This is a genomic window from uncultured Paracoccus sp. (assembly GCF_937873615.1).
Classification (GTDB): Bacteria; Pseudomonadota; Alphaproteobacteria; order Rhodobacterales; family Rhodobacteraceae; genus Paracoccus.
Window position 1 is genome coordinate 1 of the sequence record NZ_CALMYP010000066.1, and the last position, 55,771, is coordinate 55,771.

Genomic DNA, 55,771 nt, shown 5'->3' on the forward strand with positions numbered 1-55,771 from the left:
TGGAACTTCAAGCCGTCAAGCTGAGGCCGCTGTGCCAGTCAGACAACGCTTACGGATAGCCACGCTGACTTGAGCACCATGAGGGCCTTCGTCCGGACCGTCCACGCTGTCACAGTCTGTGCAAAGGCAACTCCTGCGCTTCGCGGACATTCGCGCCTGAGAGCAGCACCGGTCAACCTGGGCTCAAAGCGGGCATCGCGTTCAATCCCTTGATCTGACGATCCAGCGTGAAAGCCCGCCTCTCCAGACGGCTAGCAGACCGTCGGACCGTCTGATCAGGCGAAACGTTCGATGGCAACGGCGGTCGCCTCGCCGCCGCCGATGCACAGGGATGCAACGCCGCGATCCATGCCATGCGTTTCCAGCGCCGCCAGCAGCGTCACCAGCACCCGCGCGCCGGACGCGCCAATGGGATGACCGAGCGCGCAGGCGCCGCCATGGATATTCACCTTCTCATGCGGCAGGTGCAGATCGCGCATCGCCGCCATGGTGACGACGGCAAAGGCCTCGTTGATCTCGAACAGATCGACCTCGGGGAAGTTCCAGTCCACCCGCTCCATCAGCCGCTTCATCGCCCCGACCGGCGCGGTCGGAAACAGCGAGGGCTTGTCGGCAAAGCTGGCATGACCCCGGATCACGCCGCGCGGCACCAACCCGAGCGCCCGCGCCCGGCTGAGCCGCATCAGCACCAGCGCCGCCGCCCCGTCCGAGATCGAGGAGGAATTCGCCGCCGTCACCGTGCCGTCCTTGCGGAAGGCGGGTTTCAGGCTGCGGATCTTGCCCGGATCGGCCTTTCCGGGCTGTTCGTCGGTATCCACGACCACCTCGCCCTTGCGGGTCGGCACGGTCACGGGCGCGATTTCGGCCTTGAACCGGCCCTCGGCAATCGCCGCCTGTGCGCGATCCAGCGAGGCGATGGCGAAATCGTCCTGTTGCTGGCGGGTGAAGCTATAGGCTTCGGCGCAATCCTCGGCGAAGGTGCCCATCAGGCGGCCCTTGTCATAGGCGTCTTCCAGCCCGTCGAGGAACATGTGATCCATCACCTGCCCATGACCCATGCGCATCCCGGCACGGGCCTTGGGCAGCAGATAGGGGGCGTTCGACATGCTCTCCATGCCGCCGGCGACGACGACCTGCGCGCTGCCGGCAAGGATCGCGTCATGGGCCAGCATCGCGGCCTTCATGCCCGATCCGCACATCTTGTTGACCGTGGTCGCGCAGGCGCCAAGCGGCAGCCCGGCACCGAGCGCCGCCTGCCGGGCCGGTGCCTGACCCTGACCGGCGGGCAGGACGCAGCCCATGATGACCTCCTCGACCAGATCGGGGCCGACACCGCTGCGCGCGACGGCGGCGCGGATCGCGGCCGCGCCCAGATCGGCGGCGGGGACAGTGGCGAAATCGCCCTGAAACCCGCCCATCGGCGTGCGGGCAAAATCGACGATGACGACAGGATCTTCGGTGGACATGGTTCCTCCCCTTTCCACGGTTGCCGCGCCTAGGGCTCGGTCGGCGGGCCGAAGCGGTCGACCATGCGGCCGCGAATCTGATCGCGCGCCTCGCGGTATTTCAGCAGCACCGCCTCGCGCCCCTCGGCCAGGCCGGTCGGGTCCATGACCGGCCAGTATTCGATATCCAGATGCGCATGACGCGTCAGTTCCATCGCCTGCCGCTGCGAGGCCGGCGACAGCGCCACGATCAGGTCGAAACTGCCCAGATCGTCGCCCCAGCTTTGCATCTCCTCGAAGCTGCGCGAGCGGTGGCGCGACAGTTCCACCCCCAGTTCGGCACAGACGGCGACGGCGAAACCGTCGATTTCGAGATCGTTCTTGACCCCCGCCGACTGCACATAGGCCGAGCGGCCATAGAAGCGCTTCATCATCCCCTCGGCCATGGGCGAGCGAACGGCGTTGTGATCGCAGCAGAACAGGATGGAATGGGGGATGATCGGCCCGGGCATGTCAGCCTTGCGGGATCAGCGCGCAAATCAGGGTGAACAGCCGGCGCGAGGTGTCGATATCGACCACGGCCTTGCCTTCCAGCCGTTCCTGCAGGGTGCGCGCGCCCTCGTTATGGATGCCGCGCCGGGCCATGTCGATGGCCTCGATCTGGGCCGGAGGCATGGTCTTCACGGCATCGTAATAGCTGGCGCAGATCTGGAAATAGTCCTTCACCACCTGCCGGAACGGTCCCAGCGACAGGTGAAACTCGCCGACCTTGCCGCCATCCTCGGTCGAGATGTCGAAGACCAGCCGGCCATCGCGAATCGCCAGTTGCAGCCCATAGGGGCCGGGCGGCACGGGCTGGCCGTCGCGGCCCGGCAGATCGAAGCTGTTTTCCTCGATCAGATCGTAGATCGCGACCTTGCGATCCTGAATGACCTCGGCCGAGGCCGGCGGGATGGCGCTGTCGTCGATGGTGACGCGGATCAGGCTGCTCATGGCTTCTCCCAGATAATCTTGGCAATCAGCAGGCCGGCGATTGCACATGCACTTAACACATTGGCGACGATGATCGGCCAGGCCCCGAGAATCAAGCCATAGAGAAGCCAAAGGCTGACGGTGATCAGCAGAAGCAGCGTCGTCCAGAAGGATATGTCACGCACCATGCGGGTGCGAAAGGTCCGCGCCAGCTGCGGCACCCAGCAGAGCGTGCCCAGCACCGCCGCCGCATAGCCGAGATAGGGGGCGATACCTTCAAGCATCCGTGCCCGCCTTCTGGTTCAGCATCCCGATGCGGGCCGCGACCGACAGGCCATGCGCCTGCAGGCCCTCCGATTCCGCCAGCCGCACCGCCGCCGGCCCGATGGCCGCAAGCGCACCCGGCGAAAGCCGCGCCAGCGTCGTGCGCTTGAGGAAATCCATCACCGACAGGCCCGAGGAAAACCGCGCCGAGCGGGCCGTCGGCAGCACATGGTTCGGCCCGCTGACATAATCGCCCACCGCCTCGGGCGTATGGGCGCCAAGGAAGATCGCGCCGGCATGGCGGGTCTTTTGCGCCAGGGCTTCGGGATCGGCCACGCAAAGCTCCAGATGCTCGGGCGCGATGCGGTCTGAAAGCGCCGCCGCCTCGTCAAGATCGCGGGTGACGATGACGGTGCCGTAATCGCGCCAGCTGGCACCGGCGATCCCGGCGCGTTCCAGGGTCGGGATCAGGCGTTCGACGGCCTCGGCCACGGCGCGGGCCATCGCCGGATCGGGGGTGATCAGGATCGACTGGGCATCGGCGTCATGTTCGGCCTGCGCCATCAGATCGAGCGCCAGCCAATCGGGGTTCTGATCGGCATCGGCGATGATCAGAACTTCGGAGGGGCCGGCGATCATGTCGATGCCCACGCGCCCGAAGACCTGCCGCTTGGCGGCGGCGACATATGCATTGCCCGGCCCGGTGATCTTGTCGACCGGGGCCATGCTGGCGGTCCCGTAGGCCATGGCCGCAATCGCCTGCGCCCCGCCCACACGGTAAATCTCGTCCACCCCGGCCAGTCGGCAGGCCAGAAGCACCAGCGGATTGACCGCGCCGCCCGGTGTGGGCACGCAAACCACCAGCCGCTCGACGCCTGCAACCCGTGCCGGCACCGCATTCATCAGCACCGAGGACGGATAGCTGGCCTGCCCGCCCGGCACATAAAGCCCCGCCGCCGAAACCGGCGTCCACCGCCAGCCGAGCGTCGCGCCAACCTCATCCGTCCAGGACTGGTCCTGAGGCATCTGGCGGGCATGATAGGCGCGGATGCGTTCCGCCGCCAGTTCCAGCGCGGCGCGATCCCCGGGCGCGACCCGGGCGATCTCTGCCGCGATCTCGGCATCGGAAAAGCGCAGCGTCCGGGGCGTCAGGTCGAGCCGGTCGAAACGCGCGGTATAGTCGATCAGCGCCGCATCGCCCCGCGCCCGGACATCGGCGATAATCGCCGCGACCACATCGCCCACATCGGCCGAATCCTCGCGCTTGGCCGAAAGCATGGCCGCAAAACGGGTCTCGAAATCGGGATCGGCGGTGGTCAGGGTGACGGGCATGGCGGGCTCCTTCTTGCGGCAAAGGTCTAGCCGCTAGGCCCGCGACGCTCAAGCGCAGAGCGCGCGCAGCCGGTGACGCAGGGCCGGGCGCAGCATCCGGCGCATCTCGATTTCCCAGTTGCCGCGTTCGTTCAGCATCGGCGGCCCGCCGGTCGGCACGAAACCGGCGCGGCTGTAAAGCGCCTGCGCCGGCGCATTGTGCTGGCCGACATGCAGCCCCATCCGCGTCATCCCGGCAAGGGCCGCGCGTTCCATCAGCCGCGCGAAGATGGCATCGCCAAGCCCCCGGCCCCGCGCGCCCGGCGCGACATAGACCGACATCACCCAGCCCAGGTCGGGCTCGGCGGGGGAAATGTCGGCCTCCCAGCTGGCCACGGCCTGCGGATGGCCCGGGGCGGGTCCGGCGGCCCACATCTCGCAACTGGTCAGCCGTTGCGCAAAATCCTCAAGCGGGCGACCGTCCCAGTCGTCGAAGGACGACCCGAAGGCCTCGGGCGCGGTGCGCAAGGCCTCCATCCGGATCGCGCGCCATTCCTCGGCCCGGTCCGGTGTCAGCTGCCAAAGCTGGAAGCCCGCCGTCACGCGTCGTCATGGCGCGGCATGTGCCGCGAATTCGCCGCATAGGGGCGGGTCACGTCGCGCAGATCGACGGAAATGCACTCGACATCCGCCGCAATCGTGCCGTCGCCGGCGAATTCCAGCAGCAGGCGGCCGGTGCCGTCCTCGCCGGGTTGCCAGGCAAGCGCCAGAAGCGAAAGCACCTCCTCGGGGTCGTCGCGCCGGATGCCGTCGCTGCTGAGCCCGGTAATGTCCGAGATCACCAGAAGCGCCCGGACGCGTTCGAAATCGCGGCCCTCGCGCTCGGCGGCCTCGGCATCTTCCCAGCGGAAGCGGTTGATCAGCATCGCCAATTGCCGGCGCTTGCGGTCGAAGGTGATATCGGCGCCGGTCAGGACCGCGTCCTGCACCAGCATCGACAGGACCGAGATATCCTCGGACCCCTCGGCGCGCAGGCTCAGCGGGCCGGGTTCGACATCGTGGAAGCTGGCGTCACTCATCGGGATGGGCCTCTTTGATCCGTTTGATATTGGCACCCACGTCGCGCAGCTTGCGCACGACGCGCTCATAGCCGCGATCCAGGTGATAGACGCGGCTGACCACGGTTTCGCCTTCCGCCGCCAGACCGGCAAGGATCAGGCTGATCGAGGCGCGCAGATCGGTCGCCATCACCGGCGCACCGCGCAGTTTATCGACCCCGGTGACGGTGGCATGACCGCCATGAACGTCGATGCGCGCGCCCATGCGGATCAGTTCCGGCGCGTGCATGAAACGGTTCTCGAAGATCTTTTCCTCCAGCACCGAGGTGCCTTCGGCGGTGCACATCAGCGCCATCATCTGCGCCTGCAGATCGGTCGGGAAGCCGGGGAAGGGTTCGGTAACCACATCGACGGCGCGGACGCGGCCGTTCTTGCGGCTGACCTTGATGCCGCGCTCGGTCTGGATGACGCCGATCCCGGCCTCGTCCAGCTTCTCGGCAAAGGCGCCGATCAGGTCGAGCCTGCCGCCCAGGCATTCGACCTCGCCGCCGCAGATCGCGGGCAGCAGCATATAGGTGCCCAGCTCGATCCGGTCGGTGACGACGGGATGGGTGGCACCGCGCAGCGCCGGCACACCCTGAACGGTGATGGTGCCGGTCTCCTCGCCCTCGATCTGGGCGCCCATGCGGCGCAGGCATTCGGCCAGATCGACGATCTCGGGTTCGCGCGCGGCGTTCTTCAGGACCGTGGTGCCACGCGCCAGCGTCGCCGCCATCAGCGCGTTTTCCGTGGCCCCGACCGAGACCAGCGGGAATTCGATCACCGCCCCCTTCAGCCCGCCAGCAGGCGCCTTGGCATGGACATAGCCGTCGCGCAGGTCAAGCGTCGCGCCCATCGCCTCCAGCGCCTGCAGGTGCAGATCGACGGGGCGCGCGCCGATGGCACAGCCCCCGGGCAGCGAGACCGTCGCCTCGCCATAACGCGCCAGCAGCGGACCCAGCACCAGAATCGAGGCGCGCATCTTGCGCACGATCTCGTATTCGGCGGTCTGGCTGGTCAGGTCGTGGCTGGACATGGCCAGAACCTGACCGTCCTGCATCGACACGACCTCGGCCCCCAGCGATTGCAGAAGCGCGGTCATGGTCTTGATGTCGGACAGCCGCGGCGCATTGGTCAGCGTAAGCGGCTGATCGGTCAGCAGCGTCGCCGGCATCAGCGTCAGGCAGGCATTCTTGGCACCGGTAATCGGGATCTCGCCATAAAGCTCTCCCCCGCCCTGCACGATGATCTGGTCCATTATTCCTCGCTTTCGGGGGCGTTGTCCGGCCTAGCCGCGCCCTCTTGCTGCTCGTCCTGATCGGCGCGCGCCCGGGCCTGAGCCTTGCGCCGAGCGAGGTTCGCCCTCAGCGCCGCGCCAAGCTTGTCCTCGCGGCTGGGGTTCTCACCGGGTTTGCGCGTCTTGGTCATTGCGTCCTGTTAGCGCTTTGCCCCGCCAAGGTCTAGCGCCGGGTGAGCTGGCGCAGCATCCCGTGCAGCACCTGCACATCGGCGCGGGTCAGCCCCATGCGCGACCAGAGGTTGCGCAGGTTCAGCTTCATCGGCGGCGCCTTCTCGGGCGGGAAGAAGTAGCCGGCCTCGTCCAGCTTCGCCTCGTAATGATCGGCCAGCTTCTCGATCTCGACCCGGTCGGCCACGACCTCGCCCGCAGGCCGCCGCCCGGTCGGCATGGGCTGCGCCGGCAGCCGGTCCTGCGCCCATTCGTAGCCCACCAGCAACACCGCCTGACCAAGGTTCAGCGACGGGAAATCCGGGTTCACCGGCACCGTCAGGATGGCATTGGCCCGGGCGATATCGTCATTCTCAAGCCCGGCGCGTTCCGGGCCGAAGATGAAGGCAACGCGACCGCCCTGCCCGATCTCGTCGCGCGCCTGCGCGCTTGCCGTCGCCGGCGTGAAGACCGGCTTGGTCAATTCGCGGCCCCGCGCGGTGGTGGCGAAGGCATAGGTGATGCCCTCCATCGCCTCGGCCAGGGTCGGATAGACCCGCGCCCGGTCCAGCACCTGCCCCGCCGCCCCCGAGGCCATGGCCACGGCGCGCGGATTGGGCCAGCCGTCGCGCGGATCGACGATGCGCATCTCGGTCAGGCCGAAATTCAGCATCGCACGGGCCGCCGCGCCGATATTCTCGCCCATCTGCGGGCGGGTCAGGATGATGACGGGCTGGGACGGGTTCTGAGGCATGACGCGCCTGTTAGCGCCGCGCGCCCGCACCCGCAAGCTCTGGCGCGCGGGACGATGCGCTGATATGCCATGCGCAAAGAGGAAGACGCGATGACCGACCAGCCCGATGCGCCGACGGCGCCGCAGCTTTACCTGATTACCCCCGTCGGTGCCGAGCCGAGCGCGATCCAGCCGATGCTGGCCGAGATCATCGAACGATTCGAGGTCGCCTGCATCCGCATCCCCGGCGCCGGCGACGAGGCCAAGCTGGGACGCATGGCCGATACGGTGCGCGAACTGGCCCATGCCCATGACATCGCCGTGGTGATCGAGGATCACGTCCAGCTGGCACAGCAGCACGGGCTGGACGGCGTGCATCTGCTGAAATCGGGCGGCCGGCATATCCGCCAGGCCCGCGCCGTGCTGGGCCCCGACGCCATCGTCGGCGCCTATTGCAACGCCTCGCGCCACGAGGGCATGACGGCGGCGGAAGCCGGCGCCGATTATGTCAGCTTCGGCCCGGTGCGCCCGACCAGCCTCGGTTCGGGCGAGATGGCCGAGCCGGAGCTTTTCGCCTGGTGGAGCGAGATGATCGAGGTCCCGGTCGTGGCCGAGGGCGGGCTCGATGCCGCGATCATGGGCAAGCTGGCCCCGATCACCGATTTCATTGCCATCGGCAGCGAGATCTGGTCAGCCGACAACCCCACCAAGGCATTGTCGCATCTGTGGCGCGGATAGGCGCAGGGCACGGCAGGGCATGAAAAAAGGGGCCGCTCGGCCCCTTTTCCATGTCATGTCAGCCCGGTTCAGCTTGCCGCCGCGCGCGGCGCGGCTTCGGCGACGCGGCGGGCGCGCAACTCCTCGGCCACGAGGAATGCCAGTTCCAGCGATTGGCTGGCATTCAGGCGCGGGTCGCAGGCGGTGTGATAGCGATCTGACAGATCCTCGTCCGTCACCGCGCGCACGCCGCCGGTGCATTCGGTCACGTCCTTGCCGGTCATCTCGAAATGCACGCCGCCAGGGATCGAGCCCTCGGCCTTGTGGATGGCGAAGAACTCGCGCACCTCGCGCAGGATCGAATCGAAGGGCCGGGTCTTGTAGCCGGTCGAGGACTTGATGACATTGCCGTGCATCGGGTCGCAGGACCAGACCACATTGGCGCCTTCCTGCTGAACTGTCTGAATCAGGCGCGGCAGGTTGTCGCCGACCTTGCCGGCCCCGAAGCGGGCGATCAGGGTCAGCCGGCCGGCCTCGTTTTCCGGGTTCAGCTTTTCCATCAGGATTTTCAGATCCTCGGCGGTCGTGGTCGGGCCGCATTTCAGCCCGATCGGGTTCTGCACGCCACGGCAGAATTCGACATGCGCCCCGTCCGGCTGGCGGGTGCGGTCGCCGATCCAGATCATGTGGCCCGAACCCGCGACCGGCACACCGGTCGTCGTGTCGATCCGCGAAAGCGCCTCTTCATATTCCAGAAGCAGGGCCTCGTGGCTGGTATAGAACTCGACCTGACCCAGCTCATGCGCGGTGTCGGCGGTGACGCCGGCAGCCTGCATGAAGGCCATCGCATCGCTGATCCGGTCGGCGATGGAGCGATACCGTTCGGCCTCGGGACCCGAGGTGAAATCGGCGATCCAGCTTTGCACGCGGTGGATATCGGCATAACCGCCGGTCGAGAACGCGCGCAGCAGGTTCAGCGAGGCGGCGGCCTGCGTATAGGCGGCCAGCATCCTCTGCGGATCGGGCACCCGCGCCGCCGAGGTGAAGTCGAAGCCGTTGATGATATCGCCGCGATAGGAGGGCAGTTCCACCCCGTCCACGGTTTCCGTGGGGGCCGAGCGCGGCTTGGCGAATTGCCCGGCCATGCGGCCGACCTTCACCACCGGAAGCTGGGCGCCCCAGGTCAGCACCACGGCCATCTGCAGCATGACCTTGAAGGTGTCGCGGATATTGTCAGCGCTGAATTCGCCGAAGCTTTCCGCGCAATCCCCGCCCTGCAGCAGGAAGGCACGACCCGCCGCGACATCGGCCAGATGGGCGCGCAGCCGGCGCGCCTCGCCGGCGAAGACCAGCGGCGGGTATTTCGCCAGTTGCGCCTCGACCGCGTTCAGCGCGGCGGCGTCGGGATAATCCGGCATCTGGATGCGCGGATAGGCGCGCCAGCCGGCCTTGTCCCAGTTGCGGGCGGCGGTGTTCGGGCGCTGATCCTGCGTCATGGCAGATACTCCTTAAGGTTACGCGCCCGTATATAGAGACGCGCAGCAGGAAGGGAAAGCCCGCAGAGGCCATGCGAGTTCAATGGTCGTTCACGACGCAGCCGCCCGACCGAGGCGAGTTGACTCTACAATCAACTTTACAATCTGGCTTATGGCCCGATAACCTCACCTTATGATCAAGACCAACAGGGGATCTGAAATGAAAAAACTGCTTCTCGCGACTGCTGCCAGCGCGCTTCTGGTCGGAACTGCCAGCGCCGAAGAGGTCAAGCTGGGCCTGCATCTCGGCTTTACCGGGCCGCTCGAATCCATGGCACCCGACATCGCAGCCGGCGGCGAGGCCGCGGCCAAGGAAGTCAGCGATTCCGGCAAGTTCCTTGACGGATCTACCGTAGTTACCTCGCGCTCCGACACCACCTGCACCGACGCCGCCGCCAGCGTGGCCGCAGCCGAACGCCAGGTCGCCGAAGGCGCCAAGGTGATGGTCGGCGGGCAATGCTCGGGCGAAACCATCGCGGTGCTGGAAAAGGTCGGCATTCCCAACGGCGTGATGATGATCTCGCCCTCGGCCACCTCGCCGGCGCTGTCGAGCATCGAGGATAACGGGCTGTTCTTCCGCACCGCACCTTCGGATGCACGTCAGGGCGAAGTCATCGCCGATCTGATGAAGGCCAAAGGCTTCGAATCGGTCGCCATCACCTATACCAACAACGATTACGGCAAGGGGCTGGCCGACAGCATACAGGCCGCATTCGAAAAGCTTGGCGGCACGGTCACCATCTCGGCCGCGCATGACGACGGCAAGGCCGATTACTCGGCCGAGGTCGCGGCTCTGGCTGCGGCAGGCGGTGACGCGCTCGTGGTGGCGGGCTATGTCGATCAGGGTGGCTCGGGCGTGACCCGTGGCGCACTCGACACGGGCGCCTTCGACATGTTCGTCTTCCCTGACGGCATGGTCAACGACGCCCTGGTCAATAATTTCGGCTCCGAGATCGAGGGCTCCATCGGCATCAACCCGGCCGCCGACGGTGACGGCCCGGCGCGCTTCGCCGACGTGGCCTCGGCCGGCGGTTTCGACGCCACCGGTGCCTATGCCGCCGAAGCCTATGACGCCGCCGCGCTGATTCTGCTGTCGATGCAGGCTGCGGGATCGTCGGATCCGGCGATGGCCAAGGAAAAGGTGATGGAAATCGCCAATGCACCGGGCGAACAGATCCTGCCGGGCGAACTCGCCAAGGGTCTGGAGCTTCTGGCTGCCGGCACCGATATCGACTATGTCGGCGCCTCGTCGGTGGAACTGGTCGAGCCGGGCGAGAGCGCCGGCTCCTACCGCGAAACCACCATCAAGGACGGCAAGCTGGAAGTCGTGGGCTTCCACTGATCGCCCAACAGCAATTTCGGCCCGGCGCTTTCAGCGCCGGGCCTTTTGCGATGGCCAGAAGCGCGAAAAAATGTTAGATTACAATTAACAAGCGCGCGGCCTTGAGACACCATCTTGCACGACGGGGATGCAATGATCCGGGTTGAAAACCTGCACAAGAAATTCGGCGGCTTCTCCGCCGTGGACGGCGCAAGCCTGACCATCGAGACCGGTTCGATTACCGGGCTGATTGGTCCCAACGGCGCCGGAAAATCCACCCTTTTCAATGTGATCGCCGGCGTTCATGCGCCGACATCGGGACGCGTCCTGATGGATGGCGAGGACATTACCGGGTTGGCACCGCACCAGTTGTTCCATAAGGGGCTGCTGCGCACCTTCCAGCTGGCGCATGAATTCGCCTCGATGACGGTGCGAGAGAACCTGATGATGGTGCCCGCCGGCCAGACCGGCGAAGCCCTGGTCAATACATGGTTCGCGCGCGGCAAGATCCGGCAGGAGGAAGAGCGGCTGCGGGCCAAGGCCGACGAGGTGCTGGAATTCCTGACCATTTCCCATGTCGCCGACGAGAAGGCCGGCAATCTGTCGGGCGGGCAGAAAAAGCTGCTGGAACTGGGCCGGACGATGATGGTCGATGCCAAGATCGTCTTTCTGGACGAGGTCGGCGCCGGCGTGAACCGCACCCTGCTGATGACCATCGCCGACGCCATCACCCGGCTGAACAAGGAGCGCGGCTATACTTTCTGCGTCATCGAGCATGACATGGATTTCATCGGCAAGCTTTGCGACCCGGTCATCGTCATGGCCGAGGGCAAGGTTCTGGCCGAGGGCTCGGCCGACAGCATCATGCAGAACGAGGCCGTGATCGAGGCCTATCTGGGTCGCGGTTTGAAGAACAAGGAGATGATCGGCGCATGAGCGACAAGGATCCTTTCGGCAAGAGCCGTGACGCCTCGATCGTCAACCCGGGTGGCCGGGGCGAGATCGACGGCGAACGTCGTTCCGGCCCGACCGGCCCCGGCCGGCCCGGCGACCCGTTCCTGATCGGCGAGAACATGACCGGCGGCTATGGCCGCGGTCCCGATATCCTGCACGATTGCACCATCGCCGTCGAGCAGGGCGAGATTGCGGTCATCGTCGGCCCGAACGGTGCCGGCAAATCCACCGCGATGAAGGCGCTGTTCGGGATGCTGAACCTGCGCGAAGGCTCGGTCCGGCTGAACGGCACCGACATCACCCAGCTGAACCCGCAGGACCGGGTCAAGGCGGGGATGGGCTTCGTGCCGCAGGTGAACAACATCTTCCCCTCGATGTCGGTCGAGGAGAATCTGGAGATGGGCGCCTTCATCCGCGACGACGATATCCGCCAGACGATGGAACAGGTCTATGAACTGTTTCCCGCCGTGGCCGACAAGCGCAAGCAGGCAGCAGGCGAGTTGTCCGGCGGTCAGCGCCAGCAGGTCGCGGTCAGCCGGGCGCTGATGACCCGGCCCAGCCTGCTGATGCTGGACGAGCCGACGGCGGGCGTCAGCCCCATCGTCATGGACGAGCTTTTTGACCGCATCATCGCCATCGCCCGTGGCGGTCTGCCGGTGCTGATGGTCGAACAGAACGCCAAGCAGGCCATGAACATCGCCGACAAGGCTTACGTTCTGGTCCAGGGCGCCAATGCCCATACCGGCACCGGCAAGGAGCTGATGGACAATGACGAGGTGCGCCGCACCTTCCTGGGGGGCTGAGCCGATGAGAGCAGCCCTGATGGCCACCGCCCTGACGCTGAGCGCCCTGCCCGCCCTGGCGCAGGACGCCGCCCCGAACGAGGCCCTGCCGCCCGTCGAAACCGAAACCCTGCCCCCCGCCGGCGAAGCGCCGGTCGATGGAATCGCGCCGATCTCGGATGTCGCCCCTGATGGCGGCGCCCCCGATGCCGATGCGGTCCGGATGGGCTGCACATTCCAGACCGAGTGCATGGACGCCGAATGCAGCGCCTCGGGTTACGAAGGCTGGATGACGGTGATTTCCGACGGTGCCGGCATGGCCGAGGTCGAATGGGACGATCCGTCCGAAAGCGTCGCCATGTCCGCCGTCACAGATGGCGGGATGCTGTTTGCCTCCTCCACCGGGACCGAGGCCGGACGGCAGCGGATGCTGACCGTTCTGCCGGACGGGCAGGCGCGCTTCACCACCCATCTGACCGACCCGCCCATGGCGATCACCTATCTGGGGGAATGCAAATGACCGCGTTTCATCCCGCCAGCCTGACCGCCCTGGCCGCACCAGCCAACCACGACGCCGGAGACCTGGTCACTTTCATGCTCGACACCCAGACTGGCCATTACGGCTTCAACCAGATCGGCCCGGACGGCATCGCCGCGACGGAATCCGGCCGCTGCCAGGAGGTCCGCTGATGGATATCCTCAACGCCCTTGTGACATTCCTGAACTTCGTCTTCATCCCCGCCGCCGCCTATGGCGCGCAGCTTGCGCTCGGCGCGCTCGGGGTGACGCTGATCTATGGCATCCTGCGTTTCTCGAACTTCGCCCATGGCGACACCATGGCCTTCGGCACCGCAATCACCATCATCGCCACCTGGGGGCTTCAATCGCTCGGCATCAGCCTCGGACCGATTCCGGTGGCGCTGCTGGCCTTGCCCATCGGCATCGCCGGCTGCGCGCTGACGGTGCTGGCGACGGATCGCGTCGTTTATCGCTTTTACCGGCGCAAGAAATCCGATCCGATCATTCTGGTCATGGCCTCGGTCGGGGTCATGTTCATCATGAACGGCCTGACCCGCATCCTGATCGGCGTGGACGAGATCCGCTTCGCAGACGGTGCCCGCTTCGTCATCGACGTGAGAGGCTTCCGCGAATGGACCGGGCTGCAGGAAGGGCTGGCGCTGCGCACCACCCAGCTGATCACGGTCGTCGTGGCGGTGCTGGTGGTCTGGGCGCTGTTCCGCTTCCTGAACAAAACCAAGTCGGGCAAGGCCATGCGCGCCTATTCCGATAACGAGGATCTGGCGCTTCTGTCGGGCATCGACCCCGAGCGCGTCGTGCGCCTGACCTGGATCATCGCCGCCGGGCTGATGACCATCGCCGGCGTGCTTTACGGTCTCGACAAGGCGTTCAAGCCCTTCAACTACTTCCAGATCCTGCTGCCGATCTTCGCCGCCGCCATCGTCGGCGGTCTGGGCAGCCCGATCGGGGCCATCGCCGGCGGCTTCATCGTCGCCTTTTCCGAGGTCGCGATCACCTATCCCTGGAAGAAGGTGGTGGAATATCTGGGCTTCGATACCGGGAATTCGCTGCTGCAACTGATGTCGACGGAATACAAGTTCGCCGTCAGCTTCGTCATCCTCATCATCGTCCTGCTGTTCCGGCCCACCGGCCTGTTCCGCGGCAAATCCGTGTAAGGAGGCAGATCATGGCAACCTCTCGTCAGGCAGAAACCTCCAGCCGCTGGCGCGCGCCGATCCTGGTCGCGGTGCTGGTGGCATTGTTCGTGCTGGAAGGCACCACCCGCAATGCGCTGTTCACCGGGTCCTGGAACACCTCGCTCGCGATCCTGAACATGGGGCTGATCTCGGCGGTCATGGCGCTCGGGCTGAACATGCAATGGGGCTATGCCGGCCTCTTCAACTCGGGCGTGGTGGGGTTCGTGGCGCTTGGCGGTCTGGCCCCGGTGCTGATCTCGGTCGCGCCGGTCGATGGCGCCTTCGGGGCCGGCGGCATGCGCATGATCGCGGCGCTGATCGTGGGCTTCGGCACGCTGGCGCTGTCGGCAATGACCTGGCAGCGCAGCCCCCGCAAGTGGCGGGTGCCGGCGATCATCGCCGTGCTGATCGTGGGTTTCGCCGCCTATCGCTGGCTGTTCGACCCGGCGGTCGATGCGATAGAGGCCAATCAGGCGGCGCAATTCGGCAATCTCGGCGGGCTCGGCCTGCCGGTGCTGCTGTCCTGGCCGGTCGGCGCGCTGTTTGCCGCAGCCGCCGCCTGGGGCGTCGGCAAGGTGGCGCTCGGGCTGCGCTCGGACTATCTGGCCATCGCCACGCTGGGGATCGGCGAGATCATCGTCGCCGTGTTGAAGAACGAGGAATGGCTGGCGCGCGGCGTCAAGAACGTCACCTCGATCCCGCGCCCGGTGCCATATGAGATCGCCCTCCAGCAGGACCCCGCCTTCATCGAGCGGGCGCAAAGCTGGGGCATTCCGGTGGCCGAAGCCTCGGGAATCTGGGTCAAGCTCTGCTATGCCGGGCTGTTCGGTGTCGTGCTGCTGCTGCTGATCCTGCTGGCCGAGCTGTCGCTGAAATCGCCCTGGGGGCGGATGATGCGCTCGATCCGCGACAACGAGACCGCAGCCGAGGCCATGGGCAAGAATGTCACCGGTCGGCACCTGCAGATCTTCGTGATCGGTTGTGCGGTCATGGGACTGGCCGGGGCGATGATGATCACCCATGACGGGCTGATGGCGCCGACGCAGTATAACCCGCTGCGCTATACTTTCGTGATCTGGGTGATGGTGATCGTCGGCGGCTCTGGCAACAACTGGGGCGCGGCACTTGGCGGGATCCTGATCTGGTTCCTCTGGGTCAAGGCCGAAAGCTGGGGACCGCAGCTGATCGGCCTGCTGACCTCGCCGCTGCCTGCGGGTGCCCTGAAAGCGCATCTGCTGGACAGCTCGCCCCATATGCGCTTCATCGCCATGGGACTGATCCTGCTGCTGGTGCTGCGCTTCTCGCCGCGCGGGCTAGTGCCCGAGAAATAGGCTCGACCGCGTATCCATCAAAAAAGGGGCCTTCGGGCCCCTTTTTCATATTCGGCAAATCGTGGGCTGCGATCAGTGGCAACGATCCGCAAGAACCACCGACCACCACAGCCGACCGCCCATATTGACCACACCGACCCCGGCATCGTCGAATTTCTGGTGCACGAGCACTTCCTCATCCGGCTCATGCGCCATCCAGTTGTTCATCTGGCTATATGCATCGCTGCCGCGACCGACGACCTGCGCCGAGGAACAGGCCGTATATTCCACCGCCCGCACCCGGTTCACCACCGAGGACCCGTTCGATCCGGCCACCGTCGCCCGACCCATCGTGGCCATGTCGCAGGCATGAGCCTGGGCCGCAAAACCGAGATTTTCCTTGAACTTGAGCGGCGAGCGGCCAAGCGCCGTGCGTTCGGCATTCAGACGCTCCTCCATCTGCGCGATCTGCGCCGGATCGGCGGGGGCACAGACCGGTCCGAGCGCCTCGACCGCCGGGGCCGGCAGGCTCGGGTCGCCCATGGGCGTGATAGAGGCCGGGCGCGAACTGTCGCCGGCCGTGGCCAGGTTATCCGGCGAGCACGCCCCCAAGGCCAGCACCGGCACGGCGAGCGCAATACTCAATGAACGAAACGTCGGGCAGAACATGCTTGCCTCTCCTGCGAATCAAGTCGTTGTTTCGGAAGTCTAATCCACAACGTCACGAGGAAAGAAACGGTTCCGGCACCGGCGATTGCACGCGCGACCCTTGCCAGCCGCACGCCTGCGCCGTAAATGCCGGACATGACCCAGCATCAGCGCCTTCTCATCATCGATTTCGGCTCTCAGGTGACGCAGCTGATCGCGCGCCGCCTGCGCGAGCTGAACATCTATTGCGAAATCCACCCCTATCAGAATGTCACCCCCGATTTTCTGAAGGGCTTCGCCCCCCGCGCCGTGATCCTTTCGGGCGGCCCCGACAGCGTGACGCGCGAAAACAGCCCGCGCGCGCCGGAAAACCTCTGGGCGATGGGGGTGCCGGTCTTCGGCATCTGCTATGGCCAGCAGGTGATGATGACCCAGCTTGGCGGGCGCGTCGAAGCCGGTCACCATGCCGAATATGGCCGCGCCTATGTGACGCCCGCGCCGGATCACAGGAAGGACGGGATATTCGCCGGGCTTTCGGATCGCGAACAGGTCTGGATGAGCCATGGCGACCGCGTGACCGAGCTGGCACCTGGCTTCGAGGTCATCGGCACCTCGCCCAATGCGCCCTATGCGATCACCGCCGACGAGGGCCGCGGCTTCTATGCCGTGCAGTTCCACCCCGAGGTGCATCACACGCCCCATGGCAAGCAATTGCTGGAGAACTTCGTCCGCATGGCGGGCTTCACCGGCGACTGGACCATGGCCGCCTATAAGGACGAGGCGATCCGCAAGATCCGCGAGCAGGTCGGCGACAAGCAGGTGATCTGCGGGCTGTCGGGCGGGGTCGATTCGTCGGTCGCCGCCGTGCTGATCCATGAGGCGATCGGCGACCAGCTGACCTGCGTCTTCGTCGATCACGGGCTGATGCGCCTGAACGAGGCCGAGGAAGTCGTCGGCATGTTCCGCGACAATTACAATATCCCGCTGATCCATGCCGAGGAATCGGACCTGTTCATCGGCGCGCTGGAAGGGGTTTCCGACCCCGAGGTGAAGCGCAAGACCATCGGCAAGCTGTTCATCGACGTGTTCCAGCGCGAGGCCGCGAAGATCGAGGGCGCCGAGTTTCTGGCCCAGGGCACACTTTACCCGGATGTGATCGAAAGCGTCAGCTTCACCGGCGGACCTTCGGTCACCATCAAGTCGCACCACAATGTCGGCGGCCTGCCCGAGAAGATGGGCCTGAAACTGGTCGAACCCCTGCGCGAGCTGTTCAAGGACGAGGTTCGCGCCCTTGGCCGCGAACTCGGCCTGCCCGAGAAATTCATCGGCCGCCACCCCTTCCCCGGACCGGGCCTCGCCATCCGCTGCCCCGGAGAGATCACCCGCGACAAGCTCGACATCCTGCGCAAGGCCGATGCGGTCTTCATCGACCAGATCCGCAAGCACGGGCTCTATGACGAAATCTGGCAGGCCTTCGTCGCCATCCTGCCGGTCCGCACCGTCGGCGTGATGGGCGACGGGCGCACCTATGACTATGCCTGCGCCTTGCGCGCGGTGACCTCGGTCGATGGGATGACGGCGGATTACTATCCGTTCCAGCACGATTTCCTGGGCGAGACCGCGACCCGGATCATCAACGAGGTCAAGGGCATCAACCGGGTGACCTATGACATCACATCGAAGCCGCCCGGCACCATCGAGTGGGAGTGAGCGCGCCTTACCGAGCCACATCGCCGTTCGCGTAACCCCGCAGGTCAGCACGTCTCTGGCCCGCAGACACTGAAGGCCGAACCGATCAACGGCTTCGGTTGCGTGGATAAAGTCCGTCCGGGCAAGGCAGATTGCCGGTCTGGCGGGAAGTGCTGCGGCCTCAGTTGAACTTGTTGTCGCGCGGGAAGCCGCGCGGGGCCATGCGCCCGGCACTGGCGCGTTTGCCCAGCCATTCGCTCAGATCCGGCTCGGTCCGGGTGCGGCCGCCGCTTTCCTGCCAGCGCAGCCCCTCGGTCAGGGTCAGGCAGATCGCGTCGGACAGCCCGCCATCCTTGAACTTCTGCAACCGGACACCCTTGCCGCGCGCCATTTCCGGCAATTCGGTCAGCGGGAAGACCAGCATCTTGCGGTTCTCGCCAACGGTCGCGACGTGATCGCCTTCGACCGGGCGGCACAGAAGCGCGTCGCCGTTCAGCACCTGCTTGCCGGATTTCGTCTGCGCCAGAATATCCGCCGCATTCACCACGAACCCGTCGCCCGCCTTCGAGGCCAGCAGATATCTGACCCCGTCCCGCCACGGGAACAGATCGACGATTGCGGCATCGTTCGGCAGGTCGACCATCAGGCGCACGGGCTCGCCCAGACCGCGCCCGCCGGGCAGGTCATTGGCGCTGAGCGTATAGAAGCGCCCGTTCGAGCCGTAGAGCATCAGCTTGTCGGTGGTTTCGGCATGAAGCGCCATGAACGGGCCGTCGCCATCGCGGAACTTCACCTCGCCGTCCAGCGGCTGGTGGCCCTTCATCGCCCGGATCCAGCCCATCTTGGACAGGATTACCGTCACCGGCTCGCGCTCGATCATCGCATCCATGTCGAGCGGCTGCTCATCGACCGAAGCCGTGATCTCGGTCCGGCGCATCCCGCCATCGGCGGATTTGCCGAACTGGCTGCGGGTCTCGCGCAGCTCTTCGGTGATGCGGCCCCATTGCAGGCCCTCATCGGCGACAAGCGCGCTCAGCCCCTGCTGTTCGTCCAGCAGGCTGTCGCGTTCGGCGCGCAGTTCCATCTCCTCCAGTCGGCGCAGGGCGCGCAGGCGCATGTTCAGGATCGCCTCGGCCTGAACCTCGGTCAGGAAGACGCCGCCGCCCCAATCCTCGGCCAGCAGACCGGCCTTGGGATCGTCGTCGTTGCGGATGATCTCGATCACCCGGTCGAGGTTCAGGAAGGCGATGATATAGCCTTCCAGCACCTCAAGCCTGGCGGCGATCTTGCCCAGCCGGAAGTTCGAGCGACGCAGAAGCACATCGCGGCGATGGTCCAGAAAGGCGCGCAGCACCTCCTTGAGCGAGCAGACCTTGGGCACGCGCCCGTCGATCAGCACGTTCATGTTCATGCCGAAACGGATCTCCAGATCCGAGGCCTTGAACAGCGCCGCCATCATCTGCCCCGGATCGACGCCACGGGTCTTGGGTTCCAGAACGATGCGCACATCCTCGGCGGATTCGTCGCGCACATCGGCCAGGATCGGCATCTTCTTCAGCTGGATCAACTCTGCCAGACGCTCGATCAGCTTGGATTTCTGCACCTGATAGGGGATTTCCGTGACCACGATCTGCCAGGTGCCGCGGCCCAGATCCTCCTGCATCCAGCGGGCGCGCAGGCGCAGGCTGCCGCGGCCGGTGCGATAAACCTCGCGCAGGGTCTCGGCATCCTCGACCAGCACGCCGCCGGTCGGGAAATCGGGCCCCTGCACGAAATTCAGCAGCGTGTCGTCGCGCGCATCGGGGGTCTTGATCAGATGCAGGCAGGCGTCGATGACCTCGTGCAGGTTATGCGGCGGGATATTCGTGGCCATGCCGACCGCGATGCCCGAAGACCCGTTGCAGAGAAGGTTCGGAAAGGCCGCCGGCAGCACCACGGGTTCGGTCAGGGTGCCGTCGTAATTGGGGCGGAACTCGACCGAATCCTCGGCCAGCCCTTCCATCAGCGCATCGCCCGGACTGGCCAGCCGCGCTTCGGTGTAGCGCGAGGCGGCCGGGCTGTCGCCGTCGATATTGCCGAAATTCCCCTGCCCGTTCACCAGCGGATAGCGCATGGCGAAATCCTGGGCGAGGCGCGCCATCGCGTCATAGATCGCGGCATCGCCATGGGGGTGATAATTGCCCATCACATCGCCCGAGATCTTCGCCGATTTCCGGAACGGCCCGTTCGGCGCCAGCCGGAGTTCGCGCATCGCGTAAAGGATGCGGCGATGGACCGGCTTCAGCCCGTCGCGGGCATCGGGCAACGCCCGGTTCATGATCGTGGAAAGCGCATAGGTCAGATAGCGCTCGCCAATTGCGCGCGACAGCGGTTCGGCGCTGAGGTTCTCGGGCTGGTCGGGGATCAGATCGTCGGACATGGAAGGGATTTAGGCCGCGCCCGCGCGCCGGTCCAGCCAGAAATCGCGCAGCGGCGCAAAACCTGCCGGAACGGCCAGCTTGTCACGGGCGTTGCCTCTCGGTATCGCGTTCAGGTTCAAGCGGCCAAAGGGGCCGGACAGGTAGGGTTCATGTTCAAGCTGATCTTTGTGACATTGCTGGCATTGGGGGCAGTTCTCATGGTCTTCGGCGAGGGCGATGGCCGCAGGCTCGATCCGCCCAAAGCCGAAGCGGCCACGACGGACAGCACGCCGACCGCCCCGCCGGCAGAGGCGACGAGTGCCAGCGCCGATATTGTCACCGCCCCGGTGGTCGAACAAACCCCCTCGCGCCAGCGCCAGTTTCCGGGGCCAGAGCTGCGCCCCTCGCCCGAATATGCCGGGCAGACGCCTGACGCCCCGGCAGAGGACCTGGCGGCGGCACCGACGAATACGCTCTATGTCACGGGCAATACGGTCAACTTCCGCGCCGAACCCAGCACATCCGCTGACATCGTCGGCAAGCTGTCACGCGGGCAGATGGTGGTCGCCCTGGGCGAGCGCAGCGGCGACTGGGTCGAGATCCGCGACAGTAATGGCCGCGCCGGCTTCATGTCGGCACAATTCCTTTCGGCCAGCAGACCCTGAGCCTGACAGCCGCGCGGATCATCAGAGCGCGTTCACCAACTGGGTGAAATGCTCGCCCCGTTTCTCGAAATTCGGATATTGGTCGAAGCTGGCGGCGGCGGGCGCAAGAAGGACGGTTTCGCCCGCCACGGCCTCGGCATGGGCGCGGGCGACGGCGGCTTCCATCGTATCGACGACCTCATGCGGGGTCTCGCCCAGTTGCAGCGCGAAGTCACGGGCGGAATGGCCGATCAGATAGGCTTTCACGACCTCGGCCAGATGCGGCTGCAACGCACCGATACCGCCATCCTTGCCAAGCCCGCCGACGATCCAGCGAATGCGGGTAAAGGCGTGCAGCGCCTGCTGGGCAGCATCGACATTGGTCGCCTTGGAATCGTTGACGTAACGCACCCCGTTCAGCTCACGCACCGTCTGGCTGCGATGGGGAAGGCCGGCAAAGCTGTGGAAGGCCGCCTCGATCTCTCGGGGCGCGATGCCGACGGCGCGACAGGCGGCGTAAGCCGCGCAGGCATTCTGGTGGTTATGCGCCCCCGGCAGCCCGCCGATCCCGCGCAGGTCGATGGACGCCACCTGACGCCCCTTGCGATATTCGTTGAGGAAGCCCTTCTTCGCAAAGACCGCCCAGCCGAACCGGTCGAGCTTCTGCCCCGAGGAGACCCGGATCACCCGGTCATCGCCCGGCCCCTGCCCCATCTGGTTGGCAAGGTAACGCCCCTCGACCTCGTCGATGCCGATCACGCAGCGATCCGGCCCGCCTTCGGCAAACAGCCGCCGCTTGGCCGCGAAATAACCGCCGGGGCCCCCGTGCCGGTCGAGATGATCGGGCGACAGATTGGTGAAGACCGCCACATCCGGGGTCAGCGCCCGGGCGAGGTCGGTCTGATAGGAAGACAGCTCGATCACCACCACCTCGCCGTCATGCGCGGGCTCCAGCGAGAGCACGCCGGTGCCGATATTGCCGCCCATCTGCGTGGGCCGTCCGGCCGCTTGCAGGATGTGATGGATCAGCGCCGTGGTGGTCGATTTGCCGTTCGAGCCGGTGACGGTGATGACGCGCGGCATGGTGTCGAACTCGTCCCAGTCCCGCGTCGCGAAGCTGCGGAAGAACAGGCCGATGTCGTTATCGACCGGCACCCCCTTTTCCAGCGCCCGGGCGATGACCGGGTTCGGCTGCGGATAAAGATGCGGAATACCAGGCGAGGTGATAAGCGCGCCGATCCCCTCCCAGGTATCCTCGCGGCTGAGATCGCGAACCTCCAGCCCCTCGGCCTCGGCCCCCGCGCGGGCTTCCTGCCCGTCGTCCCAGACGACGACATGGGCGCCGCCTGCCTGCAATGCCGCGGCGGTGGCCTTGCCGGAGCGACCAAGACCCAGAACGGCGATGGTCTGGCCGGAAACACCTTGGACGGGGATCATGGGTTCACCTTGGGTTGCCGCGCCCAAAAAGCGCAGCCTGCGTCATGTTTCGGAATCGTAGGCCGCGCTTCAGCGCATCGCAACGGCGTTCACCGCAGCTTCAGCGTCGACAGCCCGATCAGGGCCAGGATCAGCGCGATGATCCAGAAGCGGATCACGATCTGGCTTTCCTTCCAGCCCTTCTTCTCGAAATGGTGGTGGATCGGGGCCATCAGGAAGACGCGCTTGCCGGTCTTCTTGAAGTAAAGCACCTGGATGATCACCGACAGCGCCTCGACCACGAACAACCCGCCGACAATGGCCAGCACGATCTCGTGCTTGGTGATGACGGCCATGGCGCCAAGTGCGCCGCCAAGCGCAAGGCTGCCGGTATCGCCCATGAATACCGCCGCTGGCGGCGCGTTATACCACAGAAAGCCCAGCCCGCCGCCGATCAGGGCGGCGACGAACACCACCAGCTCGTCACTGCCGGGGACGCGGTGGACGCCCAGATAATCGGCGAAGGTGGCATTGCCGACCGCATAGGCGATGACGGCAAAAGTGGCCGCCGCGATCATCACCGGCATGATCGCCAGCCCGTCCAGCCCGTCGGTCAGGTTGACCGCATTGGCCGCGCCGACAATGACGATCATCGCGAAGGGCACGAAGAGAACCGAGAGATTCAGCAGCAGGTCCTTGAAGAACGGGAATGCCAGCCGGCCCGACAGCGCATCGGGATGCAGATACATGGTCCAGAGCGCGGCAACGAAGGCCAGCCCGAGGCCGAGCGCCATGCGCACCCGCCCCGACACACCCTTGGTATTGTGTTTGGAAACCTTGGCGTAATCGTCGGCGAAACCGATGGCGGCATAGCCATAGGTCACCATCAGCATGATCCAGATATAGCCATTGCCAAGCCGCGCCCAAAGCAGCGTGCCGACCAGCAGCGCCGAAAGGATCAAGATCCCGCCCATGGTCGGCGTGCCGGCCTTGACGAAATGGGTTTCCGGGCCGTCGTCGCGGATCGGCTGGCCCTTCTTCTGGGTGCGGCGCAGCGCCTCGATCAGCGGCTTGCCGAAGAGGAAGGCGAAGATCAGCGCGGTGAAGAAGGCCCCGCCGGCGCGGAAGGTGATATAGCGAAACAGGTTGAACGGGCCTTCGCCGCCCGTGATTTCATACAGCCAGTAAAGCATGTCTTACGTCCCCGTTCCCTCGACCGTGTGCCCGGCCTTGCGCAGCGCCTCGACGACGCGGCTGATATACGAGCTTTTCGAGCCCTTGATCATCACGGTATCGCCGGGATGGACCATTTCGTCCAGCCGCGAGGCAAGCCCGTCGGCGGATTCCGACCAGATGCCCCGCTTTCCATCCGGAAGAGCGTCGAAAAGATGTTTCATCAGCGGCCCGGCGGCATGGACAAGGTCGATCTGCGCCATCACCGGATCGGCGGCAAGCGCGGCATGCTGGGCGGCCTCGTCCGGCCCGAGTTCCAGCATGTCGCCCAGAATCGCCACCCGCCGCGTGCCGGGCAGTCGCGCCAGCGTACCAAGCCCCGCCCGCATCGAGGCCGGGTTGGCGTTGAAGGCATCGTCGATCAGCCGGATATCGCCCAGTCGTTCGACCGCACCGCGCCCCTGCGGCGGCAGCCAGTCGCCCAGCCCCTTCGCCGCCTCGATCACATCGCCGCCGATGGCGCTGACGGTGGCCAGCACGCCCATCGCATTCTCGGCGAAATGCGGCCCGACTGAGCGCAGGGTGAAATTGATCGGCTTGCCCGAAAGCGCGCCGCGCAGGCGCAGGCTTTCCCCGTCGGGTTCCGAGGAGATCAGCCGCGCCTCGCCCTCTGGCCCGAAGGAGAGGATCGGCGCGCCGGCATCGTCGGCGGCCTCGCGCAGGATCGCGGTGGTCGAAAGCCCGGTCGGGATGATCGCGGCACCCGCCGGAACCAGCCCCTGAAAGATCGCGGCCTTTTCGCGGGCGATGCCGTCGAGATGGCCGAAGGCGCCGATATGGGCCGGCGCGATGGTGGTGATCAGCGCCGCATGGGGGCGGGCCAGTTTTGCCAGAGGCGCGATCTCGCCCGGATTGCTCATCCCGATCTCGATAATGGCGAAATCGGCATCGGCGGGCATCCGCGCCAGCGTCAGCGGCACGCCCCAATGGTTGTTATAGCTGGCCTCGGCCGCGTGAACATGGCCCTGCCCGGCAAGTGCCGCGCGCAGCATTTCCTTGGTCGAGGTCTTGCCGACCGAGCCGGTCACGCCGACGACCTTGCCCGCCATCCGCGCCCGTCCCGCCCGACCAAGGTCTTCCAGCCCCTTCAGCACATCATCGACGATCAGCAGCGGTGCATCCTCGGCCACGCCGTCCGGGATGCGGCTGACCAGTGCCGCCGCCGCGCCCTTTTCCAGCGCCTGCGCGACGAAATCATGGCCGTCACGGGCGGCCTGCAACGCCACGAACAGATCGCCGGGCCGGATGGTCCGGGTGTCGATGCTGACCCCGTCGGCCTGCCAGTCGCAGGTCACGCGCCCGCCCGTCGCGCGGGCGGCATCATCCGAGGTCCAGAGCGCCATCAGATCTTCCCATCCAGGGCCGCCACCGCGACCGAGGCCTGCTCGGCATCGTCGAAGGGGAACACGTCCGAGCCGATGATCTGCCCCGTCTCATGGCCCTTGCCGGCGATCAGAAGCGCATCGCCCGGTTGCAGCGCATCGACGCCGCGCAGGATCGCCTCGGCCCTGTCGCCGACCTCGACCGCATCGGGGCCGGCGCCGGCCATGACCTCGGCGCGGATCGCGGCCGGGTCCTCGGTCCTCGGGTTGTCATCGGTGACGAAGACGACATCGGCAAAGTCACGCGCCGCCTGCCCCATCAGCGGGCGCTTGCCACGGTCGCGGTCGCCGCCGGCACCCAGCACAACAATAATCCGACCCATGACATGCGGGCGCAGGCTTTGCAGCGCCGCGATCACCGCGCCGGGCTTGTGGGCATAGTCGACGAAGACCGCCGCGCCATTGTCGCGCTGCGCCACCAGCTGCATCCGGCCACGCACGGTTTCCAGATGCGGCAGGGTAGCCAGAACCGCACCGGCCTCGTCCCCCGAGGCGATGGCCAGCCCCGCCGCCGCCAGCACGTTTTCGGCCTGAAAGCCGCCGATCAGGTTCAGCCGCGCCAGATGCGTCTGGTCCAGATAGCTGAAGCGCAGCTCCTGCCCGGTGGCATCGTAACGCTGGCCGAGAATGCGGAAATCGCAGCCCTCGCCGGTGCCGATGGTGGTCAGGATCAACTCGCGGTCGCGGGCGATATCGGCCATCTGGCGGCCACGCTCGCTGTCGGTATTGATCACCGCCGCGTCGCCGGCATCGAGGATATGGTTGAAAAGCAATGCCTTGGCGGCGAAATATTCGTCAAAACCGGCGTGGTAATCCAGATGGTCCTGGCTGAAATTGGTGAAGGCCCCGGCCATCACCCGGACCCCGTCCAGCCGGCGCTGATCGAGGCCGTGGCTCGACGCCTCCATCGCCACATTGGTGACGCCAGCCTCGGCGGCGGCGGCAAGGATGCGGTGCAGCGTGATCGGTTCGGGCGTGGTATGGGCCAGCTTCGCCTCGTAATCGCCCTGCACGCCCATGGTGCCAAGGCTGATCGCCTTCAGCCCGAGATGCTGCCAGATCTGCCGGGTGAAATTGGCGACCGAAGTCTTGCCCGAGGTGCCGGTGACGGCCACGACCTTCTCGGGCTGGCGACCGAACCAGAGTGCGGCGGCCCCGGAAAGCGCCGCGCGCGGATCCTCGGCCACGATCAGGGCGCCGTCCCAGCCGCGCAGCACATCCGCCGCAAGCGCCGCACCCGCCGCATCGGTCAGGATCGCCGCCGCACCCTGACGCAGCGCATATTGGATGAACTCGCCGCCATGCAGCGCCGACCCCGGCAGGGCCGCGAACAGATGGCCCGGCCTGACCGTGCGGCTGTCGACCGACAGGCCCGTAATCTCGGGGTCGCGCCCGCCGATGGCGTTCAGCCCCAACTGGGACAGCCGCTTGACCGCTTCAATCATGCTTGCCTCATCACTGGTTCGCGGCGACCTTTACCCCAGCTTTGGGTGGCGCTTCAATGTCGGGAAGCGGCTTGGCGCCAACCGGGCGCAGGCCCAGGATCGGGGCCAGCCGGCTGATCACATCGGCCGCGACCGGCACCGCCGTCGCCCCGGCCACACGCGATTCACCGCCGCCCAATTGCCCGGTCGGCTCGTCCAGCGTCACCACCAGCACATATTTCGGATCGTCATAGGGGAAGATCGAGGCGAAGTTCGCCACCACCTTGTTGTCGTAATAGCCGCCGCCGGGGCGCGGCTTGTCGGCGGTGCCGGTCTTGCCGGCAACCGCATAGCCCTCGACATTGCCGGCGCGCGCGGTACCGCGCAGGACGACATCGCGCAGCATGGTGACGGCCAGCCGCGCCGCCTGTTCCGAGATCACCCGCTCGCCCGCCGGGCGCTTCTTGCCATGGACCAGCGTCGGCGTGACCTTCTGTCCGCCATTGGCCAGCGTCGCATAGGCCGCGGCCAGATGCAGCGGGCTGGCGGCAAGACCATGCCCGAAGCTGACCGTGGCCGAGGTCACAGCCGGCCAGCGGGAGGGAACGATCGGCTTGCCGGTCGGGGCTTCGACCATCTCGATGCTGGTCGCCGCGAAAAAGCCCATCTTTTCCAGGAAGGCCTTCTGCCGCTCGACCCCGATCATCTGCGCGATCCGCACCGTGCCCACGTTCGAGGATTTCACGATGATATCAGAGACCGACAGGCTCGACCCGTAATTGTGGTAATCGCTGATGCTGTATTTGCCGATCTTCATCGGCGTGGTCGAGTTGATATGCGTGTTCGGATTGACCAGCTTCAGGTCCATCGCCTGCGCCACCGGGAAGATCTTGAAGGTCGAGCCAAGCTCGTATTGCCCCTGCACCGCGCGGTTGAACAGCGGGCTGTCCGAGGGATCGCCCTTCAGCGCCGGGCGCGGCCGGTCATTGGGATCGAAATCGGGCAGGCTGGCCATGGCCAGGATCTCGCCAGTCTCGATCTCCATCAGCACGCCTGCGGCACCCTTGGCATTCATGCGCCGCATCCCCGAGGACAGCACCTCCTCCATCGCCGATTGCGCGGTCAGGTCAATGGACAGCGTCAATGGCGCGCCTTCATTCGCCGGATTGCGCAGCCAGCCGTCGAAGGCCTTCTCGACCCCCGCCGTGCCGATCACCTCGGCCGAGTTCACGCCCTCAACCCCGAAGGCAGAACCGCCGAGGATATGGCTGGCGATGCGCCCGTTCGGGTAAAGCCGCATCTCGCGCGGGCCGAACAGCAGTCCCGGCTCGCCGATATCATGGACGGCCTGCATCTGCTCGGGGCTGAGTTTCTTCTTCACCCACAGGAACTTGCGGTTCGGATCTGTGAAATCCTTCACCAGCCGGTCATGGTCGAGATCGGGGAAAATCCGCGACAGCGCCTCGGCGGCGCGCTTGCCGTCGACCATCTGGTTGGGCTGGGCGTAAAGGCTGTGGGTCAGCATGTTCGTCGCCAGCACCCGGCCCTTGCGGTCGGTGATATCGGCGCGCTGGCTGATGATCTGGGCGCCGGTCGCCTGGGCGCGCGGCTCGGCCGGGTCAGAGGCCGCGAGCGCCCCCATCCGGAACCCCACCAGAGCGAAGGCGGCCAGAAAGCCCAGTGCCATGAAGACCAGCCGGCCCTCGGCCCGCCTGCGGGCGCGGTCCTGGATCTCGGCATGGCGTTCGGCCCGGTTCTCGGCCTCGATCGCATCGGGGTCCTGGCCGGTTTCACGGGCGCGGAGAATGCGGGCCAGCGGGCGCAGGGGCTTGCGGATCATCATTGGGCCTCCTGTTCGGAAGGGGTCAAATCGTCATCGGTAATGGCGCCCTCGGTCGGGGGCACGAAATTCTCGGGCCGGCGCGGCGGGTATTGGACCGGCGGCGGCGGATAGTCGATCTTGGCGCTGTCGACGAACTGATCCGAGGTGATCGGGGCGAGGTTCAGCTTGTCGGCATTCAGTGCCACCAGCTCGCGCAGGCGCGCGGGCCGGTTGAGATAGGCCCATTCGGCGCGCAGCACGACCAGTTGCTCGCGCAGGCCCGAGATGTCGCGCTGCACGGCTTCCATCTCGTTCAGCGCGTCCTGAGTGCGATAATTCTCTCGGTAGGCCCAGAAGGCCAGCGACATCACCGCCATGGCGATCAGCAGATAAAGGATCGACCTCATCGCCGGCCCCCTTTCTGCGGCAGGCGCGGCAGGGCGATGGCGTCGCGGTCGAGATCGCGGGCCAGGGCCTCGGTGCGGATGCCAAGGCGCAGGAAGGCGCTGCGGGCGCGCGGATTCACGGCCAGTTCGGCCTCGTCCGCGCCGATGGCGCGGCGGTGCGGCTGGGTGAAGGTCGGCGCATCCACGGCCTCGGCCGGGGCATGGCGCGAGCCGCCGCCCGCCGTCGCCGCCCGCGATTGCAGGAAGCGCTTCACCACCCGATCCTCCAGCGAGTGAAAGCTGACCACGGCCAGCTTGCCACCGGGCTTCAGCGCCCGTTCCGCCGCCGCCAGCCCCTCGGCCAATTGCCCGAATTCATCGTTCACCCAGATGCGGATGGCCTGAAAGCTGCGCGTGGCCGGATGGCTTTGCCCGGGCTTGGCGCGCGGCAACTGGCTGGCCACGACCTCGGCCAGTTGCGCCGTCGTCTCAAGCGGGCGCGCCGCGACAATGGCCCTGGCGATCCGGCGCGAGGCGCGCTCCTCGCCGTAATGATACAGCACATCGGCGATCTCGGCCTCGCTTGCCGTATTCAGAAGCTCTGCCGCACTTGGCCCCTCGGCCCCCATGCGCATGTCCAGCGGGCCGTCGCGCAGGAAGGAAAAGCCGCGCTCGGCCTGATCGAGCTGCATCGAGCTGACGCCGAGATCCAGCACCACCCCATCGACCGGGCCGCCGGCCAGACGGTCGAGATCGGAAAACGTGCCCTCGACCAGCCGCAGCCGGTCGCCATAGTCGCCCGCCCAAGCGGCGGCCATGTCGAAAACCTGCGGATCGCGGTCGATGCCGATCACCGTCCCGGCCCCGGCTTCCAGCAGACGCCGCGCATAGCCGCCGGCGCCGAAAGTGCCATCGACCCAGATGCCGGCGACGGGTTCCACCGCCCGAATCAACGGGTCGATCAGGACCGGGATATGGGGATCGGCAATGGGGGTCTCGGGCGCGGCCATGGCCTAGCCCTCTGCCCCATCGGGGGCCTGCCCCCCGGCAAGGAAGCTGCGCGGGTCGAAATCCTCGGGGAATTGCGACATGAATTCCTCAAGCGAGCCGCTGGCCTCGGAATAGTTCGCCGGGCTCCAGACCTCGATGAAATCGCCCTTCGAGGTGAAGAAGGCCATCTCGTCCAGCCCGGCCTTGTCGCGCAGCTTCTGCGGCAGGACCAGCCGGCCATCGGTGTCGATCTCGGCCTCGGTCGCCATCCCGTTCATCAGGGTTTCCAGCCAGATCCGCTGCTGCGAACCGCGCGGAAGCCGGTCGATTTCCTCGTCGATGCGCTCGGCCGCCCGGACGGTATAGAATTCCAGCTTCTTCCAGCTGCTCGGGCCATAGACGACGATCATGCGGGTGCGTTCGGCAGAGCTCCAGTCAGGATCGCCGGCTTCGAAGATACGGCGAAAGCGGGCCGGGATCGACATGCGACCCTTGCCATCTACCTTGACCTCTTCCGAGCCTCTGAACTTGCGCGCCACTGGCGAGCCTTTCCTTCGATCCTGTCCATCCCTTCCGGCCCACCCGGAAAAGAAAGGCGGACCGGGCCGCTGCCACCGCCCGATCCGCCGCCCTCGTTCCCATCACTGGGGCCCGCATCGTTGGCGGGCCGGTCCCATGTGCCACCTTGGGGGAGGTGCTGCTCGCACATCTGGAACCGTCTTGTCCGGAGTTGGGTGCCTGTATGAAGCCTGCTATCGCCTTCAGGGTCTTGATCGCCCGTTAAAGCCCGTCTCCGTGTTAGCAGTGATGACATGGGAATTTACGGGACGCAATGGAAAAGAACGGGCAGCGCCGGCGTGAGCAGCGGTGAGCCGCCGTGAACAACGCGGGAACGTCCGAAGCTCATCGCAAAAAACTGCGCAAGTATAGAAGCATTGGCCCGTTATCACACCAGATATAGTGATCGCGAGTCGGCCAACACAAAATCCCGAATATTCCCGAAATGCTGTGCCTCAGGCCAAGGACCGCCAGACAATCCCGGCAGATCTACCGCCGGATCGCTCGAATCACGCCGATTCGCGCGGTGGTGATTCGGAAGCTACACCACCGTTCCCATGCATTCCCACTACTTCGGCGATGTCCCACGCGTGCCCGGGCAGCCTTTGCAGTCACGAGGATGCACCCGGCAGGAATATCTGCGCATCCATGAAGGTCACCGCCTGCCCGATCAGCACCACCCGCGCCCCGGCAAGTTCGCAACCCAGCCAGCCACCCCTTGCCGAGGCCTGATAGGCCAGCAGCTTGTTCCGCCCCAACCGTCCGGCCCAGTAAGGCACGAGGGTCGCATGGATGGAGCCGGTCACCGGATCCTCGGGAATACCGGCACCGGGGGCGAGATAGCGCGAGACGAAATCCGCCCGTTCGCCCGCCATCCCCTGCCCCGTCACCACGAGCCCGAGCCGCCCCAGCTTGCCAAGGGCAGAAAAATCGGGCCGGAAGTCCCGCACCGCCTCAGCATCGCCCAGATCGGCAAAGATATTCTCGAAATTGCGAAACAGGTGCAGGGGTGGTTTTGCAAAGCTGGTCATTGCCTCGGGCGGAAGCCGGTCGAGCGGTTCCGGCGGCAGGCATGGCAGGTCCAGCCGATAGCCATCGCCTGCCGCCGCCACTTGCAGCCGGCCCACACGGGTCTGAAAGCCGACCGGCGAAGGCTCGCCCCGCTCGGCCAGAAGCACATGGGCGGTGGCAAGCGTGGCATGACCGCAGAAATCCACCTCGATCGCCGGGGTGAACCAGCGCAGATCCCAATCCCCATCTGCGCGGGGCCTTGCGAAAGCGGTTTCGGCGAGGTTGTTTTCCTGCGCGATGGCCAGCATCAGCGCCTCGTCCAGCCAGTCCTCCAGAACGAGAACCGCCGCCGGGTTTCCGGCAAAGGGACGGTCGGTGAAGGCATCCACCTGGTACATTCGCATCGTCATCCCCCTTGCCAAAGCCCGGCCAGAGTAAAGTTGAGGCCCGATTCCGCAAGCCAAACGAATCGAATTGAGACGGCGCAGGGCCCGACGGCCCGCATTGGTTGAAGCCGCAACACCCAAAGCCGCCATGAGGAGAATTCGCCCACGACCGAACGACATGAATCCCCCCGGCAAGCAGATATCCTTGTGACGTGGCGTCATATGGAACCGTTGCAACGATGTCTCGGCCCTGGGGCGATCAAGCACCCGTTCAAGGCTCAACTTATGTCCAGATTGCCGCAATTTGCCGCAGGCCTCGGGCCAACTGCCAGTATTTCCGTAACAAATCCGTGACTGTCCGTGCGCATCCGTGAGGCGCATTGCAATTGCTGCATGGCAGCATTGAGGGAATGAGCATTGTGCAATCGCAGCATCAGGTCCATCTTGATCCCAACGAGGCGGATGCGCCGCCCCGTCGACATGAACCGAATAGATACGAAGCGAATAAGACGATGGCCGCAACGAACACGATCACCCAAACCGCCCTGAACGAACGGGCTGCCAGCACCGGCATCATGGGCCTGTTTGCACGCCTTCAGGAAGCCCGCGCCCGCCGCGCCGTGTATCGTCAGACGGTGGCCGAGCTTTCGAGCCTTTCCAGCCGCGAGCTGGACGACCTCGGCATTCACCGCAGCATGATCACCCGGATCGCGTCGGAAGCTGCCTGGGGCAAGTAAGAACACCTATACCCGACCCTCCCTCCTCCCTGGGTCCGGGTTTAGGCGGCACCTCCCCTCCTCCTCCCTGGAGGTGCCGCCGACAGAATTCGACAGGGCCTCTCCTCCTCCCTCGGCCTTGTTGGTGACAGCGGCGCCCGCGCTCTCCTCCTCCCTGCGAGGGCGTCGCTAGACACCGGATACGTCCGCCCCTCCCTCCTCCCTGGGGCACGACGTCAGCGATGCAGGCTCTCCTCCTCCCTGCCTGCGTCGCACCCTATATGCCGGCCCCCTCCTCCTCCCTGGGGCTGGCATCAGCGATACGGGCTCTCCTCCCTGTGCCCCGTGTCGCACCCCATACGCGGCCCTCTCCTCCTCCCTGGGCCAGCGTTGATGCGGCGGCGCCCCTCCTCCTCCCTGGGTGCCGCCGCTTTTCATTTCGGACATGGCGGGCGATAAGGCGGGATGTTGTCCTATCAGCACATCTATCACGCCGGGAACGCGGCCGATCTGCACAAGCATGCGCTGCTGGCGTGGATGCTGGATTACCTGACCGCCAAGGACAAACCGCTGAGCTATATCGAGACCCATGCCGGGCGCGGGCTTTACGATCTTGGATCCGTGGAGGCGCGCAAGACCGGCGAGGCCGAGGCGGGGATTTTTCGGGCGGAACGGGCCGGATCGCTGGCCAATAACCACCCTTTGATGCGGGCTCTGGCCTGGGTCCGGGCCGGTTACGGCGATCAGGCCTATCCCGGTTCTCCCTTGATTTCACAGTATTTTCTGCGGGATGGCGACAGCAGCCACCTGGCCGAACTGCACCCTGCCGAGCATGAGGCACTGGCGGGGGTGGCGGGGGATGGCAAGCTCTACCGGCGGGACGGGTTCGAGATGGCCCGCGCGGTCACGCCGCCGATGCCGCGCCGGGGGCTGATGCTGGTCGACCCGAGCTATGAGGTGAAGGCGGATTACGCGACAATCCCCGGATTTCTCAGGGAAATTTCGCGGAAATGGAATGTCGGGACGTTGGCGCTCTGGTATCCGGTGCTGACCGACAAACGCCAGCAGAACATGGTCGAAACGCTGCGCGAGGGCTTTCCCGAGGCGCTGATCTCTCAGGTCGGATTCGCGCCGGCGAGACCGGGGCATGGCATGATCGGATCGGGGATGTTCGTGGTCAATCCGCCCTGGGGGCTGGCCGAGGAGGCCGCCCGGATCGAGGTGATCTTCGCCGGCTGAGGCCCCCAGAACGCCCGGCACAAGCCGTACATATCCTGTACATACCCCGTGCATATCGCGTCGCGACGGGTTTCGCGCCGCCTTTCCCCCGATCCGCGCGCCCGGAGGGACGCGCGGCGGGCTCGGTCCTAATGGTGATGACCGCCATGATGATGGCCGCCACCATGATGGCCGCCGCTGTGATGGCCGCCGCTATGACCGACGAGGTGGTCGTGATGGCCGCCATGAGTGCCATGCGCCTCTCCGCCATGCGAATTGTGGTGGCGGTGGCGGTGGGTATGCGAGAAACCGCCATGGCTGTGGTGGTGGTTGTGATAGAAGAAGTCGTCGTCGCTATTGATGGCCTCGTTCAGAATCGCGCCGGCAGCCACGGCCCCGAGAAGCGCGCCGCGCCCGTCGCGCGACCCGCGCTCGTATTCCTGCATGTAGCGCGCATTGCCCTCGCAGACCGCCGGGATCTCTCGGCCCTCATGGCCGAAGCGATAGGCTTCCGCATCCGAACAGATATCCTGAGCGAAAAGGGGCGTGGCAAAGACCGCCCCGAAGAGCATCGGCAAACTGATCCGCATCATGTCCTTCTCCTTTTTCAAAGGGCGCAGGCCCATGGGGTGACTATAGGTCAAGCGGGGCTGTTTGCGGAGGGGGGTTGTGGTGGGGATGCGTTGGAAATGAAAGGTCGGAGTTGCATCGTTGTGGCAACTGCTACAGCAGAATTGAGCGAACCCTACACGCTGCCGACTTTGTAGAGTCGGATGAGATGCACTAAGTTTGGCCTCTGAATCGAAACAGGCTAGGAGTAAATATTGATGTTTGAGGATTTTGAGGAGTGGTTCGCTGTTCGTGACCGGCATGATGACGAAAAAATCTGTCCAGCAAAGCTGACTTTCAGTCAAGAGAATGGAATTACCCTTGAATCGATTCAATTCGCAGAATTCGGCGAAATTTATAGCGCGCCAAACTGCGATGGCGAGACCCTTACCGGGTACCTCGACTACCAATGTCCCACAACCCTTATCAAGCCTTGGGTTCAATCGCGAGGCGGCGGAAACCTTGGCATAAACACACCTATAATGCGAAGCAAGTCGCGCATATTTGCCAGCGCGATACTGAAGAATATCCACTTGGAGGATTTAAATGAGAAGTGCTTCACAGCTCTGTACATGGATATGCCTGCATTCAGCGCATGGTATGCACCCGAACTTGTCAAGTCAGGTTATCAAGATATAAAAGTCAACAAACCTTCCAAACTACAAATTAATGTTGAAGAACCCATACGCGAAGAATTCTCCCTTAAAGACAAGACGACCGCTCTCGTTAGCAGCTTTGCAGAAGCCAGAGACGAAGAAAATACAACCATTATTACGCAACGGACCTTGCTCACCTTTGAGTTTCCCGAAGCCCTCGATTACTCAGCTATTCAGAAGCGGTTGATGCGTGTCAACACAATATTTTCCTTTTTCCTTGGCCATCAAATGGCACAAAATCCATCGAAGCTAAAGACCACTCACACAAAGAAATGGAACGATAGAAATGAAAATCTGGTAGCCGAATTTATATTCCAAACCGACCAAAATAGAAAAACGCGTTTCGTTCGATGGCATGACGCCCTATTTTTGAGACAGGATTGCGCCCTGACGCTCGAAAATACACTAAATTTAACAATCGAACTGCCAGACGATATATTCTACCTCATGAATATAATACTACACATAGAGAATTCAAAAAAATTGTCTGCTGGTGACTTCAGCCAACTTCTTGGGTGCATTGAAAATTATGATATCAATGAAAATGGCAGCATGCCATCAAGTAGAGCCGAACCCAACCATAGGTCAGCGAGGATCACTTTAGCGGAGCGACTGAATCGCTTGCAGCGGGATTGGGCAGACAGTGGCTTTCGAGAGCATTTGGAGATTCAAGAAATTGTATCAATAAGGAATGATATATCTCATGGCCGGGGCATAAATTTGTCCAGCGAAATTTATCAAAAAATGGTCTGGTTCAACTATGACCTTTGCGCAATCGCACGTTTTCATATCTTCCGCACGCTCGGCATTCAAGCAGAGGAGATTGGCGCTGCTTTCAGGCGAATGCACAATAAGTATGGGAAATACGCTCCGGCCCGCACATCGCAATAGAGATAGGAGATCATGGGCGCTGCTGCAACGTTCCGCCGCGCCGTATCGGACGAAGCGCTCTTCGCATAGGCTGCCACTCCGCAGGGCCAGCGGACGACCGCGGGTGGCCGCTGCCGATAATCGGGGTGAGCGCTTTATCGTGCCTCTTGCCGCTGACCGGCTGTTCGGCGCGGGCCGGTGAAGAAGCGGCCGCCCAGGGGGCGGTCGGCCGCTGGCCCGGGCCGCTCGCGCGGCGTGATTCCGGGCCGGGTTGTCGTGGGACGTGCAGGAGAAGGGCGGGGGTGCGTGCTTCATGGGGCCTCTCGCCGCTGAACGGCTGTTCGGCGAGGATCGGCGAAGAAGCGGTCACCCGGCGGGCGGTCGGCTGCTGGCCCCGGGCCGCTGGCGCGGCTTGATTTCGGGTCGGGTTGTCGGGGGAGGTGCGGGATAAGGGCGGGGGTGCGTGCTCTATGGGGTGTATCGCCGCTGAACGGCTGTTCGGCGTGGGTCGGCGAAGAAGCAGACACACAGGGGGCGGTCGGCTGCTGGTCCGGGGCGCTCGCGCGGCGTGATTCCGGGCCGGGCTGTCGGGGGAGGTGCGGGATAAGGGCGGGGGTGCGTGCTCTATGGGGCCTCTCGCCGCTGAACGGCTGTTCGGCGCGGGTCGGTGAAGAAGCGGCCGCCCAGGGGGCGGTCGGCCGCTGGCCCGGGCCGCTGGCGCGGCTTGATTCCGGGCCGGGCTGTCGGGCGAGGTGCGGGACAAGGGCGGGGGTGCGTGCTCTATGGGGTCTCTCGCCGCTGAACGGCTGTTCGGCGTGGATCGGCGAAGACGCGGGCGCGCTCACTCGGACGGGGCGAGGGCGGGCGGCAGGTTCTCGATGGCGTCAAGGGCGACGTTATCGGCGAGGATGTCGTCGCAATAGACCTCATTGAGCGAGATCGAGGGGGAATAAAGCCCGTCGATCACGCCCAGAGACTCAGGACCGCGCGGGCCGTATCGGGCGGTCGACCATGCCTCCAGCGAGTCGAGGCCGTCATTCGATCCGAAGGAGAGCATCTGGTAGCGGTCGAGATCGTCGATCCGCTCATTCGGGGGGTAGAGATCGGGGTTTTCGGCATTGACGGTCGCGCTCATCACCCCGCCGCAGACGGCATTGGCGTTGAAACCGTCGAGCCAGAGGCCGCCGGGAATGGCGAAGCAACTGTAGGATTCGAAATCCTCGCGGTCGCCGGGATGGATCAGCCCGGCCTCCATCATCGCGCGCAGGATGCGGGTCGGGTCGGGATCACGGGTGCAGGCCAGTTCCTCAACCGCCAGGGCGGTGATATGGGGCGGCGCGGGCGGTGCCTGCGCGACGGTGGCGGATGGCGGCATCGGGCCGGGGAACCAGCCGTTCAGGATATAGAAGAAGACAAAGCCGAAGATGAAATCGAAGATCACCGCGTAACCCCAAGCCGTTCAAACGATGCGCCGAGACTAGCACCGGCGGCGCGGATCGGCACCCCGGATTTCGGGTGCGTGGCCGGGTGTCAGCCGCGATGCAGCAGGCTGGCGAAGGTGGTCGGATCGAGGCTGTCCTGCGCGAAGGTCGGGCCGTTGACCAGCATCGACACGGCGTCGTGGCTGTGCAGCGATTCCTGGTGGCTGGCGATGACGCGGAAATCGGCGATGCGGGGATCGGCGATCAGCTGCTCGGCAAAGCTGCGCACCGCGTCTTCGACGAAGATCGGGTTGGCGGCGTTCAACTCGGCGAAGGCCTGTTCGTCCTCGCGCTTGACCATGACCTGGGTTTCGGTGGGCACGGCGCGGCGGCACAGCGCGATCATGTCCTCGAACCAGAGCTTGTCATGGCCCTTCATCAGCACCGAGATCCGCGCCACCGAACGCTGCGAATGCGGCGTCGCCAGCCGGCCTCGGCTTTCGCGGGCATGTTCGGACAGTTCCAGCGAGCAGGGGCAGGTCGAGGAATAGACGTAATCGACATGCATGATCCGCCGGCGCTGGCCCTGATGTTCGATCAGTTCCAGCGCGATGTCGTAATATTGCCAGCCCGACAGGCCCGAGCGCAGAGAATCGACCCGCACCGGATAGGAGAACCGCATCTGGATGCGGGCGTCCATGCTGCCCAGATCGTCCTTGTAGTCGTCGAGCGCCGTCTGCAGCACGTCGAGGCTGAATTCCTTGTCTGCATGGGCATAGAAGCTGCGCATGATGCGGCTCATGTTGATGCCCTTGCGGTCGGCTTCCAGGCTGACGGTGCCGGTGACGCTGGTTTCCAGCGCAATCTCTCCGCCGTCGCGGGTCTGATAGCGGATCGGCAGGCGGAAATTGGAAATCCCGACATGCTGGATCAGCACATTGGCGCCGACGATCAGGCTGGCCGGGCCGTTCTGCAGGTCGGGCAGGCTGGCCTTGTATTGCGGATCGACCTTGAAATCGGCGTCATAGTCGCGGGCGAGCGCGGGATAGACGGTCGGCGGGCGCGGCGTGTTCACGGGCGGCTCCATGGCTGTTCGCCCGTCCGATATAGGGCGGATTGACGAAATCTAAAGAGTTTTCGGCAAGGATCGCGACAAATGACGCGAATCCTTGCCGCCCTGATCCGGTTATTCCAATGCCTGACGCAGATCCGCGATCAGGTCGTCGGGATGTTCCAGCCCGACCGACAGGCGCACCAGACCGGGGGTGATGCCAAGCGCCAGCCGGTCTTCCTCGGCCAGGCGCTGATGGGTGGTGGTTGTCGGGTGGGTGACGATGGATTTCGCATCGCCGAGATTGTTCGAGATCAGGATCAGGTTCAGTTTGTTCAGCACCTCGAAAGCCGCCTGCTGGCCGCCTTTGATCTCAAGCGCGATCATGGTGCCGCCCGATCCCATCTGCACCATCGCCAGATCGTGCTGGGGATGATCCGGCAGGCCGGGATAGATCAGCCGCGACAGTTTCGCATGGTCCGTCAGCGCCTTGGCGATGGCCGCCGCGCTGTCGGCCATGGCCCGCACCCGCAGGTCGAGCGTGGTCAGCCCGGTCAGCATCAGCCAGGAATTGAACGGGCTGATCGCGCCGCCCGAATGTTTCAGATAGGGCTCGGCCACCTCGCGGATGAACTGCCTGGTGCCGCAGATCACCCCGCCCAAGCCCCGGCCCGCGCCGTCGATATGCTTGGTCGTCGAATAGATCACCACATCGGCGCCCTGTTCGACCACGCGCGAGAAGACCGGGGTGGCGAAGACATTGTCGACCATCACCAGCGCGCCTTGCGCATGGGCGATCTTGGCCACGGCCTCGATATCGACCACATCCAGCGCCGGGTTCGAGACCGATTCGAAGAATACCGCCACCGTGCCGGGGCGCACCGCCGCGCGCCACTGGTCCAGATCGGTGCCGTCGACCAGCGTCACCTCGACCCCGAAGCGCTTGAGCACATCGAGGATATAGAGGTTCGATCCGAACAGCGCCCGCGCGGCGACGACATGGCTGCCCTGCTGGCAGACCGCCATCAGCGCGCCATTGACAGCGGCCATGCCCGAGGTGGTGGCGAAGGCGTCCTCGGTCCCTTCCAGCGCCGCCATCCGGTCTTCGAACATGCGGTTGGTCGGGTTGCCGTAGCGGGCATAGATGAATTCGTCCTCGCCCACCTTCTCGAACCGGGCCTGAGCCTGTTCGGCGGTGTCATAGACGAAGCCCTGGGTCATGAACATCGCCTCGGCCATCTCGCCATATTGGCTGCGACGGGTGCCGGCGTGCACGGCAAGGCTGCGCTTGTGCAGATTGCGATTGTCCATGAGATGCCTCGTTTGTTGCCTGCCCGCGTTAACCCTGCGGGCGGGCAAAAGCAAGAAACCGACGGGACCATTCCGCCAGCCGCCGGGATTGGCGGGGCGATGTCACATCGGCGTCACAGCCCGGTCACGCCGCTGTCGCGCCTGAGGTCTATGGCGCAAGCAACGGAAACCGAGGGCGAAGTGGATCATGGCCATCCTTCCGGTCAATGCCGGGCAGCCGCTTCCGGCTGGACTTATGGCCCGCGCCGCCGGGCTGGCACCGGGCGCGCCGATCATCGTCATGATCCACGGCTATCGCTATTGCCCGACCGATCCCGCCTGCGATCCCCACCGCCATATCCTTGCGCCAGAACCTGCAAGACCGGGGGCGCGCCGTTCCCGATCCTGGCCCAGCGCGCTGGGTTTCAGCGCCGAGGGCCCCGAGGGGCTGGGCATCGCCTTTGGCTGGCCGGCGCGGGGGCGGCTGTCGGCGGCCTATCGGCGGGCGGGCAGCGCCGGGCAGGAACTGGCGGAACTGATCGCGGCGCTCTCGCAGGTGGGCGCGCGCCCGGTGCAGCTGATCGGGCATTCGCTGGGCGCGCGCGTGGCCCTGCAGGCGCTGGCTGCGGCGGCACCCGGCGAGATCGGGCGCATGGTGCTGATGGCCGCAGCCGAATTGCGTCCCGCGGCCGAGGCTGCGATCGACAGCCCCGCCGGCCAGCGGGCCGAGGTCATCAACGTCACCTCGCGCGAGAACGATCTTTTCGATCTGGGGCTGGAGCTTCTGGTCGGGCGCGCCCGCAGTCCGGCGCTTGGCTTTGGCCTGTCGCGGTCGCGGCGCAACTGGCTGGACCTGCAGATCGACGCGGCAGAGGTGCGCGACGGGCTGGCCCGGCTTGGCTTTCACATCGGCACCGATATCGCCCGCGCCTGCCACTGGTCGCCCTATCTGCGCGACGGGTTGTTCGATTTCTACCGCATGGCGCTGGCCCGGCCCTGGGCGCTGCCGCTGGGGCTGCTGCGCGACCATTTGCCGATCGGGCAGACGCCGCGCTGGTCGCGGCTGTTGCAGGGGCCGGCCGGGCGTCAGTCGTCCTTGTCGAGCGCATAGGCCGAGAACAGCCGCGTATTGGCCATGAAGAAGGCGAACATGACCACCGGCAGGCCGAAGGTCTTGAAATTCACCCAGGCGGTATCCGAGAGGTTGCGCCAGATCAGTTCGTTGGCGATGGCGAGGCCGATGAACAGCAGCACCATGCGGAAGGTCAGTTTCATCCAGCCCTCGTGGCGCATCGGCAGGGCCTCGCCCATGACCAGTTCCAGCCAGTTCTTGCGCAGCACCAGCCCGAGGCTGAGCAGGCCGGCGAAGATCGCATAGATGATCGTCACCTTCATCTTCAGGAAGCGTTCATCGTTCAGCCAGATCGTCAGCCCGCCGAAGACCACCACCAGCACCAGCGTCAAGAGTTGCATGGCCGAGACCTTGCCGGTCAGCCGCCACAGCGCGAAAGTGGTCAGCGCCAGCACCGGCACGAAGATCATCGTCGCCACGATGAAGCCGCCATATTCGGTCCCGCCCAGCATCACCGTGCGGCTGCGCATGACCATGAAGACGGCGAAGAACAGGATCAGCGGCCCGTATTCCAGCGCCGGTCTGACCCAGGGTTTGACCTCTTTCATTCTGTTTCCTTCAACGGGGCGTTTATCGGCGCAATCTTTCGCATTCCGCCGCCATGGGCAAGCCGCCGCCCGGGTTCAGTCCAGCAGGATGGTGGCGAAGATCTCTCCGGGGCGCTGCTGGCGCATGTGCTGGACGATCAGCGCGTGACGTGTGTCTTTCGGCAGATCGGCTGCGGCGCCGGCGCCCAGCGTCACCGTCATCCGAAGCGGCGCCTTGCCGTCCCAATGCGAAAGGACATCGCTGCTGACGACGATATTGTGCATGGCAAGCGTCTTGCCGGCATTCTCTCCCGCGCTGACCGTGACCGAGCGCGCCGGCAGGTAGCGGATCAGTTGCACCGCGATCTCGGCGGGCAGCGCGGCCAGCGGCGTCAACTCGATCTCGCTGCGCGCGCCGTCGAGCTTGCGGCTGATGGCGACATGATCGCCCTCGGCGCGTTCGCGCTTGACCGCCGCCATCAGCGCCGCCGGGTTCGGGTGGTCCAGCGCCGCCTCTCCTTCAACGATGACCTGCGGGGTGAACAGGATGCGCGCCCCCCGCGAGATGTTATAGCCCTTCTGCCGGTCGCCGGATTCGGGTCGGGCGAAATCGTCGGCCCAGCCCAGATAATCCCAGTAATCGACATGCCAGCCGAGAATCAGCACATCCGGCCGGCCTTTCAGGTCGGCCAGCATGTCCTCGGCAAAGGGGCAGGCCTCGCAGCCCTGGGCGGTGAACAGCTCGACCACGATGGGCGAGGGGATGCGCGGGCCATGGGCGATTTCCGGCTGCGCGGAGCGGCTTGTCGGGGCGATGGACATCAGCCCGGTGGCGGGGGCGGCGCCTTCCGAGCGGCCGCGCGGTTTCGCCACGGCGTCATCCATGGCGTCGATCACCGCATCCACATCGTCCATGATGTCGCCGTAATCGGGTTTCTGCGCCAGCCGGCGGGGGGCGTCCTGCATCGGTGAAGATGTCACCGCCGCCCTGCCCCCAGGATCGCGCGGCGCGGCGTCGAAGGCGGCGGCAGGACCGGGCTGCACCGGCAGCAGCAGCAGGGCGAGGCCCAGGATGATGAAAGGGGCGGTCTTCGGCAGCATCGCGGTCGGTCTGTCCTTTCCTGCCCCACTTGGCCCTGTCGTCGGCAATGGGGGATAGGCCATCGGCTGCGAAATCCCAAATCAACGCTGTGTTACGGGCAATGTCCCGCCGCCACGTTGCACTTGTGCAACAAGCCGCTTGTCGGTATACATTCGCATACCAAGCGAGTCTCGCCCACTTGAAACGACTCTCCGAATGGGGCATTTCAGGCGCGAACCGACTGCCGAACCCATCCAACCGACAGGGAGGCCCACATGCCGATCGTTACCGGAACCGACACCGCCAAGACCCGCCGCACGCTTGCCGTCGGCGCGCAAAGCGTCGATTACTACTCCATCTCCGCCGCCACCGAGGCCGGGCTGGGCGATTTCTCGAAGCTGCCCGCCTCGCTGAAGGTGGTGCTGGAGAACATGCTCCGCTTCGAGGATAACGGTCGCACCGTTTCGGTCGAGGATATCAAGGCCTTCGCCGAATGGGCCGAGAAGTCGGGCAAGAACCCGCGCGAGATCGCCTATCGCCCGGCCCGCGTGCTGATGCAGGACTTCACCGGCGTTCCCGCCGTCGTCGACCTTGCCGCGATGCGCGACGGCATCACCGCGCTGGGCGGCGATGCGCAGAAGATCAACCCGCTGAACCCGGTCGATCTGGTCATCGACCACTCGGTCATGGTCGACGAATTCGGCACCCCGCGCGCCTTCCAGTATAACGTCGAGCGCGAATACGAGCGCAATATCGAGCGTTATACCTTCCTGAAATGGGGCCAGAACGCCTTCAACAACTTCCGCGTCGTGCCCCCCGGCACCGGCATCTGCCATCAGGTGAACCTGGAATACCTGTCGCAGACGGTCTGGACCGACAAGGACCAGAACGGCAACGAAGTCGCCTATCCCGACACGCTGGTCGGCACCGACAGCCACACCACCATGGTCAACGGCCTGGCCGTTCTGGGCTGGGGCGTCGGCGGGATCGAGGCCGAGGCCGCGATGCTGGGCCAGCCGATCTCGATGCTGATCCCGGAAGTCGTCGGCTTCAAGATCACCGGCGCGCTGAGCGAAGGCGTCACCGCCACCGACCTGGTGCTGAAAGTCGTCCAGATGCTGCGCAAGCATGGCGTGGTCAACAAGTTCGTCGAGTTCTATGGCGACGGCCTTGACCACATGCCGCTGGCCGACCGTGCCACCATCGCCAACATGGCCCCCGAATACGGCGCCACCTGCGGCTTCTTCCCGGTCGATGACGAAACCCTGCGCTATCTGCGCCAGACTGGCCGGGACGAGGATCGCATCGCGCTGGTCGAAGCCTATGCCAAGGCCAACGGCTTCTGGCGCGGCGCCGATTACGCGCCGGTCTATACCTCGACCCTTGAACTGGACCAGAGCACCGTGGTTCCGGCGATCTCGGGCCCGTCGCGTCCGCAGGACCATGTGGCGCTGACCGATGCCGCCTTCGAATTCGCCAAATACGTCTCGGGCAACCGCAAGCTGGAAGCGCCGAACAAGGGCGAGGTGAAGGCCTGGGCCGCCGATGGCGGCGCGCCGGCCCCCGACTATCTGCCGGGTCACCGCCCGGGCTTCCAGTCGGCGGCGGTCGAAGGCAAGGATTACAAGCTGCATGACGGCTCGGTCATGATCGCGGCGATCACCTCCTGCACCAATACCTCGAACCCCTATGTGCTGATGGCGGCGGGCCTTGTCGCCCGCAAGGCGCGCGCGCTCGGCCTGACCCGCAAGCCCTGGGTCAAGACCTCGCTGGCACCGGGATCGCAGGTCGTGGAAGCCTATCTGAAGGCTGCCGGGCTGCAGGAAGATCTCGACGCGCTCGGCTTCGATCTGGTCGGCTTCGGCTGCACCACCTGCATCGGCAACTCGGGTCCGCTGGATGCCGAACTGTCGAAGGCGATCAACGACAACGACCTGATCGCGACCGCCGTGCTGTCGGGCAACCGCAACTTCGAGGGCCGGATTTCGCCCGACGTGCGCGCCAACTACCTGGCCTCGCCGCCGCTGGTCGTGGCCTATGCCATTGCCGGCGACATGAATATCGACCTGTCGAGCGAGCCGCTGGCCTTCACCGCCGAGGGCAAGCCGGTCTTCTTGAAAGACATCTGGCCGACCTCCAAAGAGGTCTCGGACATGGTCGACAGCGTCGTCACCCGCGAGATGTTCCAGGAAAAATATGCCGACGTGTTCAAGGGCGACAAGCGCTGGCAGGAGGTCGAGACCACCGACAGCGAGGTCTATGACTGGCCGGCTTCCTCGACCTATATCCAGAACCCGCCCTATTTCCGTGGCATGTCCAAGGGTGCAGGCGAGATAAGCGATATCAAGGGCGCCCGCGTCCTTGCCGTGCTGGGCGACATGATCACCACCGACCACATCAGCCCCGCCGGTTCCTTCAAGCCGACCACCCCCGCCGGCCAGTACCTGACCGAACGTCAGGTGGCGCCGAAGGACTTCAACTCCTACGGCTCGCGTCGTGGCAACCACGAGATCATGATGCGCGGCACCTTCGCCAATATCCGCATCAAGAACGAGATGCTGGACGGCGTCGAAGGCGGCTACACCAAGGGTCCGAAAGGCGAGCAGGAGGCGATCTACGACGCCGCCATGCAATATGAGGCCGCCGGCACGCCGCTGGTCATCATCGGTGGCGAACAGTATGGCGCGGGCTCTTCGCGCGACTGGGCGGCCAAGGGCACCAACCTTCTCGGCGTCAAGGCCGTGATCGCAGAAAGCTTCGAGCGGATCCACCGTTCGAACCTGGTTGGCATGGGCGTCATCCCCTTCGAGTTCACCGGCGGCGAGAACCGCAAGTCGCTGGGCCTGACCGGCGACGAGCAGATCACCATCGAAGGGCTGGGCGAGGTGAAGCCGCTGCAGATCATCGATGCGAAGATCAAGTTCGCCGATGGCAGCGAGAAAGTGGTGAAGCTGAAGGCCCGCATCGATACGGAAGTCGAGATCGACTATCTGAAGAATGGCGGCGTGCTGCATTACGTGCTGCGCAACCTCGCTGCGGCATAAGCCCGCAGTCACAAGAGAAACAAAAAACCCCCGGCCTTTGCGCCGGGGGTTTTGCTTTTTGCGGCCCTGTCCGATGGCCAGCCGGGGGCGGTCAGGTCACTGGCTGGCAGCGTCGCTTGCGGCTTCTGCCGCTTCGCTGGCGGCTTCGGCTGCGGCTTCGGCGGCCTGCTGGACCGCATCCTCAACCGCGCTCGCGGCGGCATCTGCCGCTTCCGCCGCCGCTTCGGCTGCGGATTCCGCCGCGTCTACGGCTTCCTCGGCCTCTGAGGCGGAGTCGAATTGGTCGTTCCCCGGTATCTGCGGCGAGATTGACGTGGGCGACAGCGACATCGAATAGATTCCACGATCTTCATCCAGCGAAGACAGCGTGACGCAGTAATCCGCCCCGTCTTCGCTTGTCAGATCCAGCAGGCTGTTGGTGTCCCCGCCGCCATCGTCGTCGCTGGCGATCTCGCGGCCATATTTGTCCTCGACCTTCAGGAAGGTGTCGAACATCGGGCTGCGGGCGGCGATGGTCACGACGGTGCCTGCGGCCAGACGGAAGGCGAGGTTCACATTCTCGTCAAAGACGCCGGTGGTGATGATTTCCTCGCTGTCGGGGCCAAGCTCGACCGGATCGGCCGCGTTCAGGATGCAGGCATCGGGCGGCGGCGCGGCGCTGATCGAGAAGGGCACGACCAGGCTGGACGCGTCGAGCCCGCCATAGACACCGACCTGTGCGCAATAGGTGCCGGGATCCAGCATCGCGATCAGGCGGGCATTGGAGTCCGCGCCGCTATCGTCGTCGGATTCCACCACATTGCCATCGGTATCGAAGAGGATCAGCGTCGTATCCCGTTCAGACGTCAAGGTGGTCAGGGTGATCGCCATCTGCGATTTCACCGTCAGTTCGGTATAGCGCGGCTCGTTCCGGCGCAGTTCGACAAGCCCGCCGGTGGTTTCGGTCGGCGTCGCTTCCAGCACCATGGGCGGGCTGTTCAGCGCGAGCGGTTGGCCGCAGGCGCCGGTATCCTGCGCGGCGGCGGCACCGGCGAAAAGCGTCAGCGGGGCGGCAAGGGCAAGGGGACGAATCTGTTGCGTGATCTTCATATGAACCTCGGAAACCTGAAACAGACCCTTCATAGCCCGCCGCCGTGAATTGGCCAACCGACCGAGGCGGAAACGTGCCGGTGAGACCCTTCGGGCGCGGCTATACGAAGATCGGTTCGGGCTGCGGGGCGGCAATGACCGCAGGCTTGCCATTCTTCATCAGCCGGTCGGCGAAGTTGCGCGCCGGGCGCCCTTTCACCAGATCGCGGGCCGGTTTCAGCCCCTGCGGATCGGGCCGCCCGAGATCGGGAAACAGCCTGAGGATCTCGGCGCGGCTTTCGGCACTGACCGAGGCCATGGCCTGCGGGCCGGTGAACAGGCTTTCGGTCGCGGCACCGTTCGAGAAGACGATCTCGTGGCAGTCGAGCAGGAAATGCCAATAGGTGACTTCGGCCATATCCAGGGCGGGCTCGATCCCGTCGATCGCGGTCAGGTGAATGGCGCCGATCAGCACCTCGTTTTGCCCGAACATGCGCTGCACGACCTGCGATCTGACCAGAACGCGATGCTGGGGCGAGACCAGCAGATCGGCTTGCGGTATCCCCGCGCCCAGAGCGCCCTTGCGGATGCGGATCGGCCGATGCTTCGGATAAAGCGCCAGTTCCGCCGCCGAAAGACTGCGCTCGCCAATCCAGAGCAGCGGCTTGAAGCCATGATCCTGCGTGCGAATCAGGTCGCCGATCTGCAGATGCTCCACCCTGACCATGCCGCGTGCCGTCTCGATCCGGGTGCCGGCGGCAAAGCAGATGACCGTGCCCGCGCCCGGATCATAGCCCGCCGCAAAGATGGTCGTGGTCGCCGCCACGGTGCCAACCAGAACCGGGGCGTCGCCATTGGGAAAGACGATATATTGCGTGCCGAGTTCATCCTCGCCGATGATTACGGTTCTGGTCGGGGTCAGCAGGGCGGAATAGGTGCCGGCCCCGGTCATGGTCAGCAGGACCGGCTCTCCTGCCGTGGTCAGGGTGAAGGTTTCACCGAGATTAAGCCGCCCGTCGCCGTTTGGATCATCGGCCAGCAGCGCCTCGGAATAGGTGGTGGCGACCGTGCTCAGGTTGATGAGGTCGATCTGGGTCTGGACCGCCTCGGTGCCGGTTCCGATCGCGATCAGCCCGCCAAAATACTGAAAATAGTCCACATCATTGAGAATAATGCTCATCCGTCATGCACCAATGGTTGCGGCGCAGTCCTCGCGCCGTGTCAGGGCCGAAAACAGTGAGTCACTGGCAAGAACAAGGATTGTATGGCAAACCCGTAGGGGTCTTAGTCATTGATAGTTAATATTCTTTCGGCGGCACAGGTCTAAACTTGCACGCCAGATGCAGGAATAAGACTGACCAAAAGACGTGCCGCGCCCGAACATACGGTGAACACCATCTTTCCCTGACCGCAGTGGCGCGCTATTGTCGCGACCATGATGGATGACGATCCCTTCGAAGCCGCCGAGCGCAAGCTCAGCCTGTCGCAGCGCGCCATGGGCGCGCCTGCCGGCCCGCCCCCCTATCTGGAGGGGCTGAACGACGCGCAGCGCCGGGCGGTCGAGGCGCTGGATGGGCCGGTGCTGATGCTGGCCGGGGCCGGCACCGGCAAGACGCGGGCGCTGACGACGCGAATCGCGCATCTGATCGCGACGGGCCGGGCCTTTCCGGGGCAGATTCTTGCCGTGACCTTCACCAACAAGGCCGCGCGCGAGATGCGCGACCGCATTGGCCGGTTGCTGGGCGACGCGGTCGAGGGGATGCCTTGGCTCGGCACATTTCACAGCGTTTCGGTCAAGATCCTGCGCCGCCATGCCGAACTGATCGGCGCGGGCGATCTGCATCTGAAGCCCAGTTTCACCATTCTGGACACCGACGACCAGTTGCGCCTGCTGAAGCAGCTGATCGCGGCGGAAAACATCGACGAGAAGCGGTGGCCGGCGCGGCAACTGGCCGGGATGATCGACGGCTGGAAGAACCGGGCGCTGACGCCGGACAAGGTCAGCCGCAACGAGGGCACGGCCTACGATGGCAAGGGCGTGCAGCTTTACCGCGCCTATCAGGACCGTCTGCTGGCACTGAACGCGGTCGATTTCGGCGATCTGCTGCTGCATTGCGTGACGCTGTTTCAGGCCCATCCCGATATTCTGGCCGGCTGGCAGAACCGCTTCCGCTATATCCTCGTCGACGAATATCAGGATACCAACGTCGCCCAATATCTGTGGCTGCGGCTGCTGGCTCAGTCCCATCGCAATGTCTGCTGCGTCGGCGATGACGACCAGTCGATCTATGGCTGGCGCGGGGCCGAGGTCGGCAATATCCTGCGCTTCGAGAAGGATTTTCCGGGCGCGCAGGTGATCCGGCTGGAACAGAACTATCGTTCCTCCCCGCAGATCCTGGGCGCGGCCTCGGGGCTGATTACCGCGAACAAGGGCCGGCTGGGCAAGACGCTCTGGACCGATGCCGAGGACGGCTTGCAGGTCCGCCTGATCGGGCATTGGGACAGCGAGGCCGAGGCCCGCTGGATCGGCGAGGAGATCGAGGATTTCCATGCCGGCACCCGCCGCAGCCTGGGCCGCCACGATCTGAACGATGTGGCGATTCTGGTCCGTGCCAGCCACCAGATGCGCGCTTTCGAGGACCGTTTCCTGACCATCGGCCTGCCTTACCGGGTCATCGGCGGCCCGCGCTTCTATGAGCGGCAGGAAATCCGCGACGCCATGGCCTATTTCCGGCTGGCGGTCTCGCCCAGCGACGATCTGGCCTTCGAGCGCGTGGTCAACACGCCCAAGCGCGGCCTTGGCGACAAGGCGGTGAAGACCATCCAGCAGGAGGCGCGGGATCTGGCCGAACCGCTGCTGATCGGCGCGCAATCGGTCGTGGCCAACGGGCTTCTGGGCGGCAAGGGCGCGGCCAATCTGCGCGAATTCACCGATGCGATGGGCCGCTTCCACGCCGATACCCTGAACCCCGACACGAACCATGTCGAACTGGCCGAGCGGATTCTGGACGAGACCGGCTATACCGCCATGTGGCAGAGTGACAAATCGCCCGAGGCGCCGGGCCGGCTGGAAAACCTCAAGGAATTGGTCAAGGCGCTGGAGGAATTCGACAACCTTCAGGGCTTTCTGGAACATGTCGCGCTCGTCATGGATCGCGACAATGACGAGGCGCAGGACGCGGTCTCGATCATGACGCTGCACGCAGCGAAGGGGCTGGAATATCCCATCGTCTTCCTGCCGGGATGGGAGGACGGTCTGTTCCCCAGCCAGCGCAGCATGGACGAATCCGGCATGAAGGGGCTGGAGGAGGAGCGGCGCCTTGCCTATGTCGGCCTGACCCGGGCCGAGACGCTGGCGACGATCAGCTTCGCCGGCAACCGGCGCATGTATGGGCAATGGCAGTCGTCCCTGCCCTCGCGCTTCATTGACGAGTTGCCTGATGAGCATGTCGAGGTGCTGACCGCGCCCGGCCTTTACGGGCAGGGTTACGGTGCCGCTGCGGTCGCCGCGGGATCGCCCGATTTCGGGGCCTCGATGCATCAGCGCGCCGCCAATGCCGATGTCTACAACTCCCCCGGCTGGAAGCGCATGGCCGAACGCGGCGATCAGCGCGCGAAGCCCCGTACCCCTGCCGCCGTGGTGATAGATGCCGAGGCGGTAGGCTTCGGTGTCGGCGAGCGTGTAACGCATCCGAAATTCGGAGAGGGCACGGTGATGGGCATCGCCGAGGATACGCTGACCATCCAGTTCGCCGCCGGTTTCAAGAACGTGAAGGCAGGATATGTGCAGCCCGTGGGCGCGGCGGATGATGTGCCGTTTTGAGACAGCCCAATCTGCACTGGCCGATCGCAGGACCGCCGGCCTATCCTCGACCCAGACCTGTCCCAAACAGAGATCGCGCCATGTTCCGCAAGATTGCCATCGCCCTGTTCTGCCTGATCCTCATCGCGGCGGCCGCCTTTTTCACCTTCGCGCCCGCCTATGTGGAACGCGGCCTGAACCCGGTGAACGGCCCGGCAGAAGGCTGGCCCGTCAGCGATGAGGCAAGGGCGCTGCATGAGAGGCTGGTGATCGGCGACTGGCATTCGGATGCGCTGCTCTGGGATCGCGACCTGCTGAAACGCGCCGCACAGGGTCATACCGACATCCCGCGCCTGCAGGAAGGCAATGTCGCGGTGCAGGTCTTCACCACGGTGACGAAAAGCCCTTCGGGCCTGAATTACGGTCAGAACAGCGCCGAGGCACCGGACAATATCACCAAGCTGGTCATGGGCCAGCTGCGCCCCATCCGCACCTGGTCGAGCCTGAAGGAACGTGCGCTCGATCAGGCCGCGCGCCTGAACGCCATGGCGAAACGCGACCCCGAAGACCTGCGCGTCATCCTGAACCGCCGGGAGCTGGAGGAACATCTCGCCCAGCGCGAGACCGGCGCGCGAACCGTCGGCGGCATCCTCGGGACCGAGGGCGGGCATCCGCTGGAAGGCGATATCGCCAATCTCGATACGCTTTATGGTGCCGGGTTCCGGCTGATGGGGCTGACGCATTTCTTCGACAACGAGTTGGGCGGCTCGCTGCATGGCGAAAGCGGTGCCGGCCTGTCGGATTTCGGCCGGCAGGTGGTGGCCGGGCTGATGGAAAGGGGGATGGTTATCGACCTTGCCCATGCCAGCCCGCAAATGGTGCGCGACGTGCTGGCCATCGACGGCACGCGGCCCATCGTCTCGCATACCGGCATTCACGGCAATTGCGAGACCCGGCGCAACATTCATGACGAGTTGATCCGGGCCGTGGCCGACAAGGGCGGCGTGATCGGCATCGGTTACTGGCGCGAGGTGACATGCGGCACGACCCCAGCCGATATCGCGACATCGATCAGTGCCGCTATCGCCCTCGTGGGCGAGGATCACGTTTCGCTCGGCTCGGATTACGACGGCTCGGTCGATGCGCCTTTCGATACGGCGGGCCTCGCCGCGCTCACTCAGGCGCTGATCGACGCGGGTCTGAGCGAGGATCGGATCGCCAAAGTCATGGGCGGCAATATGATGCGCTATCTTTCGGAAACCCTGCCCGAAGGCTGATCTGCCTTTCTGGCGCAGAAATAGCGTGGCAGGACGAAAGGCACCCACCTTCCCGATTTACCGCACGATCTCCTCCAGCGGGTCATACCAGGCGGCGTGCTGCCCCCAGACAGCGCGCGCCAGAAGGCGTGGCCGGTGATGCAGCTTCGCCAGTTCCGCCCGCGTGACCCAGCGGGCGCGGTTCACCACGCCCTCGGGATCGTCCAGAACCAGATCGGCATTGCCCAGAAGCGTGGCGCGGTGGATCAGCTCGACCTGATGAAAGCCCGATGCCGGGTCGTGAAATTCGTTCACCAGAATCACCGCGCCGACCGCGATTGCCAGCCCTGTTTCCTCCTGCACCTCTCGGAGCAGGTTTTCGGGCAGCGACTGCCCCGGCTCGACCCCGCCGCCCGGCAAGGCCCAGAGCGCGGATTGCTGGCCGGGATAGGCATTGACCACCAGCAGCCGGTCGTCGCGCAGGATCGCGGCCCGCACGGCCAACCGGGGCCGCGCCGGCTTCACCGGATGATCCGGTTCACATGGCCCATCTTGCGGCCCGGACGGGTCTCGGCCTTGCCGTAGAGATGGACCTGAACGTCGGGCGCGCGCAGAAGCTCCGGCAGGCGGTCCATGTCATCGCCGATCAGGTTTTCCATGACCACATCGGCATGGCGCTTGCCGTCGCCAAGCGGCAGCCCGGCCACGGCGCGGATATGCTGCTCGAACTGGTCGACCGTGCAGCCGGCCTGCGTCCAATGCCCGGAATTATGCACACGCGGCGCGATCTCGTTCACCACCAGCCCTGCGGGGGTCACGAAAAGCTCCACCCCCATGACGCCGATGTAATCGAGCGCACCCACGATCCGCGCCGCCAGCAGCACCGCATCGGTCACGAGACCCTGATTTACGCCGCTGGGAACGGTGGTGGTGCGCAGGATGCCGCCTTCATGGACGTTCAGCCCCGGATCATAGGCCGCGACCGCGCCATCGGCCGCGCGCGCCACGATCACGCTGATCTCGCCCGAGAAGGTGACAAAACCTTCCAGCACCGAAGGCGCGCCGGTCCAGTCCCGCTGGCCCGGATCCTTGAACCTGATCTGCCCCTTGCCGTCATAGCCCATGCGCCGGGTCTTGAGGATCGAGGGCGCGCCGATCCGCTCCAGCGCCGCCGGCAGATCGGCCTCGGTCTCGACATTGGCGAAGGGCGCGGTTCTCAGCCCGAGACCGGCCAGAAATTCCTTCTCGCTCAGCCGGTCCTGCGAGACCGCCAACGCCCGGCGATTGGGCCGGATCGGGCGGATCGATTCCAGCAGGTCCAGCGAGGCCGCCGGCACATTCTCGAATTCATAGGTGATGACATCGACCGATTCCGCGAAAGCCCGCAGCGCCGCCGCATCGTCATAGGCCGCAGTCGTCAGCGCATGGGCCACATCCGCCGCCGGGGCCGCGCCCGGCTCATAGACATGGGTCCGATACCCAAGCCGCGAGGCCGCGACCGAGAGCATCCGGCCAAGCTGTCCGCCGCCCAGAATCCCGATGACCGAACCCGGTGCCAGTGCGTCAGTCATCGGAAGGCTCCTCGGGGATCGAGGCCGAAAGCGCCGCGCGCCAAGCATCCAGCCGTTCGGCAAGCGCCGGATCGGACAGCGCCAGTATCCCCGCCGCCATCAGCCCGGCATTGGCGGCACCTGCCGCGCCGATGGCCATGGTCGCCACCGGAAAGCCCTTCGGCATCTGGACGATGGAATAAAGCGAATCGACGCCCGAAAGCGCCTTCGTCTGAACCGGCACGCCCACGACCGGCACCCGCGTCTTCGAGGCCATCATGCCCGGCAGATGTGCAGCACCCCCTGCCCCGGCGATGATTACCTTCAGCCCGCGCCCCGCCGCCGCCTTGCCATAAGCCCAAAGCCGGTCGGGCGTGCGATGGGCGCTGACGATCTTCGCCTCGTAACCCACGCCCAGATCGTCCAGGATCGCCGCCGCCTCGCGCAGGGTCGGCCAGTCCGACTGGCTTCCCATGATGATGCCGACCGGCACCCCCGCTTGCTCGCTCAGTTTCATAACGCCCCCGTCGCAGAAAGCCGCACTATATTCACCCCGTCGCGGGACGCAATGAAGCGCGGTGCCTCAGGCGATGATGTCGGGGGTCAATTCGTCTTCCAGCCGGGCGATGCGATCCTTCAGCGCCAGTTTCTGCCGCTTCAGCCGCTGCAGTTCCAGCGATGGGGGCATCGGCAGTTCGGCAAGGGCCACGATCTTCTCGTCGAGGTCGCGGTGTTCCCGCTTCAGGACCGCCAGCTTCGCGCGGGCGATCTCCTCGTGGCTCATCTCGGATTGGAAGCTCATGCTGGGCTCATGCTGGGTCTGGCGAATGCCGATTATAGAGGCAGGCGCGGAAATGTTAACTGGGATCGCACATCTTGTCGCTGGCCCTCATAGACCACATATTGAACCCATGGGCCGCCGCTTCCGGGGCCCGCTGAATGGCACGAGTCGCTGCACAAGGGCTTGAAGACGATGACGAAACTGACGCTGGCGGCGCATCCGCACCTGCTGGGCTTCGACCAGATCGAACGGCTGGCCGAGCGGGCCTCGAAAGGCGCCGAGGGCTATCCGCCCTATAATATCGAGCATCAGGAGCCGGATGGCTTCACCATCACCCTCGCCGTGGCCGGTTTTTCCGAGGACGATCTGTCGATCGCGCTGGAAAACAGCCAGTTGACCATTGCCGGCAGGCAGCCCGATTCTGACAAGGATCGCGTCTTCCTGCATCGCGGCATCGCCTCGCGGGCGTTTCAGCGCAGCTTCGTGCTGGCCGACGGGGTCGAGGTCGAGGGCGCCCGGCTGGAAAACGGGCTTCTGCGCATCGCGCTCAAGCGGCGTCCGCAGCAGAATGTCGTCCAGACCATTCCGATCAGCCGCAAATGAAGGGGATCATCATGGATACCAAATATGAAGCTCTGCCGGAAATGACCGGCAATACCGTCTATATCCGCCGCGTCCCGGTGGACAGCCTGCCCGACGAGGTGCGCGAGCAGGCATCGGGGCTGGACAGCCTCTATGCCGTGCACGGGCTGGATGGCGCGCGACTGGCACTGGTGAAGGACCGCCAGATGGCGTTCTTCCTGGCCCGTCAGAACGACTTGAGCCCGGTCAGCGTCCACTGATCCGGCCACCGTGCCGCCACCTTCGCTCCGGGGTGGCGGCACCGGCTTTCCGGGGCGTTCATTCAGGCCAGCCGTATTCCGCGATCATCGCCTGAAGCGCCCGGTCATTCCCGCCCGAGCCGAGATTGCCGCCGCGCAGGTTCTGCGTCTGGCTGCCCGGCCATTCGACGACGCGGAATTTCCCGCCGATCTTCTCGGGCCGGGAACCACGCAAACGGTGCATCCAGTAAAGCCAGACATCGTCGGCCGAGGGCGCGAGGCGGGTGAATTTCCCGGCGTCGGTCACATCGGGATGAAAGATGCCCGGCGCATAAAGCACGCCGCCGACCCCGGTCGGAAAGATCAGCGGTCCCGCCGCTGGCGCGCCGATATTCCAGTCCCAATCGCCATAGGGGCGCGGCTGGCCATCCGTCAGGGCGATCCGGTGGCCGCGATGACAGACGACGCCGGCCCCGGCCCGCGCCACCAGCCCGGCCAGCCAGTCGGGACCGTAATAGACATCGTCGTCGGCGGTGACGATATAGGCATCGGGCGCTTCCAGCAGGGTCGGGACGATCTTCTTGTAGGATTTCCAGTTCGGGCAGGTGCGGATTTCCGCGCCGAGCGCCCGAACCTCCTCGGGCAGAAGACCCGCATCCGCCTCGGTCAGCCAGAGGATGACACGGTCGGGCCGCACCGTCTGGCGCAGCAGCGATTGCAGCACCTTGCCGACCACGGGCAGGCGCGGCCCGAAGCTGGTCAGGCTGACCACCAGCGGCGCATCCAGCCCATGCGGCTTGGGCGTGAAGCTGCGCGCGGCGATCTCGGACTCGGCGGCGCGGATGCGGCGGGCGTGTTTCCAGCGCCGGAAGGCCTGTGCGATCATCCGCCCCAGGCCCTGCGCAGCCAGTCGATATTGCCGATGCGCCGATACCATTTGCCGCCGCGTCCGGCGAAGACATCCTCCATCTTCGGATTGCCGGCAAAGGCCACGATCTTCGCCCCCTCGGGCAGTTTCGGATCCGAGAGATAGCTCAGCAGGTGTCGCGGGACGCAATCGTTCTTGAAGCTGACCACCCAGCCCTTCGGCCAGTAATTCAGGTGCCCATGCGCGGCCAGTTGCGCCGACTGGAACTGCTGGGAAATCTCGTAACCCGTGGTCGCGGCCTTCGGATCGGCCAGATAGGCGTCAAGGATATAGGCGTGATCGCCGACGACATAGCGAAAGACCGAGGAATTGCCGACCGAATGCATGAACCGGTCGCGTTCCGGGTTCACCTTGCGCAG

At 65.2% G+C, this 55,771-nt stretch carries 55 protein-coding genes (1 of these 55 cut by a window edge); 19 read left to right on the forward strand and 36 right to left on the reverse strand.

Annotated features, from left to right (window positions below; genetic code table 11):
• Positions 1–275: 275 nt before the first annotated feature.
• The 10 genes from Q0330_RS15925 to Q0330_RS15970 are packed head-to-tail and all read right to left on the reverse strand — an operon-like array spanning position 276 to position 7,290.
• Positions 276–1,466 (reverse strand): acetyl-CoA C-acyltransferase, encoded by a 1,191-nt coding sequence (locus Q0330_RS15925; protein ID WP_299481670.1) that lies wholly within the window; start codon positions 1,464–1,466, stop codon positions 276–278.
• Between the two features lie 29 nt (positions 1,467–1,495).
• The gene (locus Q0330_RS15930; protein WP_299481673.1) at positions 1,496–1,957 is read right to left on the reverse strand and encodes a low molecular weight phosphatase family protein; all 462 of its coding nucleotides are present in this window, start codon (positions 1,955–1,957) and stop codon (positions 1,496–1,498) included.
• A 1-nt stretch (position 1,958) separates the two neighbouring features.
• Positions 1,959–2,438, reverse strand: coding sequence for a UPF0262 family protein (locus tag Q0330_RS15935; RefSeq protein WP_299481676.1), 480 nt, complete (start codon positions 2,436–2,438; stop codon positions 1,959–1,961).
• A complete protein-coding gene (locus Q0330_RS15940) occupies positions 2,435–2,701 on the reverse strand; it encodes a SemiSWEET family transporter (RefSeq protein ID WP_299481679.1) in 267 nt (88 codons plus the stop codon). The genes Q0330_RS15935 and Q0330_RS15940 overlap by 4 nt, the downstream gene beginning before the upstream one ends.
• Positions 2,694–4,013, reverse strand: coding sequence for a histidinol dehydrogenase (hisD, locus tag Q0330_RS15945; RefSeq protein ID WP_299481682.1), 1,320 nt, complete (start codon positions 4,011–4,013; stop codon positions 2,694–2,696). The genes Q0330_RS15940 and hisD overlap by 8 nt, the downstream gene beginning before the upstream one ends.
• A 48-nt stretch (positions 4,014–4,061) precedes the next feature.
• Entirely contained in the window at positions 4,062–4,595 is a 534-nt protein-coding gene (locus tag Q0330_RS15950; RefSeq protein ID WP_299481685.1) for a GNAT family N-acetyltransferase, read from the reverse strand.
• On the reverse strand, positions 4,592–5,071 hold the full coding sequence (locus Q0330_RS15955; protein WP_299481688.1) for a DUF2948 family protein: 480 nt from the start codon (positions 5,069–5,071) through the stop codon (positions 4,592–4,594). The genes Q0330_RS15950 and Q0330_RS15955 overlap by 4 nt, the downstream gene beginning before the upstream one ends.
• Complete coding sequence (murA, locus tag Q0330_RS15960) at positions 5,064–6,347, reverse strand: UDP-N-acetylglucosamine 1-carboxyvinyltransferase (RefSeq protein ID WP_299481690.1); 1,284 nt, start codon at positions 6,345–6,347, stop codon at positions 5,064–5,066. Before murA ends, Q0330_RS15955 begins: the two co-directional genes overlap by 8 nt.
• Positions 6,347–6,517, reverse strand: coding sequence for a hypothetical protein (locus tag Q0330_RS15965; RefSeq protein ID WP_299481693.1), 171 nt, complete (start codon positions 6,515–6,517; stop codon positions 6,347–6,349). Before Q0330_RS15965 ends, murA begins: the two co-directional genes overlap by 1 nt.
• Before the next feature lie 32 nt (positions 6,518–6,549).
• Positions 6,550–7,290 carry an RNA methyltransferase gene (locus Q0330_RS15970; protein WP_299481696.1) on the reverse strand — a complete coding sequence of 247 codons (741 nt, stop codon included), beginning with the start codon at positions 7,288–7,290 and terminating at the stop codon, positions 6,550–6,552.
• A 90-nt stretch (positions 7,291–7,380) separates the two neighbouring features.
• Between Q0330_RS15970 and Q0330_RS15975 the strand changes: the two genes are divergently transcribed.
• The gene (locus Q0330_RS15975; RefSeq protein WP_299481699.1) at positions 7,381–8,007 is read left to right on the forward strand and encodes a thiamine phosphate synthase; all 627 of its coding nucleotides are present in this window, start codon (positions 7,381–7,383) and stop codon (positions 8,005–8,007) included.
• Positions 8,008–8,075: 68 nt separating this feature from the next.
• On the opposite strand, the gene Q0330_RS15980 is transcribed toward Q0330_RS15975, so the two are convergent.
• Positions 8,076–9,482, reverse strand: coding sequence for a class II 3-deoxy-7-phosphoheptulonate synthase (locus tag Q0330_RS15980; protein WP_299481702.1), 1,407 nt, complete (start codon positions 9,480–9,482; stop codon positions 8,076–8,078).
• Positions 9,483–9,681: 199 nt separating this feature from the next.
• Here Q0330_RS15980 and Q0330_RS15985 point away from each other — a divergent pair, with 199 nt between their 5' ends.
• From Q0330_RS15985 to Q0330_RS16015, 7 genes are all read left to right on the forward strand, one after another.
• Entirely contained in the window at positions 9,682–10,863 is a 1,182-nt protein-coding gene (locus tag Q0330_RS15985; RefSeq protein ID WP_299481705.1) for an ABC transporter substrate-binding protein, read from the forward strand.
• Positions 10,864–10,995: 132 nt separating this feature from the next.
• Positions 10,996–11,778 (forward strand): ABC transporter ATP-binding protein, encoded by a 783-nt coding sequence (locus Q0330_RS15990; protein ID WP_299481708.1) that lies wholly within the window; start codon positions 10,996–10,998, stop codon positions 11,776–11,778.
• The gene (locus Q0330_RS15995; protein ID WP_299481711.1) at positions 11,775–12,599 is read left to right on the forward strand and encodes an ABC transporter ATP-binding protein; all 825 of its coding nucleotides are present in this window, start codon (positions 11,775–11,777) and stop codon (positions 12,597–12,599) included. The genes Q0330_RS15990 and Q0330_RS15995 overlap by 4 nt, the downstream gene beginning before the upstream one ends.
• Before the next feature lie 4 nt (positions 12,600–12,603).
• Positions 12,604–13,098, forward strand: a complete 495-nt coding sequence (locus tag Q0330_RS16000; protein WP_299481714.1) for a hypothetical protein — start codon at positions 12,604–12,606, stop codon at positions 13,096–13,098.
• Entirely contained in the window at positions 13,095–13,268 is a 174-nt protein-coding gene (locus Q0330_RS16005) for a hypothetical protein (RefSeq protein ID WP_299481717.1), read from the forward strand. Before Q0330_RS16000 ends, Q0330_RS16005 begins: the two co-directional genes overlap by 4 nt.
• Positions 13,268–14,272 carry a branched-chain amino acid ABC transporter permease gene (locus Q0330_RS16010; RefSeq protein ID WP_299481720.1) on the forward strand — a complete coding sequence of 335 codons (1,005 nt, stop codon included), beginning with the start codon at positions 13,268–13,270 and terminating at the stop codon, positions 14,270–14,272. The genes Q0330_RS16005 and Q0330_RS16010 overlap by 1 nt, the downstream gene beginning before the upstream one ends.
• Positions 14,273–14,283: 11 nt before the next feature.
• Complete coding sequence (locus Q0330_RS16015) at positions 14,284–15,624, forward strand: branched-chain amino acid ABC transporter permease (RefSeq protein WP_299481723.1); 1,341 nt, start codon at positions 14,284–14,286, stop codon at positions 15,622–15,624.
• Between the two features lie 72 nt (positions 15,625–15,696).
• On the opposite strand, the gene Q0330_RS16020 is transcribed toward Q0330_RS16015, so the two are convergent.
• On the reverse strand, positions 15,697–16,248 hold the full coding sequence (locus Q0330_RS16020; protein WP_299481726.1) for a CAP domain-containing protein: 552 nt from the start codon (positions 16,246–16,248) through the stop codon (positions 15,697–15,699).
• 159 nt (positions 16,249–16,407) lie between these two features.
• On the opposite strand from Q0330_RS16020, the gene guaA reads away from it, so the two are divergent.
• Complete coding sequence (gene guaA, locus Q0330_RS16025) at positions 16,408–17,961, forward strand: glutamine-hydrolyzing GMP synthase (protein WP_299481729.1); 1,554 nt, start codon at positions 16,408–16,410, stop codon at positions 17,959–17,961.
• 160 nt (positions 17,962–18,121) lie between these two features.
• On the opposite strand, the gene parC is transcribed toward guaA, so the two are convergent.
• The gene (gene parC / locus Q0330_RS16030; protein ID WP_299481732.1) at positions 18,122–20,359 is read right to left on the reverse strand and encodes a DNA topoisomerase IV subunit A; all 2,238 of its coding nucleotides are present in this window, start codon (positions 20,357–20,359) and stop codon (positions 18,122–18,124) included.
• Positions 20,360–20,509: 150 nt separating this feature from the next.
• Between parC and Q0330_RS16035 the strand changes: the two genes are divergently transcribed.
• Positions 20,510–21,004 carry an SH3 domain-containing protein gene (locus tag Q0330_RS16035; RefSeq protein WP_299481736.1) on the forward strand — a complete coding sequence of 165 codons (495 nt, stop codon included), beginning with the start codon at positions 20,510–20,512 and terminating at the stop codon, positions 21,002–21,004.
• Positions 21,005–21,025: 21 nt separating this feature from the next.
• Here Q0330_RS16035 and murD read toward each other — a convergent pair whose 3' ends face one another.
• The 9 genes from murD to Q0330_RS16080 form a co-directional block, all read right to left on the reverse strand.
• Complete coding sequence (murD, locus tag Q0330_RS16040; protein ID WP_299481739.1) at positions 21,026–22,420, reverse strand: UDP-N-acetylmuramoyl-L-alanine--D-glutamate ligase; 1,395 nt, start codon at positions 22,418–22,420, stop codon at positions 21,026–21,028.
• An 89-nt stretch (positions 22,421–22,509) separates the two neighbouring features.
• Positions 22,510–23,592, reverse strand: coding sequence for a phospho-N-acetylmuramoyl-pentapeptide-transferase (gene mraY / locus Q0330_RS16045; protein ID WP_299481742.1), 1,083 nt, complete (start codon positions 23,590–23,592; stop codon positions 22,510–22,512).
• Positions 23,593–23,595: 3 nt separating this feature from the next.
• Positions 23,596–24,975 (reverse strand): UDP-N-acetylmuramoyl-tripeptide--D-alanyl-D-alanine ligase, encoded by a 1,380-nt coding sequence (gene murF, locus Q0330_RS16050; protein WP_299481745.1) that lies wholly within the window; start codon positions 24,973–24,975, stop codon positions 23,596–23,598.
• Positions 24,975–26,459, reverse strand: a complete 1,485-nt coding sequence (locus tag Q0330_RS16055) for a UDP-N-acetylmuramoyl-L-alanyl-D-glutamate--2,6-diaminopimelate ligase (RefSeq protein ID WP_299481748.1) — start codon at positions 26,457–26,459, stop codon at positions 24,975–24,977. Before Q0330_RS16055 ends, murF begins: the two co-directional genes overlap by 1 nt.
• Positions 26,460–26,469: 10 nt before the next feature.
• On the reverse strand, positions 26,470–28,278 hold the full coding sequence (locus tag Q0330_RS16060) for a penicillin-binding protein 2 (RefSeq protein WP_299481751.1): 1,809 nt from the start codon (positions 28,276–28,278) through the stop codon (positions 26,470–26,472).
• On the reverse strand, positions 28,278–28,667 hold the full coding sequence (locus Q0330_RS16065) for a cell division protein FtsL (RefSeq protein WP_299481754.1): 390 nt from the start codon (positions 28,665–28,667) through the stop codon (positions 28,278–28,280). The genes Q0330_RS16060 and Q0330_RS16065 overlap by 1 nt, the downstream gene beginning before the upstream one ends.
• Positions 28,664–29,656 carry a 16S rRNA (cytosine(1402)-N(4))-methyltransferase RsmH gene (gene rsmH / locus Q0330_RS16070; RefSeq protein ID WP_299481757.1) on the reverse strand — a complete coding sequence of 331 codons (993 nt, stop codon included), beginning with the start codon at positions 29,654–29,656 and terminating at the stop codon, positions 28,664–28,666. Before rsmH ends, Q0330_RS16065 begins: the two co-directional genes overlap by 4 nt.
• 3 nt (positions 29,657–29,659) lie before the next feature.
• A complete protein-coding gene (mraZ, locus tag Q0330_RS16075; RefSeq protein WP_299481760.1) occupies positions 29,660–30,175 on the reverse strand; it encodes a division/cell wall cluster transcriptional repressor MraZ in 516 nt (171 codons plus the stop codon).
• 630 nt (positions 30,176–30,805) lie between these two features.
• Positions 30,806–31,609, reverse strand: coding sequence for a PhzF family phenazine biosynthesis protein (locus tag Q0330_RS16080; protein ID WP_299481763.1), 804 nt, complete (start codon positions 31,607–31,609; stop codon positions 30,806–30,808).
• A gap of 557 nt (positions 31,610–32,166) precedes the next feature.
• Here Q0330_RS16080 and Q0330_RS16085 point away from each other — a divergent pair.
• On the forward strand, positions 32,167–32,328 hold the full coding sequence (locus tag Q0330_RS16085) for a DUF1127 domain-containing protein (RefSeq protein ID WP_299482180.1): 162 nt from the start codon (positions 32,167–32,169) through the stop codon (positions 32,326–32,328).
• Positions 32,329–32,772: 444 nt separating this feature from the next.
• Entirely contained in the window at positions 32,773–33,546 is a 774-nt protein-coding gene (gene rlmJ / locus Q0330_RS16090; RefSeq protein WP_299481766.1) for a 23S rRNA (adenine(2030)-N(6))-methyltransferase RlmJ, read from the forward strand.
• Between the two features lie 128 nt (positions 33,547–33,674).
• On the opposite strand, the gene Q0330_RS16095 is transcribed toward rlmJ, so the two are convergent.
• Positions 33,675–34,118 carry a hypothetical protein gene (locus Q0330_RS16095; RefSeq protein ID WP_299481769.1) on the reverse strand — a complete coding sequence of 148 codons (444 nt, stop codon included), beginning with the start codon at positions 34,116–34,118 and terminating at the stop codon, positions 33,675–33,677.
• Between the two features lie 234 nt (positions 34,119–34,352).
• Here Q0330_RS16095 and Q0330_RS16100 point away from each other — a divergent pair, with 234 nt between their 5' ends.
• Positions 34,353–35,681, forward strand: a complete 1,329-nt coding sequence (locus tag Q0330_RS16100; protein WP_299481771.1) for a hypothetical protein — start codon at positions 34,353–34,355, stop codon at positions 35,679–35,681.
• A gap of 820 nt (positions 35,682–36,501) precedes the next feature.
• Here Q0330_RS16100 and Q0330_RS16105 read toward each other — a convergent pair.
• The 3 genes from Q0330_RS16105 to metZ all read right to left on the reverse strand — a co-directional run bounded on the left by Q0330_RS16105 (position 36,502) and on the right by metZ (position 39,443).
• The gene (locus Q0330_RS16105; protein ID WP_299481774.1) at positions 36,502–37,101 is read right to left on the reverse strand and encodes a hypothetical protein; all 600 of its coding nucleotides are present in this window, start codon (positions 37,099–37,101) and stop codon (positions 36,502–36,504) included.
• Positions 37,102–37,190: 89 nt separating this feature from the next.
• Complete coding sequence (gene folE2, locus Q0330_RS16110; protein ID WP_299481777.1) at positions 37,191–38,156, reverse strand: GTP cyclohydrolase FolE2; 966 nt, start codon at positions 38,154–38,156, stop codon at positions 37,191–37,193.
• Positions 38,157–38,267: 111 nt separating this feature from the next.
• Positions 38,268–39,443 (reverse strand): O-succinylhomoserine sulfhydrylase, encoded by a 1,176-nt coding sequence (metZ, locus tag Q0330_RS16115; RefSeq protein ID WP_299481780.1) that lies wholly within the window; start codon positions 39,441–39,443, stop codon positions 38,268–38,270.
• 187 nt (positions 39,444–39,630) lie between these two features.
• Here metZ and Q0330_RS16120 point away from each other — a divergent pair, with 187 nt between their 5' ends.
• Entirely contained in the window at positions 39,631–40,533 is a 903-nt protein-coding gene (locus tag Q0330_RS16120; RefSeq protein ID WP_299481783.1) for a DUF726 domain-containing protein, read from the forward strand.
• Here Q0330_RS16120 and Q0330_RS16125 read toward each other — a convergent pair.
• Together Q0330_RS16125 and Q0330_RS16130 are read right to left on the reverse strand one after the other, a co-directional pair.
• Positions 40,509–41,102, reverse strand: coding sequence for an inner membrane-spanning protein YciB (locus tag Q0330_RS16125; RefSeq protein ID WP_299481786.1), 594 nt, complete (start codon positions 41,100–41,102; stop codon positions 40,509–40,511). The genes Q0330_RS16120 and Q0330_RS16125 overlap by 25 nt on opposite strands.
• A gap of 75 nt (positions 41,103–41,177) precedes the next feature.
• The gene (locus Q0330_RS16130; RefSeq protein ID WP_299481789.1) at positions 41,178–42,182 is read right to left on the reverse strand and encodes a DUF1223 domain-containing protein; all 1,005 of its coding nucleotides are present in this window, start codon (positions 42,180–42,182) and stop codon (positions 41,178–41,180) included.
• A 255-nt stretch (positions 42,183–42,437) separates the two neighbouring features.
• Between Q0330_RS16130 and acnA the strand changes: the two genes are divergently transcribed.
• On the forward strand, positions 42,438–45,206 hold the full coding sequence (gene acnA / locus Q0330_RS16135) for an aconitate hydratase AcnA (RefSeq protein ID WP_299481792.1): 2,769 nt from the start codon (positions 42,438–42,440) through the stop codon (positions 45,204–45,206).
• Positions 45,207–45,302: 96 nt separating this feature from the next.
• Here acnA and Q0330_RS16140 read toward each other — a convergent pair whose 3' ends face one another.
• On the reverse strand, positions 45,303–46,295 hold the full coding sequence (locus tag Q0330_RS16140; RefSeq protein ID WP_299481795.1) for a hypothetical protein: 993 nt from the start codon (positions 46,293–46,295) through the stop codon (positions 45,303–45,305).
• A 100-nt stretch (positions 46,296–46,395) separates the two neighbouring features.
• On the reverse strand, positions 46,396–47,454 hold the full coding sequence (locus Q0330_RS16145) for a Hint domain-containing protein (RefSeq protein WP_299481798.1): 1,059 nt from the start codon (positions 47,452–47,454) through the stop codon (positions 46,396–46,398).
• 255 nt (positions 47,455–47,709) lie between these two features.
• Between Q0330_RS16145 and Q0330_RS16150 the strand changes: the two genes are divergently transcribed.
• Together Q0330_RS16150 and Q0330_RS16155 are read left to right on the forward strand one after the other, a co-directional pair.
• The gene (locus Q0330_RS16150) at positions 47,710–50,097 is read left to right on the forward strand and encodes a UvrD-helicase domain-containing protein (protein WP_299481801.1); all 2,388 of its coding nucleotides are present in this window, start codon (positions 47,710–47,712) and stop codon (positions 50,095–50,097) included.
• Between the two features lie 80 nt (positions 50,098–50,177).
• Positions 50,178–51,353, forward strand: a complete 1,176-nt coding sequence (locus tag Q0330_RS16155) for a membrane dipeptidase (protein ID WP_299481804.1) — start codon at positions 50,178–50,180, stop codon at positions 51,351–51,353.
• Between the two features lie 57 nt (positions 51,354–51,410).
• Here the strand turns inward: Q0330_RS16155 and Q0330_RS16160 are convergent, their stop codons facing one another.
• The 4 genes from Q0330_RS16160 to Q0330_RS16175 form a co-directional block, all read right to left on the reverse strand.
• The gene (locus Q0330_RS16160) at positions 51,411–51,830 is read right to left on the reverse strand and encodes an NUDIX domain-containing protein (protein ID WP_299481807.1); all 420 of its coding nucleotides are present in this window, start codon (positions 51,828–51,830) and stop codon (positions 51,411–51,413) included.
• Between the two features lie 23 nt (positions 51,831–51,853).
• Positions 51,854–52,903, reverse strand: coding sequence for a 5-(carboxyamino)imidazole ribonucleotide synthase (locus Q0330_RS16165; RefSeq protein WP_299481812.1), 1,050 nt, complete (start codon positions 52,901–52,903; stop codon positions 51,854–51,856).
• Positions 52,896–53,399, reverse strand: a complete 504-nt coding sequence (purE, locus tag Q0330_RS16170; RefSeq protein WP_299481815.1) for a 5-(carboxyamino)imidazole ribonucleotide mutase — start codon at positions 53,397–53,399, stop codon at positions 52,896–52,898. The genes Q0330_RS16165 and purE overlap by 8 nt, the downstream gene beginning before the upstream one ends.
• 66 nt (positions 53,400–53,465) lie before the next feature.
• Positions 53,466–53,684: a DUF465 domain-containing protein gene (locus Q0330_RS16175; RefSeq protein WP_299481818.1), complete on the reverse strand. Its 219-nt coding sequence runs from the start codon at positions 53,682–53,684 to the stop codon at positions 53,466–53,468.
• Between the two features lie 171 nt (positions 53,685–53,855).
• Between Q0330_RS16175 and Q0330_RS16180 the strand changes: the two genes are divergently transcribed.
• Complete coding sequence (locus tag Q0330_RS16180; RefSeq protein WP_299481820.1) at positions 53,856–54,266, forward strand: Hsp20 family protein; 411 nt, start codon at positions 53,856–53,858, stop codon at positions 54,264–54,266.
• Positions 54,267–54,277: 11 nt separating this feature from the next.
• Complete coding sequence (locus tag Q0330_RS16185; RefSeq protein ID WP_299481823.1) at positions 54,278–54,505, forward strand: DUF1150 family protein; 228 nt, start codon at positions 54,278–54,280, stop codon at positions 54,503–54,505.
• Between the two features lie 58 nt (positions 54,506–54,563).
• Here Q0330_RS16185 and Q0330_RS16190 read toward each other — a convergent pair whose 3' ends face one another.
• Complete coding sequence (locus tag Q0330_RS16190; protein WP_299481826.1) at positions 54,564–55,370, reverse strand: glycosyltransferase family 2 protein; 807 nt, start codon at positions 55,368–55,370, stop codon at positions 54,564–54,566.
• Positions 55,367–55,771, reverse strand: the 3' portion of a protein-coding gene (locus Q0330_RS16195) for a hypothetical protein (RefSeq protein ID WP_299481829.1). Its footprint extends 375 nt past the window's final position; the window shows 405 of its 780 coding nt (coding positions 376–780); its start codon lies beyond the right edge, outside the window; its stop codon occupies positions 55,367–55,369. Before Q0330_RS16195 ends, Q0330_RS16190 begins: the two co-directional genes overlap by 4 nt.

Coding starts and splice junctions, on each gene's coding strand:
- Q0330_RS15940 (WP_299481679.1), bottom strand. CDS start 2,701: ATGCTTGAAGGTATCGCCCCCTATCTCGGCTATGCGGCGGCGGTGCTG.
- Q0330_RS15975 (WP_299481699.1), top strand. CDS start 7,381: ATGACCGACCAGCCCGATGCGCCGACGGCGCCGCAGCTTTACCTGATT.
- Q0330_RS16125 (WP_299481786.1), bottom strand. CDS start 41,102: ATGAAAGAGGTCAAACCCTGGGTCAGACCGGCGCTGGAATACGGGCCG.
- murF (WP_299481745.1), bottom strand. CDS start 24,975: ATGGCGCTCTGGACCTCGGATGATGCCGCCCGCGCGACGGGCGGGCGC.
- Q0330_RS16120 (WP_299481783.1), top strand. CDS start 39,631: ATGGCCATCCTTCCGGTCAATGCCGGGCAGCCGCTTCCGGCTGGACTT.
- murD (WP_299481739.1), bottom strand. CDS start 22,420: ATGATCCCCGTCCAAGGTGTTTCCGGCCAGACCATCGCCGTTCTGGGT.
- Q0330_RS15930 (WP_299481673.1), bottom strand. CDS start 1,957: ATGCCCGGGCCGATCATCCCCCATTCCATCCTGTTCTGCTGCGATCAC.
- mraY (WP_299481742.1), bottom strand. CDS start 23,592: ATGCTTTACTGGCTGTATGAAATCACGGGCGGCGAAGGCCCGTTCAAC.
- Q0330_RS16085 (WP_299482180.1), top strand. CDS start 32,167: ATGGGCCTGTTTGCACGCCTTCAGGAAGCCCGCGCCCGCCGCGCCGTG.
- Q0330_RS16175 (WP_299481818.1), bottom strand. CDS start 53,684: ATGAGCTTCCAATCCGAGATGAGCCACGAGGAGATCGCCCGCGCGAAG.
- Q0330_RS16180 (WP_299481820.1), top strand. CDS start 53,856: ATGACGAAACTGACGCTGGCGGCGCATCCGCACCTGCTGGGCTTCGAC.
- Q0330_RS16140 (WP_299481795.1), bottom strand. CDS start 46,295: ATGAAGATCACGCAACAGATTCGTCCCCTTGCCCTTGCCGCCCCGCTG.
- Q0330_RS15990 (WP_299481708.1), top strand. CDS start 10,996: ATGATCCGGGTTGAAAACCTGCACAAGAAATTCGGCGGCTTCTCCGCC.
- Q0330_RS16165 (WP_299481812.1), bottom strand. CDS start 52,903: ATGACTGACGCACTGGCACCGGGTTCGGTCATCGGGATTCTGGGCGGC.
- Q0330_RS15955 (WP_299481688.1), bottom strand. CDS start 5,071: ATGAGTGACGCCAGCTTCCACGATGTCGAACCCGGCCCGCTGAGCCTG.
- Q0330_RS16000 (WP_299481714.1), top strand. CDS start 12,604: ATGAGAGCAGCCCTGATGGCCACCGCCCTGACGCTGAGCGCCCTGCCC.
- rsmH (WP_299481757.1), bottom strand. CDS start 29,656: ATGGCCGCGCCCGAGACCCCCATTGCCGATCCCCATATCCCGGTCCTG.
- Q0330_RS15925 (WP_299481670.1), bottom strand. CDS start 1,466: ATGTCCACCGAAGATCCTGTCGTCATCGTCGATTTTGCCCGCACGCCG.
- Q0330_RS16145 (WP_299481798.1), bottom strand. CDS start 47,454: ATGAGCATTATTCTCAATGATGTGGACTATTTTCAGTATTTTGGCGGG.
- hisD (WP_299481682.1), bottom strand. CDS start 4,013: ATGCCCGTCACCCTGACCACCGCCGATCCCGATTTCGAGACCCGTTTT.
- Q0330_RS16055 (WP_299481748.1), bottom strand. CDS start 26,459: ATGATTGAAGCGGTCAAGCGGCTGTCCCAGTTGGGGCTGAACGCCATC.
- Q0330_RS15985 (WP_299481705.1), top strand. CDS start 9,682: ATGAAAAAACTGCTTCTCGCGACTGCTGCCAGCGCGCTTCTGGTCGGA.
- Q0330_RS16080 (WP_299481763.1), bottom strand. CDS start 31,609: ATGCGAATGTACCAGGTGGATGCCTTCACCGACCGTCCCTTTGCCGGA.
- Q0330_RS16100 (WP_299481771.1), top strand. CDS start 34,353: ATGTTTGAGGATTTTGAGGAGTGGTTCGCTGTTCGTGACCGGCATGAT.
- rlmJ (WP_299481766.1), top strand. CDS start 32,773: ATGTTGTCCTATCAGCACATCTATCACGCCGGGAACGCGGCCGATCTG.
- parC (WP_299481732.1), bottom strand. CDS start 20,359: ATGTCCGACGATCTGATCCCCGACCAGCCCGAGAACCTCAGCGCCGAA.
- Q0330_RS16155 (WP_299481804.1), top strand. CDS start 50,178: ATGTTCCGCAAGATTGCCATCGCCCTGTTCTGCCTGATCCTCATCGCG.
- Q0330_RS16015 (WP_299481723.1), top strand. CDS start 14,284: ATGGCAACCTCTCGTCAGGCAGAAACCTCCAGCCGCTGGCGCGCGCCG.
- Q0330_RS15935 (WP_299481676.1), bottom strand. CDS start 2,438: ATGAGCAGCCTGATCCGCGTCACCATCGACGACAGCGCCATCCCGCCG.
- Q0330_RS15980 (WP_299481702.1), bottom strand. CDS start 9,482: ATGACGCAGGATCAGCGCCCGAACACCGCCGCCCGCAACTGGGACAAG.
- metZ (WP_299481780.1), bottom strand. CDS start 39,443: ATGGACAATCGCAATCTGCACAAGCGCAGCCTTGCCGTGCACGCCGGC.
- Q0330_RS16095 (WP_299481769.1), bottom strand. CDS start 34,118: ATGATGCGGATCAGTTTGCCGATGCTCTTCGGGGCGGTCTTTGCCACG.
- Q0330_RS15995 (WP_299481711.1), top strand. CDS start 11,775: ATGAGCGACAAGGATCCTTTCGGCAAGAGCCGTGACGCCTCGATCGTC.
- Q0330_RS16185 (WP_299481823.1), top strand. CDS start 54,278: ATGGATACCAAATATGAAGCTCTGCCGGAAATGACCGGCAATACCGTC.
- guaA (WP_299481729.1), top strand. CDS start 16,408: ATGACCCAGCATCAGCGCCTTCTCATCATCGATTTCGGCTCTCAGGTG.
- Q0330_RS16060 (WP_299481751.1), bottom strand. CDS start 28,278: ATGATCCGCAAGCCCCTGCGCCCGCTGGCCCGCATTCTCCGCGCCCGT.
- Q0330_RS16005 (WP_299481717.1), top strand. CDS start 13,095: ATGACCGCGTTTCATCCCGCCAGCCTGACCGCCCTGGCCGCACCAGCC.
- acnA (WP_299481792.1), top strand. CDS start 42,438: ATGCCGATCGTTACCGGAACCGACACCGCCAAGACCCGCCGCACGCTT.
- Q0330_RS16150 (WP_299481801.1), top strand. CDS start 47,710: ATGATGGATGACGATCCCTTCGAAGCCGCCGAGCGCAAGCTCAGCCTG.
- Q0330_RS15965 (WP_299481693.1), bottom strand. CDS start 6,517: ATGACCAAGACGCGCAAACCCGGTGAGAACCCCAGCCGCGAGGACAAG.
- murA (WP_299481690.1), bottom strand. CDS start 6,347: ATGGACCAGATCATCGTGCAGGGCGGGGGAGAGCTTTATGGCGAGATC.
- Q0330_RS15970 (WP_299481696.1), bottom strand. CDS start 7,290: ATGCCTCAGAACCCGTCCCAGCCCGTCATCATCCTGACCCGCCCGCAG.
- Q0330_RS16065 (WP_299481754.1), bottom strand. CDS start 28,667: ATGAGGTCGATCCTTTATCTGCTGATCGCCATGGCGGTGATGTCGCTG.
- Q0330_RS16190 (WP_299481826.1), bottom strand. CDS start 55,370: ATGATCGCACAGGCCTTCCGGCGCTGGAAACACGCCCGCCGCATCCGC.
- Q0330_RS16010 (WP_299481720.1), top strand. CDS start 13,268: ATGGATATCCTCAACGCCCTTGTGACATTCCTGAACTTCGTCTTCATC.
- purE (WP_299481815.1), bottom strand. CDS start 53,399: ATGAAACTGAGCGAGCAAGCGGGGGTGCCGGTCGGCATCATCATGGGA.
- Q0330_RS16035 (WP_299481736.1), top strand. CDS start 20,510: ATGTTCAAGCTGATCTTTGTGACATTGCTGGCATTGGGGGCAGTTCTC.
- Q0330_RS16130 (WP_299481789.1), bottom strand. CDS start 42,182: ATGCTGCCGAAGACCGCCCCTTTCATCATCCTGGGCCTCGCCCTGCTG.